This is a genomic window from Pandoraea pneumonica, assembly GCF_902459645.1.
GTDB classification, from domain to species: Bacteria; Pseudomonadota; Gammaproteobacteria; order Burkholderiales; family Burkholderiaceae; genus Pandoraea; species Pandoraea pneumonica.
This window is the reverse complement of sequence record NZ_CABPSK010000005.1, coordinates 113379-169791: the sequence shown is the minus strand read 5'-3', so window position 1 is coordinate 169791 and position 56413 is coordinate 113379. Positions and strand designations below refer to the sequence as shown.

General features: G+C 63.0%; 56 protein-coding genes (2 of these 56 only partly in view). 24 read left to right on the top strand and 32 right to left on the bottom strand.

Annotated elements, in window-relative coordinates; genetic code table 11:
- The 15 genes from PPN31114_RS23295 to PPN31114_RS23225 all read right to left on the bottom strand — a co-directional run.
- Positions 1-993, bottom strand: partial view of an aromatic ring-hydroxylating oxygenase subunit alpha gene (locus PPN31114_RS23295; RefSeq protein ID WP_150681905.1) — the 5' portion only. Its footprint begins 39 nt before the window's first position; the window shows 993 of its 1032 coding nt (coding positions 1-993); the start codon lies at positions 991-993; its stop codon lies beyond the left edge, outside the window.
- 73 nt (positions 994-1066) lie between these two features.
- Positions 1067-1285, bottom strand: coding sequence for a recombinase-like helix-turn-helix domain-containing protein (locus PPN31114_RS23290; RefSeq protein ID WP_150681904.1), 219 nt, complete (start codon positions 1283-1285; stop codon positions 1067-1069).
- Positions 1285-1629: a hypothetical protein gene (locus tag PPN31114_RS23285; RefSeq protein WP_150681903.1), complete on the bottom strand. Its 345-nt coding sequence runs from the start codon at positions 1627-1629 to the stop codon at positions 1285-1287. Before PPN31114_RS23285 ends, PPN31114_RS23290 begins: the two co-directional genes overlap by 1 nt.
- Positions 1630-1641: 12 nt before the next feature.
- Entirely contained in the window at positions 1642-2646 is a 1005-nt protein-coding gene (locus tag PPN31114_RS23280) for an ABC transporter substrate-binding protein (protein WP_150681902.1), read from the bottom strand.
- A gap of 85 nt (positions 2647-2731) precedes the next feature.
- Positions 2732-4228 carry an aldehyde dehydrogenase gene (locus PPN31114_RS23275; RefSeq protein WP_150681901.1) on the bottom strand — a complete coding sequence of 499 codons (1497 nt, stop codon included), beginning with the start codon at positions 4226-4228 and terminating at the stop codon, positions 2732-2734.
- 19 nt (positions 4229-4247) lie between these two features.
- Entirely contained in the window at positions 4248-5066 is an 819-nt protein-coding gene (locus PPN31114_RS23270; RefSeq protein ID WP_150681900.1) for an aspartate dehydrogenase, read from the bottom strand.
- On the bottom strand, positions 5059-6711 hold the full coding sequence (locus PPN31114_RS23265) for a thiamine pyrophosphate-binding protein (RefSeq protein ID WP_150681899.1): 1653 nt from the start codon (positions 6709-6711) through the stop codon (positions 5059-5061). Before PPN31114_RS23265 ends, PPN31114_RS23270 begins: the two co-directional genes overlap by 8 nt.
- Entirely contained in the window at positions 6704-7510 is an 807-nt protein-coding gene (locus PPN31114_RS23260) for an SDR family oxidoreductase (RefSeq protein WP_150681898.1), read from the bottom strand. Before PPN31114_RS23260 ends, PPN31114_RS23265 begins: the two co-directional genes overlap by 8 nt.
- Positions 7507-8451, bottom strand: a complete 945-nt coding sequence (locus PPN31114_RS23255; RefSeq protein ID WP_150681897.1) for an IclR family transcriptional regulator — start codon at positions 8449-8451, stop codon at positions 7507-7509. Before PPN31114_RS23255 ends, PPN31114_RS23260 begins: the two co-directional genes overlap by 4 nt.
- Before the next feature lies 1 nt (position 8452).
- Complete coding sequence (locus PPN31114_RS23250) at positions 8453-9448, bottom strand: alpha/beta fold hydrolase (RefSeq protein ID WP_246182714.1); 996 nt, start codon at positions 9446-9448, stop codon at positions 8453-8455.
- A 37-nt stretch (positions 9449-9485) separates the two neighbouring features.
- Complete coding sequence (locus PPN31114_RS23245) at positions 9486-10043, bottom strand: cupin domain-containing protein (protein ID WP_150681896.1); 558 nt, start codon at positions 10041-10043, stop codon at positions 9486-9488.
- A gap of 52 nt (positions 10044-10095) precedes the next feature.
- Positions 10096-10887: an SDR family oxidoreductase gene (locus PPN31114_RS23240; protein WP_150681895.1), complete on the bottom strand. Its 792-nt coding sequence runs from the start codon at positions 10885-10887 to the stop codon at positions 10096-10098.
- 28 nt (positions 10888-10915) lie between these two features.
- On the bottom strand, positions 10916-11698 hold the full coding sequence (locus tag PPN31114_RS23235; protein ID WP_150681894.1) for an ABC transporter permease: 783 nt from the start codon (positions 11696-11698) through the stop codon (positions 10916-10918).
- A 43-nt stretch (positions 11699-11741) separates the two neighbouring features.
- Positions 11742-12608: an ABC transporter ATP-binding protein gene (locus tag PPN31114_RS23230; RefSeq protein ID WP_150681893.1), complete on the bottom strand. Its 867-nt coding sequence runs from the start codon at positions 12606-12608 to the stop codon at positions 11742-11744.
- Positions 12609-12958: 350 nt separating this feature from the next.
- Positions 12959-14035, bottom strand: a complete 1077-nt coding sequence (locus PPN31114_RS23225; RefSeq protein WP_150681892.1) for a porin — start codon at positions 14033-14035, stop codon at positions 12959-12961.
- A 502-nt stretch (positions 14036-14537) separates the two neighbouring features.
- Between PPN31114_RS23225 and PPN31114_RS23220 the strand changes: the two genes are divergently transcribed.
- The 4 genes from PPN31114_RS23220 (at position 14538) to PPN31114_RS23205 (ending at position 18571) form a co-directional block, all read left to right on the top strand.
- Entirely contained in the window at positions 14538-15704 is a 1167-nt protein-coding gene (locus PPN31114_RS23220; protein ID WP_150681891.1) for an FAD-dependent monooxygenase, read from the top strand.
- Between the two features lie 91 nt (positions 15705-15795).
- Positions 15796-16674 (top strand): IclR family transcriptional regulator, encoded by an 879-nt coding sequence (locus tag PPN31114_RS23215; RefSeq protein WP_150681890.1) that lies wholly within the window; start codon positions 15796-15798, stop codon positions 16672-16674.
- A 332-nt stretch (positions 16675-17006) separates the two neighbouring features.
- Positions 17007-18008: a hypothetical protein gene (locus tag PPN31114_RS23210; RefSeq protein ID WP_150681889.1), complete on the top strand. Its 1002-nt coding sequence runs from the start codon at positions 17007-17009 to the stop codon at positions 18006-18008.
- Positions 18009-18262: 254 nt separating this feature from the next.
- The gene (locus PPN31114_RS23205) at positions 18263-18571 is read left to right on the top strand and encodes a DUF4148 domain-containing protein (RefSeq protein WP_150681888.1); all 309 of its coding nucleotides are present in this window, start codon (positions 18263-18265) and stop codon (positions 18569-18571) included.
- Positions 18572-18687: 116 nt separating this feature from the next.
- Here the strand turns inward: PPN31114_RS23205 and PPN31114_RS23200 are convergent, their stop codons facing one another.
- The 3 genes from PPN31114_RS23200 to PPN31114_RS23190 form a co-directional block, all read right to left on the bottom strand.
- Entirely contained in the window at positions 18688-19389 is a 702-nt protein-coding gene (locus PPN31114_RS23200) for an ArsR/SmtB family transcription factor (RefSeq protein ID WP_150681887.1), read from the bottom strand.
- A 123-nt stretch (positions 19390-19512) separates the two neighbouring features.
- A complete protein-coding gene (locus PPN31114_RS23195; RefSeq protein ID WP_174988418.1) occupies positions 19513-20061 on the bottom strand; it encodes an RNA 2'-phosphotransferase in 549 nt (182 codons plus the stop codon).
- Complete coding sequence (locus tag PPN31114_RS23190) at positions 20054-20413, bottom strand: hypothetical protein (RefSeq protein ID WP_217426983.1); 360 nt, start codon at positions 20411-20413, stop codon at positions 20054-20056. The genes PPN31114_RS23195 and PPN31114_RS23190 overlap by 8 nt, the downstream gene beginning before the upstream one ends.
- A gap of 442 nt (positions 20414-20855) precedes the next feature.
- Here PPN31114_RS23190 and PPN31114_RS26265 point away from each other — a divergent pair, with 442 nt between their 5' ends.
- The 5 genes from PPN31114_RS26265 to PPN31114_RS23175 all read left to right on the top strand — a co-directional run bounded on the left by PPN31114_RS26265 (position 20856) and on the right by PPN31114_RS23175 (position 26101).
- Entirely contained in the window at positions 20856-21026 is a 171-nt protein-coding gene (locus tag PPN31114_RS26265; RefSeq protein WP_174988415.1) for a hypothetical protein, read from the top strand.
- A 332-nt stretch (positions 21027-21358) separates the two neighbouring features.
- The gene (locus PPN31114_RS26260) at positions 21359-21499 is read left to right on the top strand and encodes a hypothetical protein (protein WP_174988412.1); all 141 of its coding nucleotides are present in this window, start codon (positions 21359-21361) and stop codon (positions 21497-21499) included.
- A gap of 461 nt (positions 21500-21960) precedes the next feature.
- The gene (locus tag PPN31114_RS23185; RefSeq protein WP_150681886.1) at positions 21961-23157 is read left to right on the top strand and encodes a cytochrome P450 family protein; all 1197 of its coding nucleotides are present in this window, start codon (positions 21961-21963) and stop codon (positions 23155-23157) included.
- A 192-nt stretch (positions 23158-23349) separates the two neighbouring features.
- Entirely contained in the window at positions 23350-24738 is a 1389-nt protein-coding gene (locus PPN31114_RS23180) for an MFS transporter (RefSeq protein WP_150681885.1), read from the top strand.
- 109 nt (positions 24739-24847) lie between these two features.
- Entirely contained in the window at positions 24848-26101 is a 1254-nt protein-coding gene (locus tag PPN31114_RS23175; protein WP_150681982.1) for an Hsp70 family protein, read from the top strand.
- 98 nt (positions 26102-26199) lie between these two features.
- Here PPN31114_RS23175 and PPN31114_RS23170 read toward each other — a convergent pair whose 3' ends face one another.
- The 7 genes from PPN31114_RS23170 to zwf all read right to left on the bottom strand — a co-directional run bounded on the left by PPN31114_RS23170 (position 26200) and on the right by zwf (position 34582).
- A complete protein-coding gene (locus PPN31114_RS23170; RefSeq protein ID WP_150681884.1) occupies positions 26200-27576 on the bottom strand; it encodes a GntT/GntP/DsdX family permease in 1377 nt (458 codons plus the stop codon).
- Between the two features lie 193 nt (positions 27577-27769).
- A complete protein-coding gene (locus tag PPN31114_RS23165; RefSeq protein ID WP_150681883.1) occupies positions 27770-29269 on the bottom strand; it encodes an AMP nucleosidase in 1500 nt (499 codons plus the stop codon).
- Between the two features lie 151 nt (positions 29270-29420).
- Positions 29421-29630, bottom strand: coding sequence for a dodecin (locus tag PPN31114_RS23160; protein WP_150681882.1), 210 nt, complete (start codon positions 29628-29630; stop codon positions 29421-29423).
- Positions 29631-29774: 144 nt separating this feature from the next.
- Complete coding sequence (locus PPN31114_RS23155) at positions 29775-30356, bottom strand: MarR family winged helix-turn-helix transcriptional regulator (RefSeq protein ID WP_174988409.1); 582 nt, start codon at positions 30354-30356, stop codon at positions 29775-29777.
- 147 nt (positions 30357-30503) lie between these two features.
- On the bottom strand, positions 30504-32375 hold the full coding sequence (locus PPN31114_RS23150; RefSeq protein WP_174988406.1) for a bifunctional transcriptional regulator/glucokinase: 1872 nt from the start codon (positions 32373-32375) through the stop codon (positions 30504-30506).
- Positions 32353-33030, bottom strand: a complete 678-nt coding sequence (pgl, locus tag PPN31114_RS23145) for a 6-phosphogluconolactonase (protein ID WP_150681880.1) — start codon at positions 33028-33030, stop codon at positions 32353-32355. The genes PPN31114_RS23150 and pgl overlap by 23 nt, the downstream gene beginning before the upstream one ends.
- A 91-nt stretch (positions 33031-33121) precedes the next feature.
- Entirely contained in the window at positions 33122-34582 is a 1461-nt protein-coding gene (zwf, locus tag PPN31114_RS23140; RefSeq protein WP_150681879.1) for a glucose-6-phosphate dehydrogenase, read from the bottom strand.
- 193 nt (positions 34583-34775) lie between these two features.
- Between zwf and edd the strand changes: the two genes are divergently transcribed.
- Positions 34776-36623, top strand: coding sequence for a phosphogluconate dehydratase (edd, locus tag PPN31114_RS23135; protein WP_150681878.1), 1848 nt, complete (start codon positions 34776-34778; stop codon positions 36621-36623).
- On the opposite strand, the gene PPN31114_RS23130 is transcribed toward edd, so the two are convergent.
- Entirely contained in the window at positions 36620-37609 is a 990-nt protein-coding gene (locus tag PPN31114_RS23130) for a LysR family transcriptional regulator (protein WP_150681877.1), read from the bottom strand. The two genes, edd and PPN31114_RS23130, sit on opposite strands and share 4 nt — an antisense overlap.
- 99 nt (positions 37610-37708) lie before the next feature.
- On the opposite strand from PPN31114_RS23130, the gene PPN31114_RS23125 reads away from it, so the two are divergent.
- From PPN31114_RS23125 to PPN31114_RS23105, 5 genes are all read left to right on the top strand, one after another.
- A complete protein-coding gene (locus tag PPN31114_RS23125) occupies positions 37709-39127 on the top strand; it encodes an aldehyde dehydrogenase family protein (protein WP_150681876.1) in 1419 nt (472 codons plus the stop codon).
- A 114-nt stretch (positions 39128-39241) separates the two neighbouring features.
- Positions 39242-39586, top strand: a complete 345-nt coding sequence (locus tag PPN31114_RS23120) for a hypothetical protein (protein ID WP_150681875.1) — start codon at positions 39242-39244, stop codon at positions 39584-39586.
- A gap of 70 nt (positions 39587-39656) precedes the next feature.
- Positions 39657-40538, top strand: coding sequence for a 4-hydroxy-tetrahydrodipicolinate synthase (dapA, locus tag PPN31114_RS23115; RefSeq protein ID WP_174988403.1), 882 nt, complete (start codon positions 39657-39659; stop codon positions 40536-40538).
- Between the two features lie 25 nt (positions 40539-40563).
- Entirely contained in the window at positions 40564-41091 is a 528-nt protein-coding gene (locus PPN31114_RS23110) for a hypothetical protein (protein WP_150681873.1), read from the top strand.
- Positions 41092-41175: 84 nt separating this feature from the next.
- Complete coding sequence (locus tag PPN31114_RS23105; protein ID WP_150681872.1) at positions 41176-41682, top strand: hypothetical protein; 507 nt, start codon at positions 41176-41178, stop codon at positions 41680-41682.
- 101 nt (positions 41683-41783) lie between these two features.
- On the opposite strand, the gene mgtA is transcribed toward PPN31114_RS23105, so the two are convergent.
- Together mgtA and PPN31114_RS23095 are read right to left on the bottom strand one after the other, a co-directional pair.
- Complete coding sequence (mgtA, locus tag PPN31114_RS23100; RefSeq protein ID WP_150681871.1) at positions 41784-44525, bottom strand: magnesium-translocating P-type ATPase; 2742 nt, start codon at positions 44523-44525, stop codon at positions 41784-41786.
- A 132-nt stretch (positions 44526-44657) separates the two neighbouring features.
- Positions 44658-44837 (bottom strand): hypothetical protein, encoded by a 180-nt coding sequence (locus PPN31114_RS23095; protein ID WP_150681870.1) that lies wholly within the window; start codon positions 44835-44837, stop codon positions 44658-44660.
- 591 nt (positions 44838-45428) lie between these two features.
- Here PPN31114_RS23095 and PPN31114_RS23090 point away from each other — a divergent pair.
- A complete protein-coding gene (locus PPN31114_RS23090) occupies positions 45429-46031 on the top strand; it encodes a phosphatase PAP2 family protein (protein WP_150681869.1) in 603 nt (200 codons plus the stop codon).
- A 133-nt stretch (positions 46032-46164) separates the two neighbouring features.
- Here the strand turns inward: PPN31114_RS23090 and rnk are convergent, their stop codons facing one another.
- Positions 46165-46590 carry a nucleoside diphosphate kinase regulator gene (gene rnk / locus PPN31114_RS23085; RefSeq protein WP_150681868.1) on the bottom strand — a complete coding sequence of 142 codons (426 nt, stop codon included), beginning with the start codon at positions 46588-46590 and terminating at the stop codon, positions 46165-46167.
- Positions 46591-46984: 394 nt separating this feature from the next.
- Here rnk and hemL point away from each other — a divergent pair, with 394 nt between their 5' ends.
- From hemL to ribD, 5 genes are all read left to right on the top strand, one after another.
- Complete coding sequence (gene hemL / locus PPN31114_RS23080) at positions 46985-48289, top strand: glutamate-1-semialdehyde 2,1-aminomutase (protein ID WP_150681867.1); 1305 nt, start codon at positions 46985-46987, stop codon at positions 48287-48289.
- Positions 48290-48372: 83 nt separating this feature from the next.
- Positions 48373-49002 (top strand): LemA family protein, encoded by a 630-nt coding sequence (locus PPN31114_RS23075; RefSeq protein WP_150681980.1) that lies wholly within the window; start codon positions 48373-48375, stop codon positions 49000-49002.
- A 10-nt stretch (positions 49003-49012) separates the two neighbouring features.
- Positions 49013-49969: a TPM domain-containing protein gene (locus tag PPN31114_RS23070; RefSeq protein ID WP_246182713.1), complete on the top strand. Its 957-nt coding sequence runs from the start codon at positions 49013-49015 to the stop codon at positions 49967-49969.
- A 27-nt stretch (positions 49970-49996) separates the two neighbouring features.
- Complete coding sequence (locus tag PPN31114_RS23065) at positions 49997-50515, top strand: TPM domain-containing protein (protein WP_174988400.1); 519 nt, start codon at positions 49997-49999, stop codon at positions 50513-50515.
- A gap of 6 nt (positions 50516-50521) precedes the next feature.
- Positions 50522-51619: a bifunctional diaminohydroxyphosphoribosylaminopyrimidine deaminase/5-amino-6-(5-phosphoribosylamino)uracil reductase RibD gene (ribD, locus tag PPN31114_RS23060; RefSeq protein ID WP_150681865.1), complete on the top strand. Its 1098-nt coding sequence runs from the start codon at positions 50522-50524 to the stop codon at positions 51617-51619.
- 116 nt (positions 51620-51735) lie between these two features.
- Here ribD and PPN31114_RS23055 read toward each other — a convergent pair whose 3' ends face one another.
- Genes PPN31114_RS23055 through PPN31114_RS23045 form a run of 3 tightly spaced genes read right to left on the bottom strand, consistent with a single transcriptional unit; the run spans position 51736 to position 53512 of the window.
- Entirely contained in the window at positions 51736-52497 is a 762-nt protein-coding gene (locus tag PPN31114_RS23055) for a 2-keto-4-pentenoate hydratase (RefSeq protein ID WP_150681864.1), read from the bottom strand.
- Positions 52494-53303, bottom strand: a complete 810-nt coding sequence (locus tag PPN31114_RS23050) for a 2-keto-4-pentenoate hydratase (protein WP_150681863.1) — start codon at positions 53301-53303, stop codon at positions 52494-52496. The genes PPN31114_RS23055 and PPN31114_RS23050 overlap by 4 nt, the downstream gene beginning before the upstream one ends.
- Complete coding sequence (locus PPN31114_RS23045) at positions 53303-53512, bottom strand: tautomerase family protein (protein WP_023597244.1); 210 nt, start codon at positions 53510-53512, stop codon at positions 53303-53305. Before PPN31114_RS23045 ends, PPN31114_RS23050 begins: the two co-directional genes overlap by 1 nt.
- A gap of 176 nt (positions 53513-53688) precedes the next feature.
- On the opposite strand from PPN31114_RS23045, the gene PPN31114_RS23040 reads away from it, so the two are divergent.
- The 3 genes from PPN31114_RS23040 to livH all read left to right on the top strand — a co-directional run.
- A complete protein-coding gene (locus tag PPN31114_RS23040) occupies positions 53689-54594 on the top strand; it encodes a LysR family transcriptional regulator (protein ID WP_150681862.1) in 906 nt (301 codons plus the stop codon).
- Positions 54595-55012: 418 nt separating this feature from the next.
- A complete protein-coding gene (locus PPN31114_RS23035) occupies positions 55013-56125 on the top strand; it encodes a branched-chain amino acid ABC transporter substrate-binding protein (protein WP_150681861.1) in 1113 nt (370 codons plus the stop codon).
- A 104-nt stretch (positions 56126-56229) separates the two neighbouring features.
- Positions 56230-56413: the 5' end (the start) of a high-affinity branched-chain amino acid ABC transporter permease LivH gene (gene livH / locus PPN31114_RS23030; RefSeq protein WP_150681860.1), read on the top strand. It continues 740 nt past the right edge of the window; only the first 184 of its 924 coding nucleotides appear in the window; the start codon lies at positions 56230-56232; its stop codon lies off the right edge, out of view.

Genomic DNA, 56413 nt, shown 5'->3' with positions numbered 1-56413 from the left:
CGCCAAGTTCTTCAGATGGCGGCGCAGACGCACGATGCCCATATCGTGCTGATACAGATGCTCGTTCTGATTGGCGTCCGGCTCCATGTCTTCGAGCATCACGCGGTCTTGCTCGAGCACGGCCCAGTGGCGCGCTTCAAGGCGGTTGCGATACAGGAAGCGCCACGTGTTGCGCTGCCAGTCTTGCAACTTGCGGCAGCGCCAGTGGAATACCGCAGCGAGCGTCGGCGAAATGGGCGTGTAGCTGCCCACGATCACGAAGTTACCGCCCGGGCCGCCCGTCTTCGGATACGGAATTTCGAGGCGCATCCAATGCGTGCCGGTATCGGCCCATTCGGTCCAGTCGAAGTTCACATCGCGCTGGCCTTCTTTCTCGAACACGAAACCAATGTCCGTATCCCGAATGCGGAACGCCGCCGTGTTGTCGCCTTCGGCCATCGAGTGCGATTGCTTGTGCAGATACGTGCCGTGCATCGGGTCCATCACGTTATCGAGCACGTAACGGTAATCGCCCTTCCACTCGGTATAGCAAAGGAACGACGAGAACTCGCCGTCGGCGTCGAGCTCTGCGGGCAGCACCAGCGGCGGCGGCGTGTCGATGTTTTCCGTGGCGTTGTACAGCCAGATCGCTTCGTTGCGTTCAACGATGTGATACGCCTGCGTCGGACGCGAGCCTTCGAGCTTGCAGCCCGGGCTGCCCGGCACACGCATCACCGTGCCGTCGCAACGCACTTGCACGCCGTGGTAGCCGCAAGCGATGCGATCGCCCATCACGATGCCCTTCGAGAGCGGTGCGCCACGGTGCGGGCAATGGTCGTCGAGCGCATGCACCTTGTTGTCCTGATCGCGCCAGAACACCAGTTTCTTGCCGAGGCGGCGCAGCGAGACCGGCTCGCGGCCGACCATATGCGACGGGCAAATCGGGTACCAAAGATTCTTCAGGCCGCGCTCAAGAATGGCGTCAGCAGTGAGAACAACTTGTTGCGTAGTCATGGGGGGACCTCTCCATCGTCGGCGCGTCGCCCCGGTCCATGCCGGTTAGCGAGCGCATCGTCATGTGATGTTTTTACTCTTCAGCCATGCGGGCGATCTGCGCCTTGTAGACGTCTTCGGTCCACGTCTCGCCCTCTTGCGGGCCCGGGCCCGTGCGATTCAGGTAAGCGACGAGGCCCGCCAGATCGTGTGTGCCTGCGGCGTAGGCGCGCTCGATGGCGTCGCCCAGCAGGCTTTCGTATTGCGTCGGCACATGGCGACGCGCTTGATGCGGGTCAAGATAACGGTCCATCATTTCCCTCCGTTGCGAACCCGTTCGCGAATGCGTGCGTGCACGGGTACAAAGTCGTAAGTCGGATAGCATTCGGTGCGAAACACGCCCCACGCGGAACGCTCTAGCTCCACGTTCACCACCGGCAGCAGGTGGGGCGGCAACTCCAGCGTCACGATCTGACCGAAGCCCATCGCCACCGTCCACGACACCACCTTCACGCCCTCCGGCGGAAAGCGCTCCCACCACTCGGCAGCCTTCAGGCGCTCCTGAAACGCGTCGAGATTGTTCGACTGGTCGTGCCGCAGAAACACGGTCAGCAACATGGTCTGCGGCGCGTCCACCGGCGTAGCGTTCTCTTGCATGGCGAGCCTGCCTTACTGCACAAACTGGTTGGTGAACAGGTCGGCCGGATTCGACTTGTCGCGAATGACCTTTTCCTGTGCGTAGAAATCTTGGAGCTTCGTCACGCGTGCCGGATCGAACGCGCCCAGACGCTGCTGGCCCGGGTACACGTTGCGGGCGTAATACGTGAGGATCTTCTCGATCTCCGCTTCCTTGCCCTTATAAGCGGGCACCGCCGCGCAGTAGTCCTTCGCCGCGCCCGCCGGATCACGCATGATCTCGGCCACCGACTTAAGCGTCGCGTGCACGAACTTGCGGATCATTTCCGGCTTCTCGGCAATGGTCTTGTCCGAGGCGAGAATCGCTTGCGCCATGCCCGGGAAATACTTATCGGTCGACGTCATGGTGATCTTCACGCCCGCGTCTTCGATGTTCTGCGCCCACTCCGGCGTGCCCACCATCACTTCAGCCTTGCCCGTGGCCACTTGCTGCCACACGCCTGCCGGGCCTGCGCCCTGAATGCGGGCATCGTTGCGCGTGAGCCCTGCCGAAGCCAGCAGCCCCAGCGTCGCGTAGAAACCGGTGTCCTGATACGCCAGCACAGTGATCGTCTTGCCCTTCAGATCGGCGGGCGACTTGATGTTGGCGTCGTCGCGCACCACCAGTTGGTGCAGCGTGCGGCCGCCCAGCAGGGCCACGCCTTTGATCGGAATGCCGTTCGGGCGCAGCACGATGGGCGTGTCGCCCAGACCGCCGCCGAGATCGCCGTTGCCCGACGCGAGTTGCTTGCCGACGTCGGCGCCGCCCTGCACGGTCAGCCAACGCACCGAAAGCCCTTCGGCGGCGTAGTAGCCCTTCTTCTCGGCCAGCATGAGCGGCGCAAACGCCGGCAGATTGGCCGGGGCGGGCAGCAAATAAGTGATTTGCTGGGTCGCCGGTTGCGCCCACACCGGCGCAGCGCTCAGACCCGTGATGGCACAAAGGCCAGCCGTCAGAAAGGCGCGACGCGCCAACGATGCACGGAAAATCGACAACATATCTCTGCCTCGCTCAAGTCTTGGGTTACCGCGATGCCCCGTGCATCGCGGTGGTTGATGCCACAGCTTGTTAGCTTCTTGCCATTCAGACACGCCCCGCCCAGCCGAGCGGGTTGTCGTTCATGCCCCAGTAGAGGCTCTTCTGATTCGTGTATTCGAGCAGCCCCAGACGCCCCTTCTCACGCCCCATGCCGCTCTCCTTCCAGCCGCCGAACGGCGTCGAAATCGAGAACTGCTTGTACGTGTTGATCCAGACGGTGCCGGTTTCCAATGCACGCCCCAGACGCCAAGCGCGCTTGTAGTCGCGCGTCCAGATGCCTGCCGCCAGCCCGTAGACGCTGTCGTTGGCCTCGGCCAGCAAGTCGTCTTCGTTCTCGAACGGCAGCACGGCGAGCACCGGGCCGAAGATTTCTTCCTGCACCATGCGCGCCTGATTCGTCAGGCCCGCGATGATGGTCGGTTGATAGAAGTAGCCTTTCTCGCGACCGTCACCTACCGGACGCTCACCGCCGCACAGCAGGCGACCGCCCTCGTCCAGCCCGATGGCCACATAGCGTTCGATCGATTCGCGATGTGCCGACGTCACTAGCGGCCCCATCTGCGTGTCTTCGCGCAGCGGGTCGCCCACGCGCAACTGCTTCGCACCAGCGACCAGCCGCTCGACGAACGTATCGAAGATCTTCTTGTGCACGAACAGGCGAGACCCGGCGATGCACGACTCGCCCGATGAACTGAAGATGCCGTACAGCACCCCAGCCACGGCGTGATCGATGTCCGCGTCTTCGAACACGATGGTCGGCGACTTGCCGCCCAATTCGAGCGAGACGGGCATGAGCTTCTCCGCCGCCAGACGCGCAATGCCGCGCCCGACTTCGGTGCCGCCCGTGAACGCCACCTTCTTGACCTTCGGATGGCGCACGAGAATGTCGCCGATCACCGAGCCCTTGCCCGGCAGCACCGACAGCACGCCACGCGGCACACCGGCGGCTTCGCAGATGCGGCCGAGTTCGAGCGATGCCAACGGCGTGACTTCCGCCGGTTTAAGCACCACGGCGTTACCCGCGGCCAGCGCAGGCGCAAGCTTCTGCGCATCGGAAGCAATCGGCGAATTCCACGGCGTGATGGCAGCCACGACACCCAGCGGCTCGTGCACGCTCATCGTCAGATAGTCGCCACGCGACGGCGTGAGCGTTTCTTCCAGCGTCTCAAGACACGACGCGAAATAACGGAACGTGCCCGCAGCGCTCGCGACCAGCGCACGCGTCTCGCTGATCGGCTTGCCGTTGTCGCGGCGTTGCAGATGCGCCAGCGCCTCGGCGCGTTGCGTGATGCCATCGGCCACGCGATGCAACACGGCGGCACGTTGATGCGGCTTAAGCCCAGCCCAGTCGGCGCGACGCCACGCGGCATCGGCAGCTTCCACGGCGTCGGTCGCGTCTTGCGCGCCCGCAGCCGCGATCTCGGCGTTCACGCTCTCGTCGGCCGGATACAGGCTCTGATAGCGCTTGCCCGTGCCGGCACGCCATTCGCCGCCGACCAGAATGTCGCTCGAAAAACCTTGCAGCAAATCTTGATGACTCATGGTGCTTGTCCTGCGAGAGCTAGATCACGCAATTCGCGACGCGGTTCTTGAGCGCGCGAATCGCCGAATATGCCGTGAGCGCCGACGTCTTGGGGTTGTCCGGCAACGGCTTGCCGCACATCTCCAGCGACATCTCGCCGAACGCACCACGCGCCGCAATGTGATGCACGTTGCGCGTCACGGCCGGATCGGCAATCAGCCGCACGCGCGTGGCGTCGAGCCCCAGACCGGCAATGGCCACCGTTGCAGCCACGTTGGCGTTCTTCGGGTACAGACGCGCCGCGTCGCGGGCGCTGCCTTCGAAGATCACGGTCGCGCTGGCGAGCGTCGCCAGATCGCACACGTCTTCGGCAGGCGTGCCCTGCCAGCCCAGCGGCGGCTTGCGGCCGGTGTAGACCACCTCGTCCAACCCGCCTTCGCGAGCGGCGGAAATCGCGTCGATACCGCCAATGGCGCCCGAGAGCAGCGTGACGGTCGATTCGCCTGCTTTCGCGGCTTGCTCCAGTGCAGCGAGCAGTTCTGAATCGGAAAGCGCGCCAATGGACGCCACCGCGCAATCGATACCCGACTTGAGCAACGGCACGACGTGCGCCGACAGCGCGCTATGGCCTGCACATTCCAAGACGAAGTCCGGACGACTCGACAGTGCGTGCGCCGACGACACCACTTCGGTGCCTTCGCGCACGCTCTCGCGCACACGGGCCGCGGCATCTTCAGGGACGATCACGTGACCGATGCGCAGCGACGGATCAGTGGCGAACGCCTCGTAGACCTTGGAGCCAATGGCCCCGAAGCCGATCAGCGCCACGTCCACCGGTCGATGATTCAACTCACGCATTCGCAGGCTCCCGTACCGGCGGACCGGCAAAGTGCGACGCGAAGCTGCCGACCGACAGCATGTCGACTTCCAGCAGCACCGGGCCGTCGTGGGCCACGGCGCGCGCCACCGCACCTTCCGCCTGATCGATGGCAGTAATGCGCTCGTGCTTGAGTTGCAGGCTCGCGCAGAACGCGGCGAAGTCCGGCTGGTGCAGTTGCACGTAGTGACGGCGGCCGCCGTACTGCGCATCTTGAATATTGCGAATCACGCCGTAGCACTGGTCGTTCATCAGCAAAATGATGACCGGCGCTTTTTCCTGCACGGCGGTAGCGAGTTCACCCACGTTGACCATCAGGCCACCGTCGCCGCACAGCGCGACCGTCTTCTTCGCATTGCCCGCGAGTGCCGCGCCAATGCCCATCTGCATGCCCTGACCGATGCCGCCACCCAAGGCGTGCACGCCCGCGCGCGGCGAGAAGATCTTCAGCAGGCGGTTGCCCCACGTGCTGTTCGAGATCGTGACGTCGCGCACCCAGTTGAAGTCGCGGCCCAGCGCGCCTTGCAGCGCCGCCACGAGTTGGCGATACGGCCCAAGCCCTTCAGCCACTTGTTTGACGGCAGCGTCGCGCGCGGCGGCGAGATCGGCGTGGAATGCCGGGTCGACCGACAGACGGCCCTGCAAGCGGTCGGCAAGCGCGTTCAGCACGCGCGCGGCGTCGCCTTGCACGAACAAGTCATTGCGGTAGCCACGGTTATCGGCTTTACCGTCGGCGTCGACGCGATACAGCGGACGCGGCAGGCCGAGTTTGTATTTGAGCGTTTCGTTACCGCGCAAGCGCGAGCCAACCACGAGCACGGCGTCACAGGTCTTGTAGAACGCTTCGACCGTCGGGTGAATGTTGAAGGCACCAAGCGTTGCGGCGTGGTCTTCCGGCACGATGCCGCGGCCTTGCACGCTGGTCACGACACCGAAGCCCATGTCGACGAGGCGCTTCACAGCGGCTTCTGCCCCGCGCGCACCGCCGCCCAACCACAGCAGCGGACGATGCGCTGCGGCCAGCTTGTCGGCCAGTTCCGCCACGCGTTGCTCGTCATGCGACGGCACGCTCACGTGCGGCGCCGCCAGATCGGCTGGCCATTCGATTTCAGCCGCTTGAATATCGATGGGAATTTCAACGCTGACCGGGCCCGTCGGCGCGGTCAGTGCAGCACGCACCGCTTCGCGCACGGTCGAGAGGGCCGTGTCGACGCAACGCACACGATACGCGGCCTTCGAGATCGACTTCAGCATGCTCAACTGATCGGGCGCTTCGTGGATGTACGCGAGGTCGCGGTCGAGGAATTCGGTTTCGATCTGGCCGGTGATGTGCAGCACGGGGGTTCCAGCGGTCAACGCTTCGACCATCGCGCCAGCCGCATTACCGGCTGCCGTGCCAGTGCTCGTGAACGCTACGCCGAGGCCGCCCGAGACGCGCGACAGGCCATCGGCCATGTTCAATGCACCGGCTTCGCCGCGTGCGCCGACGTAACGGATGTTTTCGCGGCGCGCGATGGCGTCGAGAATCGGCATGTTGTGAATCGAGATCACGCCGAACGCGGTTTTCACGCCGCATTGTTCGAGAAACGCCGCGATGACTTCGCCGACGGTGGTTTTGTTAGACATGTCTTGCCAAGCCTCCGGAAACATCGATGTGGCTGCCCGTCGTATAAGACGATTGCGGGCTCGCCAGGAAAAAGATCGCCGCGGCCGCCTCTTCAGGCTTGCCCAGACGCTGCAACTGGATTTGCTTCTTGCGGGCCAGCTCGCCGGTCCACTCCTGCCACGTCTTGCCCTCGCCTTGCGCGGCAAAACGGCGGCGCCATTGGCCCGACTCCACAAGCCCGATCAGGATCGAATTCACGCGCACACCGTCGGGTGCGAATTCGCCTGCCATCGAGCGCACCAGATTCTGGATACCGGCACGCGCCGAGGACGTGGCCACCATATGGGGCTCGGGCTGAAGGGCGAGCAGCGAATTCACGCAGACGATGGCGGCGTCGCCCGTCTCACGCGCGGCGTCGCGCAGCATCGGCAGGCAGGCGCGCGTCGTGCGAATGACGCTGAAATACTTCAACTCCAGTTCTTCACGCCATGCGTCGTCCGTCGTGTCGGCGAACGTCGACACCCGGCCTTGTCCCGCGTTGTTGATCAGCATGTCCAGACGGCCGAACTCACGGGCGACACGCTCGGTGAGCGCCGTGACGTCTGCCTCATCGAGCACGTTGCATTGCGCTGCGATCAGCCGCGCGTCGGGATGGCGTTCGCGCAAATGCGCTTCGGCTTGTGCCAGACGCTCGGTGTTGCGCCCGCAAATCGCGACGGCGGCACCGGCTTCGAGCAAGCGCTCGGCCGTGGCGAGCCCGATGCCGGATGAGCCGCCCGTGACCAGCGCCGCACGTGCGGAAAGGTCGATCTTGATCATTTCAATCCCAGTGACTTCATGTAGGGGGTGGTGCGGCCGTCGCTGCCCGGCCGGTAATTCAGCCGATGCGAGAGCGCATCGGCGGCTTCGCGCACTTGCCCGATCAGGCCCGCATCGAGCATCGACGCATCGATGTTGGCGCGCGGAATCGTGACCGTGATGGCGGCGCAAATGTGACCGGCGTCGTTACGCACCGGTGCGCTCACCACGCTGATGCCGCGCTCGAACGACGAGGCCGACACGGCGTAGCCACGCTCGGCGTCTTCGCGCACGCGCTCGAACAATTCGGCAAGCGTCTCGGGCGTTTGCGGGGTGAACTTCTCCAGCGCCTTTTCCGGATAAAGCGCCTTCAATTCAGCCAGCGTCAAATCGCCCATCAACACATGACCGTGCACCGTCGCGTGCGCAGGCAAACGCGTGCCCACGTTCACCTTGATCGAATTGAAGACGCCCGCCACGCTCTGCGCCTTGGCAACGAACACGATGTCGCGCCCGTCGCGAATCACGATGTGCGAGGTCAGTTGGGTCGCGTCGCGCAGGCGCTCGATGATCGGAATGCCCAGATCGGTGAGTTCCAGCGAGCTCAGGTATTCAAAGCCGAGACGCAGCACCGCGACACCCAGGCGGAAGTTCTTTTCGCTGCCTGCGCGCTCCAGAAACCCCATGGCTTCGAGCGTCTGCAACAGACGAAACACGGTAGTGCGGGGAATACCCAAACGCTGCGACAACTCCGGTGCGCTGAACACCGACTCTCGCGGCGAGAACTGCGTGAGGATGCGCAAGCCGCGCTCAAGGCCCGGGACGAGATAGCGCGACTCGGTCGGCCCGGCTTCGGTGTCTTGTTCGCTCACGTCATCGGCCGCATTGAGCCCATCAAGCGCATCGAGCGCCTCTTCGTCGGGAAGCGCGGCAGCCGCGCGTTTCGGGGTAGCCGGTGCCATCTCAACACTCCCCTGCGGCCACACGTTCGAGCCACGCGGCGAGGGCGGCATTCAGAACGTCGGGCGTTTCGATATACGACGCGTGTCCTGCGCCGTCGATAATTTGCAGCGGCACGCCAGCCACGTCCGCAATGGTCTGGCAGGCGGCAGGCGTCGTAATGGCGTCCTGCGCACCGACGGCCACGGCCACCGGGCCAGCGTTGGCGGCCACGTACTGCGCCAACTCGCTCGCCACATCGCCGTTCGAGAGCAGATGGGTCGCTTGGGCGTAGCCAACCGGCAGCACGCGGCTCATGTTCCATTTCACCCATGCGCGCGGCAGATCGGCGGCGTTCGGTGCGACGAGGTTGTCGCTGCGTTCGCGCGCCATCCCCACCGGGCCGAGCTTATCGAGCATTGCCAAACGGCTATCGCGCTTGGACACGCGTACTGCCGGGTCGGCCTTGCCGTAACCGTTGGCAGGCGAGCAGAGGAAGAGGCCACGCACGCGTTGCGGTGCGCGGCTGGCGAACTTCGTCGCCATGATCGCGCCCAGCGAGTGCCCCACGAGCGCGACGCGATCCAGACCGAGGGCATCGAGCCACGCTTCGAGCGCGTCGGCATACGCATCGGGTCGCGGTTCGGCGTCGCTCACGTTGGACGTTTCGCCGTAACCCGGCGCATCCCATGCATACAGCGCGACATCGAGACCCGCCGCTTCAAACTGCGCGAGCCACGAGGCTGCGCCCGAGCCGATGCCGTGCAACATCACCACCGGCAGACGGTCATCGCCAGCCGTGGCCGTGGCGCGATAGCCCACCGTGCCGGCGCGCGTGGCAATCGTGCGATACGCAAACGCGTTCAAGCGCTCGCAAAGCGGGCCGACAACGCCATCGATGGCGTCGGTAGCATCGGGCAGACTGGACTTGAGCGCTTCGGCGGACATGGCTTCGGGTAACGTCTTGTGCAATGACTCGGAAAAATTCTTGCCGGTGGAGCGCTCGCGCTTGGCGCGCACCGCACCGGACTTTCGGGAAGAACCAGCGTCCCGTCGCTTACTTCTGCTCGCGCTTGATCTTGGCGAGCGGCGAATCGGGCGGATACGTCGGCGTGACGGGCTTTTGCGAGCCGAGCATCACGCACATCAGCGCGTCTTCATCGCCGATGTTGATTTCCGTGCGATACACGCCGGGCGGCACCGAGATCAGATCGCGCTCACCGAGAATGGCTTCCCACGTCTCGCCGTCGCGCTCGCAAACCACTTTCATCTTGCCGCGCATGACGAAGAAGATTTCTTCCACGTCCATGTGAATGTGGCTCGGGCCGATGTTGCCGGCCGGAATCACCATGGTCGAGAACGTGAAGTGACCGGCGGGCACGGTGTTGCTGTCCTTCGCGACACCGGTGCCGCCCGTGCCGACGTAGCGCATCTGCGCACGGCGATACTTCGGGTCGTAGTCGGCTTGGAACTTGAGGGCGTCCCAGTCGTATTTACGCGTCGAAAAACGCGCCACACGCGAGTCCAGCCACTCGCTGAACGGTTGGCCTTCGGCCTGCGTCCAGCTCTCGACGGCCTGAGGCGTCGCGGTGTTTTTAGCTTCGGCTTGCGCCATGTTGTAACTCCTTGAAGGCGTTGCGAATGAGGGGTGACTGCGTCATGCCGGGTCAGGGCATCACGAAGCCGCCGTTGACCGGCAGAACCTGACCGGTCACGAAACGGGAAGCATCGGAGAGCAGGAACAGCACCGGCCCCACGACGTCGTCGGGCACCTGGGCGCGCGGCAACGCGCGACCCTCCAGATAGTGACGATGACGCTCGGCCGGCACGTAGGCCGTGGCTTCGACTTCCACCAGCCCCGGCGCAATGGCGTTCACGGTGATGCCGTCCGGGCCGAGTTCGCGCGCGAGCGAGCGCGTCATCGCCATGACCGCACCCTTGCTGGCGGCGTACGCGAGCAGTCGCGGCGCGCCCCAGAGGGCGGTATCGGAAGCGATGTTCACGACGCGCCCTTGGCCCGACGCGCGCAAGTACGGCAGCGCTGCCATCGTCATCAGCCACGTGCCGCGCACGTTGACGTTCATCACGGCGTCCCACGTGTCGATACTCAACTCGGTGGCGAGCTTGCCGCCCGAGTTAGTGATCGCCCCGTTGTTGACCAGCCCGTCGATGCCGCCCATTTGCTCGGCGGCGGCCTTGGCTGCTGCATCGATCGAGGCAGGATCGGACAGATCGACACGCACGAACGTCACCGCATGGCCTGCATCGCGCAACGACGCGGCGAGTGCTTGGCCCGCATCTGCGGCAATGTCGGCAATCGTCACTTGCGCGCCGCGTGCGACGGCCGCACGCACGAAGCCTTCGCCAAGGCCACGGGCGCCACCGGTCACGAGCAGCTTCTTGCCGTCGAGCGGTGCGAGCGTCGCGGTGTCGAGCGGGAGGATGGGCAGTTCCGTCACGATGGGTTCCTTATCGGCTATCGACACGTCAGGCGATATTCATCGCGGCACGCGGCACGTAGTGCAGTGCGCGGCGCTCGAGCCAAACCACCGCCGCATACGCGGCAATACCGATGACGGTCAGCCCGGCGATGGCGACGAACACCATCGCGGTGTTGCCCTGCCCTTCGCCATAGACCAGCAGATAGCCCAGCCCGCGGTCGCCGCCAACGAGCTCACCGACGGTCACCCCGATCACGGCGAGCGTCGAGGCGATGCGCAGCCCGGCAAAGAGGGCTTGCATGGCCGACGGAAATTCGACGAAGCGGAAAATCTGCCAACGGCGGCCGCACAGCGCACGCACGAGGTTGACCATATCCGGGTCGACCGAGCGCACTGCGCCCAGCACGTTGATCATCACGGGGAAGAAAACGATGAGCACCGCCACGAGAATCTTCGGGTAGATGGTGTAGCCCATCCACATCACGAACAGCGGCGCGAATGCCACCTTCGGTGCAATTTGCAGCGCAAGGATGTACGGCGAGAGCATCGCTTCGGTGGACGGCGACAAGCCGAGGATCACGCCGATCATTACGCCCAGTGCGGAGCCGATGACGAAACCGGCAATCACTTCGAGGGCCGTCACGCCGATATGCAGCCACAGGTTTTCAACCTGAAACATGCGAACGCCTTCGACGATGGTCGACGACAACTTCGGCAGCACGAACTCGGGCACGCCGAACGCCGTCGGGCCCCATTGCCAGACAGCCGCGAAGAGCAGCAGCAACACGAAGCTGCCTGCGGTCAGTTGCGCTTTGGTGAGGGTTTTCATAGCGGGAATTCCAGTGTCTTGTGCGAGAGATGACCAGTGCGCATCAACCGAGGTGATCGTCGCGGCCGACTTTGAGCAGTTCCATCAGATGCGCGACGTATTCGTTCATGCCCGCTTGCTTGCGGCGCTCGATCGGGTTGTCGCGATGCGGCAGATCGACGGTGATCTCTTCGATGATCGTGCCCGGGCGCTCGCTCATCACGAACACGCGGTCGGAGAGCGCAATGGCTTCGGCCAGATCGTGGGTGATCATCAGCGCGGTCTTGCCCTCGGCGGCGAGCATCTGCGCGAGGTCTTGTTGCAGCACCATCTTGGTTTGCGCATCGAGCGCCGAGAACGGCTCGTCCATGAGCAGCACGTCGGGCTCGACGGCGAGCGTGCGGGCGAGCGCCGCGCGTTGGCGCATACCGCCCGAGAGTTGGTGCGGGTAGTGATTCTCGAAGCCCTTCAGATGGCAGCGCGCGAGCAGCTTCTGTGCGACTTCGGCGCGCTCTGCCTTGCTACGGCCGCGAATCTGCATGCCGAGTTCGACGTTCTTCTGAATGGAGCGCCACGGCATGAGCAAGTCTTTTTGCAGCATGAAGGCGACTTGTTGCGACGGGCCGCGCACCGGCTTGCCCGCGAGCGTGACGTGCCCTTCGCTCGGGGCGTACAGACCGGCGCCCATGTTGAGCAGCGTGCTCTTGCCGCAGCCGCTCGGCCCGATCAGCGAGACGAATTCACCGGTCTTGATACCGATGGAGACGTTCGAGACCGCCGTCATCTCGCCCTTGCCCTGGCGATTTTTGAATCGACGCGTCACGCCACGATATTCGATGGCAAACGGCAGCGGTGCCGCTACCGGCGTGTGACGTGCGTCGGCATACGCCTCGGCAACGTTCGCGTCCTGCAATTGAATCGACCTGAGCATGGGAAACCACCGTGTTTCTGGATGTTCAACTTGCCTTGGGCAGCGTGCCGCGTCGTTCGCTTGCATCGCCTGCCGACCTGTCTTTCGCCTTGCGGCTTACGTTTCATATGTGAAACGTTGATTTACTTATGGATCAATTATAGGGAGTGACGGCCGGAGTCAAAATTGTTTTTTGACTAGGGGAAACCCGGATTTGGGGATGTTGCGGCGGGAGAAACGCACCTGGCGCGCGGAAAAAGGCGCAAAAAAACGCCGACCAGCGAATGCCGGTCGGCGCGAAGTTAGCCCACTCATTGAGCCCACTGAGTGAGTTCACAGGGTGACCTTTGGGTCGTTGTTTTGCGTGATCGTCAGAACGCGTGATGCACGCCCGACATGATCACGACCTGATTGGCCGTCGACGACGCACCGATGGTGTTGATCGCGGTGACCGCACCGTTGCCGCTCGCGTGCTGATACACGCCGCTCACATACACCTGCGTGCGCTTCGAGAGCGCGTAGACGTCGCCAAGGCTCACCTGCGTCCAACGCTTGCCGGACATGTTCGTCGTGGCGGCACCGAAGGTGATCGTGTTCGCGATGCTCGAGGCGTAGTTCACGCCGCCATCGAACGACTGGTAGGTGTCGCTGTAGCCCGGCGATGCCAGTTTCACGCGGGTGTACAACGCGTGCAGCAACCACGGGCCGAAGCCATACGACACACCCGCGCCCATGTTCTCGATGTTCGACGCCGAATAGGTCGCGACAGGTTGATTCTGGAAGGTCGCGCCGCCGAGCACGGCGACGTTCGGCGTACGGTTGTTCTCGTTCGAGTAGGCCACCGACGCCTTGAAACCTGCGTTGGTGTAGTTCGCCGCCACGCTCCACTTCTTGCCGGTTGCGAAGTTCGTGGTGTTGCCCAGCGAGATCATGCCCGCCGCCTTGAAACCGGCGAAGTCGGGCGTGACGTACTTCACCGAGTTGTCGAGCTGCACGACCGAGGTGTTGGCCAGTTCGTCGAGGTTGCCCGGGTGGAACATGTACCAGTTCATGCCCAGATAGGCGGTGCTGAACGGGCCGAGCCATTCGAAGCTGAACGGGGCCATGTGGCCGATGGTGAGCGTGCCGAGCGTGTCGGATTGCAAGCCAACCCACGACTGGCGATTGAACATCGCGCCCGCTTTCAGCGTGTTGCCCGTCAGCGTGGAGAAGCCGTTCTCCAGCAGGAAGATCGCGCGATTGCCGCCACCCAGATCTTCAACGCCGCGAAAACCCCAGCGATCCGGCTGCGTGCCGCCTTGTTGCGCCATCCAGTTGCTGGTGCCGCCTTGGTTGTTCACGTAGGCCACACCGGCGTCCATGCTGCCGTAGATCGTGATGTTGCTTTGCGCGTGTGCCGCCATCGGCACGCCTGCGGCGAGCAACATGGCTGCCGCAATTTTTGTCATCCCCGAGATCCGCCCCGTCGGAAACCGCTTCATCTGTGTACTCCTGTCGTTCGATGATTCGATGATTCGAAAACGGTGATGACGTCGGGTACGGCGCACGGCAACCCCAGCCGGTCACACCCCTCGTGCGACCGCATTTCGACGTTCCACCTATGAAACGTTGGATTACTTATGAAACCAACAATGCGGAGCTTAGGCCAGGTGACGCGCGAGTCTCGCAGCGGAGATGCACGAATTGATGACGAGAATTTGGTGTGATAACACGCGCGCAATCGGCGTTGAAGTTCCACGATTTCAAGTGCGACGCAGGTGCCGCTCGTCCCGTCTGCGTTGCCGGAAGTCCCGTCGTTAAACCGTTCTTGCGAATCGGCCTGCGTCGGGATTTACCCGAGGGTGGCTTGCGATTGATCGAATCAAAAACAATAATATTTGAACATCATGTTCATATTTGAACGTTTTATTTTTTCGAAATCGTCGTAACCTTCATCAAAAGGGTGTCTCCATGCAAGGTCCGCAAGCTCCTCTCATCGGCATCAACGGTGCCGGCATCGGTGGTCTGGCTGCCGCCATCGCGCTCGTGCGTGCTGGCTTTCGTGTGCGTGTCTACGAGCAAGCGGCGCAGTTCGCGCGTGTCGGTGCCGATATCAACCTGACGCCCAATGCGGTGCGCGCACTCGACGGCCTTGGCGTTGGCGACGCGTTGCGCGAGAGCGCTGCGCAACCGAGCCACCGCATCAGCCGCACGTGGGATAGCGGCGAAGAAACCTCGCGCCTGGAAATGGCGCAGACGGCACAGACCAAGTACGGCGCGCCGCAACTCACGATGCATCGCGCCGATTTGCTTCAGGCATTGGAGCAAGCCGTGCCCGCGGAATACATCGCGCTCGGCAAGAAACTGGTTTCCTTTGAAGCGCCGGGCGTTGGGGAGTCTGGCCGCATTCGTCTGACGTTCGCCGACGGCTCGCACGACGACGTGGATGTGCTCATCGGTGCCGACGGCATTCATTCGGTGGTGCGCACAGGCTTGTTCGGGCCGGAATCGCCGGAGTTCACCGGGGTGGTCGCTTACCGTGCGGTCGTGCCTGCGGAGCAGCTCGGCGGTGTGCCGAATCTGGGCGCGTTCACCAAGTGGTGGGGGCCTGTCGCGTCGAGTCAGATCGTCACGTTCCCGCTCAATCTCGGCCGCGACATTTTTGTGTTCGCCACCACGGCGCAGGACAGTTGGACCTTGGAGTCGTGGACGGCACCGGGCGACGTGCTGGAGTTGCGCGCGATGTACGCCGACTATCATCCCGAAGCCCGTGCGCTGCTCGATGCGTGCGACAGCGTGTTGAAGTCGGCGTTGTACGTGCGCGACCCGCTGCCGCAGTGGTCGCGTGGCCGCGTCTCGCTGCTGGGCGACGCATGCCATCCGATGATGCCGTTTATGGCGCAGGGGGCGGGTATGGCCATTGAAGACGCTGTGGTAATGTCTCGCCACCTCGCCGAGGTCGGCCCGAATGCCGATGCCGACGCACTGGCTGGCGCGCTGGCTCGCTACGAAGCCGCGCGTCGCGAGCGCACCGCGCGCGTGCAAATCGGCTCGCGCGGCAATCAGTGGCTCAAGGAAGGCGGCAACGCCGATTGGGTCTACGAATACGACGCTTGGCAGGTGCCGGTTGCCGCGTGAGTTTGCGCACAGCGATTCGCTGACCATGACGCCAGATTCCGGCCATCGATATTCGGCCTCTTTCGACACAACGAGACGTCCATAGCACCGCATGACGAACGCTTCGCCCGACACCGTACGCGGTGACCGCGCTTCCGGCGCGGATAACTCTGTCCTTGGTGACGATCGCGACTCGGCGCAAGCCGGGCTCGTGACGCCGGTCATCCGGGCGCTCAAGCTCCTGCGTTTTGTGGCGGACGGTGGCTCAACGGCCAATATGAGTGAGGTCGGGCGACGTATCGGCGTCAATCGCATCACCGTCATGCGCCTGCTTGCCACGCTCGAACACGAAGGCGTGCTCGAACCGCTGCCGCATGGCGGCCATCGGCTCGGTCTTGGTTTTCTGACGCTCTCCGCTGCGGCGCTCGCGGGCGAAGATCATCTCGCCACGGCGCGGCGCGTGCTCACGCGTGTCACGAGTGAGACCGGGCTGTCGAGCTATCTGACGGTACTCGACGGCACGCAGGTGCGTTATCTGCTGTGTGAAACCCCTGCCCTGCCGTTGGTCAGCAATATCCGGGCGGGCAGCCGTGTCACGGCCCATCTGACGGCCCCGGGGCGATCGCTGTTGGCGCACCTGAGTCCTGAGCGCCGCCGCGCGTTGCTCGGCCCCGAGCCATTAGCAGCGGCAACGGCGCAGAGTGCGCGCACGTATGCGGCGCTGGACGCACAGTTGGCCCGCGACCGGGAAACCGGTTGCGCGTGGAGTCAGGACGGGTTCGAAGCGGGAATCGATGCGTGTGCAGCAGCGGTGCTCGATGCACAAGGGCGTCCGCTGGCGGCATTGAGCGTCGCCGGGCCGCGCTCGCTGGTGGGCACCGATGCGCTTAGCCGGGAGCGCACGGCGGCGGTCGTCAAATCGGGCGCTGCCGATCTCACCGTATTACTGGCAGACGCGCCAGCTTTCCTCGCAGCTGCGGAAAGGGCCTGAAATCAAAGGCGGAATTCCGGCATGCATACGGTGCCGCCGGAATCGCATGAATCCATGGCATCCGCGCGGTCGAATCATGTTCCTGCGCTTCCGGGGCCGCCCCCTTTCACTGCCTCACATCTCGTTTGACGAAGTATTTCGGCGTGCCATACGATGTGGCATCGCCGATGCCGTAATTTTCGGTAATTTGAAGCAACGCCCCGTTGCCGCTCGCCCGTCAATGGGGCGCTGCTACGATAGCGCTTACTGAGAAGCGGCTTGCCAGCGCGAGCGTATCGAATACCTCCGCCGCCCAACGCGGCGAAAAACGCCCTCATTGCAGCGGATCGAACATGAAGAACAATCCATGGTGGGTGCGAACGGCGTTGGCCGGTGTGGTCTGTGGCGCATCAGCATTCGCCAATGTTGCGCACGCACAGGAAGCCACCGTCTACGCGGGCGCCATGAACGCGCGTAACGACGACAACGCGCACACCTACTCGTGGGGCATGGACTACCGGCAGGGGCTTGGCGAGCATTTCGCAGCGAGCTTCACGTGGCTCAACGAAGGCCATGTGCCCGACCATCACCGCGATGGTTTTGCCGTGCAGGTGTGGGCACGTCAGGCGTTTTTCGATCGCCGCTTCGACGTTGCCGTGGGTGTCGGCCCGTATCGCTACTACGACACGGTGGCTGGCAGCCGCGGCAAGCGCTACGAAGACGACCACGGCTGGGGCGCCATGTTCTCGGCCACCGCCACGTATTACTTCGCCAGCCGCTGGTATGTGCAAGCGCGTGCCAATTACGTGCAATCGCCGTCGAGCATCAACACCGTGCAATACCTGCTGGGTGTCGGTTATCAATTGGATAAGCCGTCGACGCCGGGTCCCGTGCTCGGCAACATGGATCCGCCGGTGCCGACCGGCGACGTGTTGTCCGTCATGGCGGGGCTGTCCATCGTGAACAGCCTCGACTCGCAGAACGCTGCGGCAGAAGGCATCGAATATCGCCACGGCTTCGGCCGATGGTTCGACGGCACGGTGTCGTTGATCAACGAAGGCCATAGCGATATCGGCAACCGTCAGGGCGTTGCGGCACAGGCGTGGGTCAAGAACGATTTCTTCAGCGACCGCTTCAGCCTCGGCCTCGGCTTTGGCCCGTACGTGACGTGGAACAAGTACAAGCAGAACCGATCAGCCGGCGGCGCGCAAAACGTCGTGGCGGGTCTGCTCACGATGAGCATGGCGTACCGCTTTGCCGATCATTGGGTCGGACGCATCTCTTGGAACCGCGTCGTGACCGGTTACGACCGCGACAGCGATATCTTCCTCGCGGGCGTCGGCTACAAGTTCTGATCGCTGCGACATCCTGTCGCACTCCTGTTAATTAACATCTTCATTAGAGTCGGTATTCCACTTGTGCGATAACGTCGTCCGCCTTGAAACCCTTGCTACATGCGGGTTTCGAGGTGGCACGATATCTGCAATGCATTGTTGCGTCCAGTGCGGTTACTCCTGCGGCGTGGTCGTCCTACCTTAGAGGCGTAGGCGGTGCCGGACACTTAAGTGAGCCGGCCGACCACCCAAGAAGAAATGACAGGAGAAACATCATGACCCGCACTCTTTCGCATCTTTTGATCGCTGCGACCCTGACTGTGGCGGCTGCACCGGCCGCGTTTGCCGGCACTGGCGGCAACGGCTATCCGAACGAAAACTTGTTCTGGCAATCGAGCGTATATAGCGAAAAGCTGGCGGTGCCGAGCGCGCAAGTTCGTCAGGAACTGATCGAAGCGCAAGCGCAGGGCAAGCTCACGCAGACCGATAGCCAGTATCCGCAACTGGCGACGTACGGACACCCGGTAGGTGCCCGTGTGCAAGGTTCGACCGAATTGATTAACTCGACTTACGCTGGAAGTTAAAAGGCCACGGCGGCCAGGACGATCGACTTCGGATCCTGTCCCGTAGCCCACCGCTCCCGGTGCCTCACACCCCGCGCGTTTTGCGTGGGGTGTTTCTTTTTATGCGCCCGGAAAATTCAGGTGGCGAAATCGGCGAGGTGGCGTTCGCCCAACGGCGTGACGCGCAGGGCGCGCGGTTCACGCGTGGGTTCGAGCCATTTGGCGTGAAGACAGGTGTTGAGCAATGCGGCCCCAAGGGCGCCGCCAAGGTGCGGTTTGCGCTCGCTCCAGTCGGGGCAAGTGCAGGCAAAACGACGGCGGCGGGCGCGCGCGGCAGTGAGGTCGACGCCGAGTGAGGTAAGGCCGTCGACACCGGCGTCGGTCAGTGCAACGTCACTACCGTCGATGCGTATCCAACGGTGATCGCGCATTCGTGCGAAGAGGTCGACGGCGATCTCTCCTGCCAAATGGTCATAGCAAGTGCGCGCGTGACGCAGCGGAACCGGCGTGCTGCGACTGACGGGAACAGGGCGGGGACGCAGTTCGCGCGTCGCCAACACCGCACTGGCAAGGGCTTCGATGGCGGCCGCCGTTTCCGGGGTGGCGATACGGAAATAGCGATGGCGTCCACGAGCTTCTTGCAAAAGCACGCCACCGTCGACGAGGCGAGCGAGATGGCCGCTGGCGCTGGAAGGCGAAAGCCCGGCGACAAGCGCCAGTTCGCCCGCTGGGCGCGCGGAGCCATCCATCAACGCCCAAAGCATGGTCATGCGCCCGGAATCGGCCAGAAGCGAAGCGAGTGAACTGACGCCGGGGGCGTAGTCAACGTTAGTTCTCATGCCGTGAAGCCCAAAAAAGGATTGCTTCGAGTATGCCACCCCCGGATCTCACCATACTTCATTGCAAATTGAACAGTGCAATCGCGCAGTGCAGACCCAATATTCGCTATGAACGCCGGAAATTCAACCGATGAATTTGGCCGGAATAGTGTCCGCAAGCCAAACGTGGTCATTACCTCGGTAAAACGCCACTCCTGCCTCATGTGCGCTCGCAGCATTCACGACCAAAAGTACTGGATTGGGTGCCTTTCGGCGTCCAACTTCGTTAGCCGTATCGACGTCGACCGAGAGGTGCACGTACTGCCGACCCATCGGTCGCAATGCATCACCTTTAATTAGCATGGCCGCAGATGGGGACGTCCCGTGATACAAAAATTCAGGAGGATCAGCTCGTTCCCTCGATAACATCTTAGGCACCGAGTGTCCATAAAGTGCGCGAATCTTCTTTTCTCGCACCTCATGCCGCTTTTTCTCCGAACGAGAAATCATCTCAGCAATGTCAGACTCGTCAATCGAAGACCACTCCACTTTCACGGTACGGAGTGCCGCCAATAGTTCATCAACGGGGACCCACCCCGCATCGTCAAGCTCTAGCTCATAGACCCAAGGCTCATGCCGCAAAATCCGTGTCACAACTTTACTTAGCACGGTGAAATCCAACGCCTTAATCATCGTAGTCTTTCGCTTCTTCTTTCGCAGCAGCTAACCAACCTAGAAATGACGGGTAGCTTTCCCGTACCTCCCAACCTGGACCGGCGAAGTCATGAATAATCTGTACCGCCCCCGGGGCCTTTACATCCCAGCAAGCTACATCATCTGTATCCAAGCGACGAGCAAACGGCACAAGGTCATGAACAGGATATCGCGACTTTAGTCCGTTATGCCTCATGCGAAGCCGCTCTCCGTTCAGAATTTGCCATGGGCCGATGTCGTACAATCCCTCGTCTATGGCTTGAAGGAAATCCTCCGGGTATGAAAACCAGGACGGCAATTCCTCAGGCGTTAGCAACTCAATCTTCTTCAAAACTCACTTCCTTCTAAAGATGATCGGTATAGAAATAATTTTTTAAATTATATCTTCCTAATTCTGATTCTTTTCTTCACAGCATCACCGTAGGTAACCGGAACCGCTCTCTTCCTACCAATGAAGCGATCAATATAAAGCCAATAATTTGGTAATGGATCAGCGCATTTAAAGACACTCGGTTGAATATTTACCCCAACTCTCTGCGCGGAAAGTACTCGCGCATTATCAAGCGTTGCAAGTAATCCATCGGGCATTCGAACCACGTCGACTAGACGCTGCGACTCAACCAAAAATCCATTTGCACGCATGCTACCAACAAGTCTAGGGATCGTCGCGCCCTGCTGTTTTACCGTAGTCTGAGTGAAGCGAATGGTGTTTGGGTTCAATTCAACCAACCCTAATTCCCCGGGGAGACGTCGCCTCTACAAGGGGGAATGCGATGCCTGATCACGACGAACAATTGCGCAATTCGCCCGCCACGCCAGCCGACCAGTCGCACGACGAATTGCGCTCAAGCACCACCGCGTGGCTCCGCCGCGCGATGGACGGAATCAAGGAAATGTACGAGAACGAGGCCGCGCGTCAAGAGGTGGCGCGGAGGATTTTTTGACGGCCGCGCTTCACGCCGGCACTGACTGTGAAGGGCGCAATCGGATGGCTGCGGCGCAACTGGACACCACATCAGTGGCAATTGCGTTGAAGAACGTCCTGAACAAATGTGCCCGGCTTTGAAGTTTCCCAGGCAGCTCGTCGAATCCACGATCTGTCTCCACTCAATACGTCACCGCATCGATGCGCAAGCCCTGCGGCATAGACCCTCACGGAGGCCGCAAGGCGCTCCTCTGCTGTCACCGGGTTGCCATAGTGCATCCGATCCGCTGCAGTAAATCTCTCCATAATCAGGGGCCTCAGCATAAACGCTGCGAGCAGTTGTCCACGATCATGTTCAAGGTAAGAGACATCGAGCGCCTCTCGGTCGGCCACAAAGCGCAAAGCGAAGCTTTCGCCTACCAAAAGGGCTTCCAGGGCGTCTACCTCAACGGCTCGCAACTCATACTCATCCAGTACTTGCCGAAGTTCTGACATCAGCATGGATGTTAAATTCTCCGCAGTCGTAGCTCCCATTAACGCCCCATCTGCTTGCCAAGAGGGTCATTTCCGACCCCATTTTGACGAAGGTAAAAATACTCTTTTCCGAAACCCCACAGCTCAAGTTTTCCGGGGTAGGGTCAATCGATAAAACGTTCGAAACATCATGGTTCAAATGGTATTCGGAGACCGCCAACAGCCTTAGTGCGGATGCGACCATGTTCGAGGCACTGCCCGTTCGATCCTTTTCTGGCGATGAGGCGTTCTCCCTGAGTTGCGCGAGCCCCTTCAATCTCACATCCCGAATAATCGCGATTTTATTCTCTAAATTTGGCATTTTTCATCGTTTGCGAATGACCTCGTGAAGCCGTCGCGACATTTCACTTCGCGATGAAGCGTATTCTTACGCATCAGCACAAGATATCGGCAATTCAATACCATTCATGAGATCAGGTATGCCCTTATCCCTCGAATCGAGACAGTCGGCACCAACGCTGCCAGCCAACGCCCTGGCTGCCGTCACCCACCCCGATCCCTATCCGTATTACCGCGCACTGGCCGAACAGCGGCCGTTCGATTTCGACGCCTCGCTGGGTATGTGGGTCGCCGCAGGGCCGGGGGCGCTTACCGAGGTGCTTAACCATCCCGCCTTAGGTGTGCGCCCGGCAGGTGCACGTGTTCCCGCTGCGCTCGCCTCCGGTGCGGCGGGCGCGTGGTTCGGGCAATTGGTTCGCATGAACGACGGTGCGGGACATTCCACGCTCAAACCCTGGCTTGCGTCGCAACTCGCGACACTGAGCGTCGATAGGTCTGCGCTCGCGCATGCCAGCGCCGCCGCACTGTCCGACGCACGGCGAATCGCCGAAACGCTCGATGACTACGTATTCCGTCAGCCGGTCTACGCACTCGCGGCGTGGCTCGGGGTTCCAGAATCGGAATGGCACGACGTATTCGCGAACACCCATGCGCTCGTTGCTGCGATGGCAGAATCCGCACGACCTGCGCCCAATACCGATGTCATTGCCCTAGGCCATGACGCGGCGACAACCCTAACCGACCTCGCCCATCATTGGCTCGCACGCGATAACGCTTCCGACACATGGCTGCGACGCGTCGGCAACCTCGCCGCGCATGACGGCACCCTCGCCCCACACGCCCTGACCGCCAATATCGCGGGCCTGTTCACGCAAACCCACGACGCCTGTGCCGGGCTCGTCGCCAATGCACTTCGTCGGCTCGCACGTGCCGACGCCTCGACAGCGATGGCCCCTGCGCCGCAAACGCCACCAGCACCGGCGCATCTCTCGACCGCCATCGCCGCCGTGAGCGACATCATTCGATTCGATCCGCCCGTTCAGAACACGCGACGCTTCCTGCACACCCCCGCCGTTATCTGCGAACGCCAACTCGCACGTGGCGACGTGGTGCTCGTCGTACTCGCCGTCGCCCCGCCTCCGGTGAATCCCGACGACACCGCTTGGACGTTTGGCCAAGGGCAGCACGGGTGTCCGGGGCGGTCGCCCGCCAGCACCATTGCAGCCTTCGGCGTGCAGACGATACTCGCCATCGCGCCAGACCTTGTCGCACAGGCCGATGGCACCGGCTATCACCCGCTCGCCAATGCCCGGATCGCTCGCTTTCAGCGGGGCTAGATTCATTGTTTTATCTGATGGAATTTGCATTCCATCAGATAAAACACACTGCCGAACGCGACGCGCCTTTATCTATAAGGCTCCCCGGGCCGCCGACGCCCCTTTCCCCAATTTCGGGCACGATGGCGCTTTCGCCGGGCGCGTCCCCCGCTTTACCCGACGCGACGGCCGTCTCGCCCCCTCGCTGCTCTCATGTCAGAAAACTATGCCGACGGCATGCCCATGCCCGCCCGGGTCTGGGCCATCGCGACCGTCATGCTCGCCATTTCGCTGTCGGTGCTCGACAGCGCCATTGCCAACGTCGCCCTGCCAACCATCGCGCGCGACCTCAACGCCAGCCCCGCCACCTCGATCTGGATCGTCAACGCGTATCAACTCGCCATCACCATTTCGCTGCTGCCACTCGCCGCACTCGGTGAAATCGTCGGCTATCGGCGCGTCTATACGGTTGGGCTAGCGCTGTTCACGCTGGCGTCGCTCGCCTGCGCACTCTCCGATTCGCTCGTCACCCTCACGCTCGCGCGCGTCGCTCAAGGCTTCGGCGCGGCTGGCATCATGAGCGTGAACAGCGCGCTCGTGAAGATGATTTACCCCCGCGCTTGGTTCGGGCGCGGCGTCGCCCTCAATTCGCTGATCGTCGCGGTCTCCTCTGCGGCCGGACCGACGCTCGCCGCTGGCATTCTCTCGATCGCGCACTGGCCGTGGCTCTTCGCCATCAATGTGCCGCTCGGCATCATCGCGCTGGGCATCGCCATGCGCTCGCTGCCCGACAGCATCCGCGCGTCCCACGCTTTCGACTGGACCGGCGCGCTGCTCAGCGCCCTCACCTTCGGGCTGCTGATCTCGGGCATCGACTCGTTCGGCCACGGACAGGAACGCTGGCTCGTGGCCGTCGAGCTCGTCGCCGCGGTCATCATCGGCACGATCTTCGTCCGGCGTCAGCGCACGCAGCCTGTGCCGCTCCTGCCTGTCGACTTGCTGCGCATTCCGATCTTCGGCCTGTCGATCTGCACGTCCATGGCGTCGTTCTGCGCGCAAATGCTCGCCTACGTCGCGCTGCCCTTCTATTTGCAAGATTCGCTCGGCTTCGACCACGTACAGACCGGCCTGCTGATGACCGCCTGGCCGCTTACCATTGCCGTCGTCGCCCCGCTCGCCGGACGCCTGCTCGAACACTACAAACCCGGCCTGCTCGGTGCGATCGGCATGACGGCGTTCGCGCTCGGTTTGCTAGCGCTGGCCATGCTGCCCGCACAACCCCAGTCGTGGGACATCGTCTGGCGCATGGCGCTGTGCGGCTTCGGCTTCGGGCTCTTCCAGTCGCCTAATAACTACGCGATGCTCACCGCCGCCCCCGCCCATCGCAGCGGTGGCGCCAGCGGCATGCTGGGCACGGCCCGGCTGACCGGACAGACGACGGGTGCGGCACTTGTCGCGCTGATTTTCAGCGTGGCACCGCAGGGGTACGGCACGCGGGCGTCGCTTTACGTCGCGGCAGCGTTCGCTGCGGTGGCCGCCGTGGTCAGCAGCTTGCGCACGCTGCCCGCCGCGCAGCCGCCGGCCAAGGCGTCGCATGGGTAACGCGTTGAGCGCGCCGCCTGTGGATATCTTGGGACACTAAATTTGGCCGGCCGCCCGGCCGTGCTACACTGCCGACCTTTTACGGCTCGCCTGCATGAGCCGCAATGCCATGAGTTTCTGCGCCATCGATTTCGGCACTTCGAATTCAGCCGTCGCGATTCGCGACGGTGCCGCTATGCGCCTGGTCGAGCTCGAAGCCGGCTACGGCACGCTGCCGACGGCCGTGTTCTTCAACGCCGACGAAGGTGGCCGCGCCACGTTCGGCCGCCAGGCCGTCGCTGACTATATCGACGGCTACGACGGGCGCCTGATGCGCTCGCTCAAAAGCCTGCTCGGCTCCTCCCTCATCGAAAGCACCACCGATCTCGGCAACGGCTCGGCGATGCGCTATATCGACATCATCGGCACGTTCTTGCGCCACCTGCGCACGCACGCCGTCAAATCCGACGGCAGCGACCTGCGCCAAGTGGTGATGGGCCGCCCGGTGTTCTTCGTCGACGACGATCCGAAGGCCGATACCGCCGCACAACGCTCGCTCGAACAAAGCGCTCGCGACGTGGGCTTCCAAGACGTCCATTTCCAGTTCGAACCGATTGCTGCCGCCTTCGATTACGAATCGCGGCTCACGGAAGAGCAACAAGTGCTCGTGGTGGACATCGGCGGCGGTACGTCGGACTTCTCGCTCGTGCGCGTCGGCCCCGATCGCGCCCGCCGTCTCGAACGCAAAGATGATGTGCTCGCCCACCACGGCGTGCACATTGCCGGGACGGACTTCGACCGCCGTATCGAACTCGCGACGATTCTGCGCGAACTCGGCTACAAAGCCCTCGGCCCGGACGGCAAGGAAGTCCCCAACCGTATCTACTTCGATCTGGCCACGTGGCACCTGATCAACACGGTCTACACGCCGAAGCGCGCCGGTGAACTGGCGCTGACCGCGCATCTGTATGCCGACCCGGTGCACCATCGCCGCCTGATGCGCACGGTGGAGCAACGCCTTGGCCACGCGCTGGTTGGGCATGCGGAAGACGCGAAGATTGCAGTGGCCGCTGGTGGCGACACGCGCATCGACCTCGCCGTCATCGAGCGCGAACTCGGTGTAGCGTTCTCGGAAACCGGGCTGGTCGACGCTGTGAGCGACGAGATCGCCAGCATTACGGCCGGTGCAGTGCATACCGCATCGCTTGCGGGGTTGCGCGCCGAAGACGTCGATGCGCTGTACTTCACGGGTGGCTCGACCGGCTTGCGTTGCTTGTCCGGGGCGATGTGCGCGGCCTTCCCCAACGCGACGCCGGTCTTCGGCGATCGCCTCGCCAGCGTGGCGCTCGGTCTCGGCATTCACGCGAAGCGGGTGTTCTCTTAAACCGTTCCGCAGCGATAGCGTAAAAAGAAAAGCGCGCGACCTCACGGTCAGCGCGCTTTTTTATTGCCCGCCGCGTCACGACGACGCGGTCGCAGACATCACACCAAAATCTGCCAAAGCAGCAGCGTCATCACCAGCCCCACGACGGAGACGATGGTCTGCAACACGGACCAAACCCATAGCGTTTCTTTGAGCTTCAGGCCGAAGTATTCGCGCACCATCCAAAAACCCGCGTCGTTGACGTGGCAGAAGAACACCGACCCCGCCCCAATCGCCAACGCAATCAGCGAGCCCTGTACCGGCGGCAGATGCATCACCAGCGGTGCCACGATGCCAGCAGTGGTCGTCGTGGCCACCGTTGCCGAACCCGTCGCCTGACGCAGCGCCACCGCGATCAGCCATGCCAGCAGAATTAGCGGCATATGCGTGCCGACTGCCACCTTGCCGATGGTCGTCGCAATGCCTGCCGTCACCAGCGCTTGCTTCAAACCACCGCCCGCGCCAATGGTCAGCAACAAACCCGCAATCGGCGGCAATGCGCGGCGCAATGTTTCTCCCACGCGGGCGCGCGGCAAACCGCGTCCCCAGCCGAGCACGACAATGGCGACCACGACTGTCAACGCCAGCGCGATGATCGGTTCGCCAAGGAAATCCAACGCTTCGAAGATCGGCGTCTCGGGCGTCAACGCCACTTTCGCCAGCGTGCGTCCCAGCATCAACACCACAGGCAGCAAGATCACCAACAGCGCCGCGGCAAACGGCGGCGGTGCGATATCGTCATCGCGTTTGGTGAAAAGATCGCCCAGTTGCTGCGGCGCCTCCACATGCAGTCGCGGCGCAAGCCACATGCCATACAGCGGCCCCGCGAGAATCACCGCCGGAATCGCAATCAACAGCCCCAGCCCCATCGTCATGCCGAGATCGGCATGCAGTGCCGACACAGCAATCAGCGGGCCCGGATGCGGCGGCACCAGCGCGTGCAGCGTGGTCATGCCCGCGAGCGCCGGAATGGCCACGCGCAGAATCGGCGTATTCGCACGGCGCGCCATCACGAAGATGATCGGCACCATCATCACGAGGCCCACTTCGAAGAACAACGGCAAGCCGATGATCATGGCCACTACCGCCATCATCCACGGCAACGCGCGGCCTTTGGCGAAGGTGAGCAACACAGTGACGATGCGGTCAGCCGCGCCGGTGTCCGCCATCAACGCACCGAGCATGGCCCCTAGCGCGATGATCATGCCCGCATCGCCCAGAATGCCGCCCGCGCCCTTGCTGAAGGCACTCGCGACGGCATCGAGCGGCAAACCCGCCCCTAGCCCCGCGATGAACGTGCCGAGCAGAATCGACAGGAACGGCGAGAGTTTGAGCGCGCTGATGAAAAGAATGATGGCGACGAGGCCGACGAGGCAGGACAGCAATAGACGCGTGTCGTGCGCTGCCCAGGGCACGACGTGGTTGACTAGCTCCACGATGATCCTTGATGACGAGAAACAAAAACACCGGCCCAACGCACGCGGGGAAGCGGCGTCGATCCGGTGTGCGCAGGCATTGTGCTACTGCTGGCGGCCGCTTGCACACAAGGGCCGCAACGCCCCGTGACACGGGGCAGGCGGGGTGCGGCGGCAAGTTTCAAGTGTCGAAACATCGCCGCCGCCGGGTGCGTTACTGGAATGCGACTTCGTTAAAACTGCGGAGTTTGCGGCTGTGCAAACGGTCCAGACCGTTATCGCGCAGCAACTCCATGGCCTTCACGCCAATTTTCAAATGCTGGTCCACACGCTCGCGATAGAACCGGTCAGCCATACCCGGCAACTTCAACTCGCCGTGCAGCGGCTTGTCGCTCACACAAAGCAGCGTGCCGTACGGCACACGGAAGCGGAAACCGTTGGCGGCGATAGTTGCACTCTCCATATCGAGCGCAATCGCGCGGCTCTGGCTCATGCGCTGCACCGGCTCGCGGTGATCGCGCAGTTCCCAGTTGCGGTTGTCGACGGTCACCACCGTACCCGTGCGCATCACGCGCTTGAGTTCGAAGTCATCCAGTTGCGTCACGTCGGCCACGGCGCGCTCCAGCGCCACTTGCACTTCAGCGAGTGGGGGCACCGGCACCCACAGCGGCAGATCGTCGTCGAGCACGTGATCTTCACGCACATAGCCGTGCGCCAAGCAGTAGTCGCCAAGCCGCTGCGAGTTACGTAGGCCCGCGCAGTGGCCGAGCATCACCCACGCATGCGGGCGCAACACGGCAATGTGATCGGTAATGGTCTTGGCATTGGACGGGCCGACACCGATGTTCACCATCGTGATGCCGGTGTTGTCCGCACGCACGAGGTGATACGCAGGCATTTGCGGCAGCCGCGGCGGCGGCGTGCCCTCAGAATCGCGCGGCGCAATGTTCTGGTTCCAGTGGATGACATTGCCCGGTTCGACAAACGCTACGTACTGGCTGCGGTACTCGCGCAGCGCAGGGTCGTCGGTCGCGCTCATCAACTCGCGGCCCAGTTCGACAAACTCGTCGATGTAGAACTGGTAGTTGGTGAACAGCACGTAATTCTGGAAATTCTCGGGCGACGTGGCCGTGTAGTGACGCAGCCGGTGCAGCGAGTAGTCGACGCGCGGTGCCGTGAACAAGGCCAGCGGCAGAATTTCGTCGGGCAACGGGTCGCGCGTGCCGTTGACGATGCTGTCGTCCATGGTGGCGAGATCGGGCACATCGAACACGGTGCGCATGGCCCGCAGGTGCGACTGATCGAGATCGCCTTCGAGATACACGCCATCGCGATAGGCAAAGTGCACCGGAATCGGCTCGTCGGAGACGCCAACTTCGAACGCTACGCCGTGGTTGTGTGCAAGGCGGCGCAACTGCTCGATGTAGTAGTTCTCGAAGAGATCGGGGCGGGTGACCGTCGTCTGATAGCTGCCCGGGCCCGACACGAAGCCGTAGGACAGGCGCTTGTCGAGCTGGGTGATGTCTTCGGTGGTGATGCGAATGAACGGATAGTGCGCGCTCACGCGGCGCGCCGACTCTTTCTCCGTGGAAAATCGTTCGAATGCCGCGCGCAGATATGCGGTGTTGGCGTCGTAGATCGTCTTCAGGTAGGCGACCGCTTCCACCGGGTCAGAGATCGATCGGGTGGCGTGGACCGGTTCTTGTTCGGACATGCGCAAACCTCTTCTGTCTTTTTCGTGATGTCGAGTATGCGCCTATTGTGACACGACTGTATGACGCTCGCGGCACGGCGTTTTGGGCCGCTTTGCCTGCGATTTAGCCCTTTAGCCGCCTGCCGCGAACGCCCTCCCAGCGTGGGCCCCGTCAGTCCTCCAGACGCATGCCGACCTTGAGCGTCACCTGCCAGTGCGCGACCTTGCCGTCTTCGATGTGGCCACGCGTCTCCGTGATTTCGAACCAGTTCAGATTGCGCAAGGTCTTGCTCGCACGCTCGATGGCCCCTTTGACGGCGTCGTCGATAGACTTCGTGGACGAGCCGGTGAGTTCGATCTGCTTATAGACATGCTGCGTCATGACTGCCTCCCAAGAGGTGGTTGGAGTAAAACGTGTGAAAACGTCATAAACCGTCATAAATCGTCAGTAACGCCTCACCCTACGCGCATGCCCTGCGCGCAGCAAGTCGGGGTTGTCCGACATCGGTGTGGGGAGTGTCTTGCGTCAGGCTCGGGGGGAATCGGCGGCCGGGTTGTCGTCGTCGATGTCGCCGTCGCTGTGGTCAGCACGCGCATCGCCCGCGGCGTCGTGCGGATTGTCTTGGGCATCGAGTCCACGCAGCGCCGCCGGTACGACCGTATCGAGCGGCTTGGGCACCACGCTCGAGAGATTGCGGCGCACTTTTTGCAGCAACTGCATGAGTTGCACGGTCTCGAACGCGGTCAACCCGCTCAGCGCCTCGTTGCGCACTACGTCGGAAAGCGCGCGCGCCACGGTCAACTGCTCGACCGCGGCTCGGGTGACGTACAGACGGTTTAGGCGCGGGTCACGCGCATCGGGGCGGCGGCGCACCCAGCCAGCCTCTTCCATGCGTTCGAGCGAACGCGCGAGGCTCTGCGGCGGCACTTCGAGAATATCGGCCAGCACAGTCTGGCTCACGCCGCGATTGTCGGCGAGATACACCAGCAGGCGGCACTGCGCGCGCGTCATCGGCAGCGTGCGCTGGGCAAACTGCTCGAAGCGGCGCCCGTACAGACGTTGAACGTCTGCGACGAGAAAGCCGAAACGTTGGGCGGAATCGGTCATTTTCATAGGCCGCATTATGATAAACATGTTTACGTTTATCAAGCGACCAAAGAATTACGTCGGACTCCTTGCCTGACGTCGCCAGTGGTCACCGGCAGCTCATGTCGCGCGTTATGTCCCGGGTTATGTCCCGCGTTGTGTCCCGATTTATGCCGCCGCTTCGTTCGGGCCGTCTTGCCCGCTGCCGTGGCCGAGCCAGTCGAGCGCGCCCTCCCCGGCCGTCTGCGCCCCCGGGCCTGCGCGCCTTATCGCCACCCCGACTGCCAGCACGTCGATGGCCGCCAGATGCAAAATGCGCGCGATCATCGTCACATGCGCGCCCATCGTCTCGACGTGATCATTGGGCAGCACCAGCGTGGCCTTGCGCGCGAGTGGCGAATTGCGCGACGTCAGCGCGATGACCTGCGCACCGCGTCCGATCGCGATATCCACGGCACGGTTCAAATCGGTCGAGCGGCCCGATGCCGAGATCGCCACCACCACATCGCCTTCGCTCAACAAGCCCGCCGACGCCTGCAACAGATAGGGGTCGCCGTAAGCAATGGTGGGCATACCGAAACGGAAGAACTTGTAGTGGGCGTCCTGCGCAATCACGCCCGAATTGCCCAGCCCGTAAAACTCGATGCGGCGAGCACCGTCGAGCAGCGACACCGCCGCCTCGACGGTTTTCGCATCGAGATGCTCGCGCAATTGCAGAATCGACGAAACGGTGTTGTCGAGCACTTTGGCGCTGAATTCCGCCGCCGTGTCGCCCACGTGCACTTGCCCGTGGCGCACCGGCAGCGTGCCCGTGAGCGCACCGGCCAGCTTGAGCTTGAAATCCGACAACCCCTGGCACCCCAGCTTGCGGCAGAACCGAATCACCGTCGGCTGACTCACACGCGCCAGCCGCGCAATCTCGGACACCGGCTCGGCAAGCAGCGCGCGCGGCTGCTTTAGCGTGAGTTCTGCGACGCGTTGCTCCGCCGGGCTCAGACGGTCGCGCAGGCGGTGCAACCGATCGATCAGCGCGCCCGCCCCGGTGGCGTGGGTGCCCAATTGCTCGGCCAGAATTGCGGACGTGCCGAGAAACGCCGGGTGATCGGCGGTTATGACGAACGTCGGAATCTTCTTTAGATACGCCTCGAAACGCCCCTTGGCCTCGAAGCGAGCCCGGAACGGCGAGTCTTCGAACAGCTTGCCCAGCTTCGGAATCACGCCGCCGCCCAGATACACGCCACCGACGGCCCCCAGCGACACGGCGACATTACCCGCCAGCGTGCCGAGCATGGCGCAGAAGCAATCGACCGTCTCGCGCGCAAGGGCATCGCCGGCTTGCGCGAGTTTCACGATATCGGGCGTCTCGAGCGGCTTGACCTGCTGCTTGGCGCGCAAGGCTAACGCCTGATAGACCAGCGCCATGCCGGGCCCGGCGACGAGCCGCTCGAACGAAACATGCTCGAAGTGCTGCCACGCGTAACGCAACACGTCGACCTCGCGCTCGTCCGCCGGAGAAAACGTGGTGTGGCCGCCTTCGCTGCCGAGCGCAATCCATCGATCGCCTGCGGGAATCAGACCCGACACGCCCACGCCGGTGCCCGGCCCGAGCAGGCCAAGTACGCCATTGGGCCGCGGCTCGCCGCCGCCGACTTGATGCTTCTGCGCATCGGACAGGTACGGCAATGCCATCGCCAGCGCCGTGAAGTCGTTCACGACGAGCAACGTCTCGAACCGCAGCGCACGGCGCGTGGCTTCGATCGAGAAGTGCCAATCGCGATTGGTCATCTGGATTTCGTCGCCTTCGATCGGATTGGCAATCGCGATCGCCGCATGGCGCACGGGCTCCGCGTGATCGGCCTCATCGAGATAGGCGCGAATGACTTCCGGCACCCCGGCATAGTCGTCGCAAGCGTAATCGCGAATCTCGACCAGATCGCCCGGCGCGATTTCCAATGCAAAACGGGCATTGGTGCCGCCAATGTCGGCGAGCAGCCGCGGGCCGCTCACATGCGGGGGGTTATTCCTCACTCCAGAAGACATCGATCTTGACTCCTTCACGGTGAATCAGCCGGGAGATGGCGTTGTCCTGCGGCTGCGCCTGCGCGGCTTCGAGTACAGCGCGCTTGGCCTTGCCCTGAATCTGCAACAGCAGTCGGTCGCTCGCGGCGAGCGCCGACAGCGACCACGACACGCGCGTATAAGGCGCCTGCTGCGGCTGCACGAGAACGAACTTTTCCTGCGTCGTGATGGCCTCGTGCCATTGCGGGGCGTCGGCAAAGAGCGACGCCGTGTGGCCGTCTTCTCCCATCCCGAGCACACAGACTTGCGGCACGCCATGCGTCCACGTGTCGTTGAGCGTGCGCACTTGCAGTTTGGCGTCGGCAGAGGTATCCACGAGCGGCAGCCACTGCGCCCCCGTGGCCCCCGGCAGCAACGTCTCGCCAATCAACCGGGCGTTGCTGTCGGCGTGCGTATCGGGCAGCCAGCGATCGTCGACGAGGGTGATGTTGATGTCGCGCCACGCGACGGGCAGGCGCGCGAGTTGCGCTAGAAACGGCTTGGGGCTGGTGCCGCCCGACAGCGCAAGCAGCACACGCGGACGAATCGTCAGCGCTTCGTCCAACCCGGCCACGACGGCATTGGCCAGCGCATAGGTCTGCGCTTCGCGGGTCGGAAAAGTCCGCCAGTGGATCATGTTGTGTGTCTCCTTCGGCTCGGGGGCGTTCGGGCCGGGTCGGTCCGGACTGCTGCCGGACTTCGCCCACGCCGCGTTGTATTGCGCTCGCTCAGTTGTCCTCTTCCACCCAGCAAGTGCCGTATTGCGCGAGCAGTGCGCTCGCGGCGGGCGGCCCCCACGTACCCGCGGCGTAGCGTTTCGGCCCCTTGTGTTGACGCGCCCAATACGCCTGAATCGGCGCCACCCAGCGCCATGCCTGCTCCTGCTCATCGCGACGCACAAACAGCGCCAGCCGTCCGTGAATCACATCGAGCAACAAGCGTTCGTAGGCATCCATCCGGTGCCCCTTGAAGAACTGGTCGAACGCCAGATCCAAATGCACCGATTGCAGATTCATCCCCTCGCCCGGCTGCTTCGCCAGACAGTAGAGCCGCATCGATTCGTTCGGCTGCAAGCGAATGACGAGACGGTTGGCACCCGCGTGCGCCGTCGCTTCGCCCAACAGCGGATACGGCGTGGCGCGATAGTTCACGACGATTTCCGCCACGCGCTCGCCAAGCCGCTTACCGGTGCGCAGGAAGAACGGCACGCCTGCCCACCGCCAATTATCGATTTCCACCTTGAGGGCGACGAAGGTCTCGGTCTGGCTATCCGCAGGCACACCCGGCTCATCGGTGTAGGCCGGTACGGCCGTCTTGCCGATGGCACCGGCCCCGTATTGCCCCCGCACCACGTTGCGCGCCACGGTGTCGTCGTCGAGCGCCCGTAGCGAGCGAAGTACGCGCAGCTTCTCGTCGCGCACGGCGTCGGCGTCCATGGAAAACGGCGGCTCCATGGCCACGATGGCGAGCAATTGCAGCAGGTGGTTCTGCACCATGTCGCGCAACGCGCCGGTCTGCTCGTAGAACTCGCCGCGGCCCTCTACGCCCAACTCCTCGGCAATGGTGATCTGAATGCTTTCGATCAGATCCCGGCGCCACATCGGCTCGAATATCGCATTGCCGAAACGCAGCGCGAGCAGGTTCTGCACGGCCTCTTTCCCGAGGTAGTGATCGATACGATAAATCTGGTCTTCGCGGAAGATGGCGCCCACGGCGTCGTTGATCGCAACCGACGACGCGAGATCGTGACCGAGGGGCTTTTCGAGCACGATGCGGCCGTTCTCGTTGAGCTTCGCGCTGTGCAGCCCTTCGCAGATCGGGATGAACAACGACGGCCCCGTTGCGAGATAGAAGATGCGCACGCCCTCGCGCTTGGCCAGCCGTTCGGCCAGCGTGTCGAATTCCGCTTTGCGCCCCAGATCGAGGGGCATGTAGTCGATGGTGGCGAGAAAGCGCTTCCATTGCGCCTCGTCCCAGACATCGGACTTGATATGCGCGCGCACATGCTGCTCGCACCATGCGTGATACGCCTGCGCGTCCATCGGGCTGCGCGCGACGGCCAGAATATTGCCGACCTCGGCTAACTCGCCGGTACAGAACGCCCGGAACAGCGCAGGCAGCACCTTACGTAGCGACAAATCGCCAGTGGCGCCGAACAAAACAAAGGTATACGGTGAAGGCGTGGTCATGGAGAGCGTGGACTCCGTGCGGTCGGAACGTGAAATCACCCGCGCCACTTGGGATGCCGGCGTTGCGAGCGATTTCAGACGTCACTGGGAAAGCGCGACTTTGACACTGCATTGTAGTTTAACTACACTGCAATTCAACAAAAACTCGTGCTTTGACTACAAAGCCACCCGCCCACAACCTCCCGGAATCACCATGTCCCAGTCTTCGCACAACGTGTCGCTGCATCCGGTGGTCAAGCGCGTGACCGAGCGCATCATCGAACGCAGCCGAAAGTCTCGTCAGGCGTATCTCGCAGGCGTCGAGCGCGCTGCGCAAGGCCAGCCGGGGCGTGAATCGCTCGGCTGCGCCAACCTGGCCCACGCACTGGCCGCCGCGCCCGCCGACGACCGTCTGAAAATCCGCACCGAGCGCACGCCCAACATCGGTATCGTTACCGCCTACAACGACATGCTTTCGGCGCACGCGCCGTTCGTCGAATTCCCCGATGTAATCAAGTCTGCCGCCCGCGCGCATGGCGCGAGCGCACAGGTCGCAGGCGGTGTGCCCGCGATGTGCGACGGCGTCACGCAAGGCTATGCGGGCATGGAACTGTCGCTGTTCTCGCGCGACGTGATCGCCATGGCCGCCGTCGTCGCCCTGTCGCATCAGATGTTCGACGCCGCGATGTTCCTCGGCGTATGCGACAAGATCGTGCCGGGGCTGGTGATTGGCGCGCAAGCGTTCGGGCACTTGCCCGCCGTGTTCGCCCCCGCTGGCCCGATGCCCTCGGGGCTGCCGAACGACGAGAAGTCGCGCATCCGTCAGGAATTCGCCGCCGGTCGCGTGAACCGTGCCGCGTTGCTCGACAGCGAGCTTGCCGCGTATCACACCGAAGGCACCTGCACGTTCTACGGCACAGCCAACAGCAATCAGATGCTCATGGAATTCATGGGGCTGCATTTGCCGGGCGCGTCGTTCATCAACCCGCATACGCCGTTGCGTCATGCCCTCACGCAAGCCGCGACGGCACGCGCGGTGGCGTTGGCCAAGTCAGGCATCAATACCTCGCACATTCTCGACGAGCGGGCCTTCGTCAACGGCGTGGTCGGCTTGCTCGCCACCGGCGGCTCGACCAACCATACGTTGCACCTTGTCGCCATGGCCCACGCGGGCGGCATTCTGCTCGACTGGCAAGACTTCGCGGAACTCTCCGACGTCACGCCGCTGCTCGCCCACGTGTACCCGAACGGCAAGGCCGACGTGAATCAGTTTCACGCAGCAGGCGGGCTGAACTTCCTCATTCGGGAATTGCTCGACGCCGGGTTCCTGCACAACGACGTCACAACCGTGATGGGTCACGGCTTGCGCGCTTACACGCAAGAAGCGACGCTGCGCGACGACGTGCTCTCGTGGCATGACGCCCCGGCGGATAGTCTCGATGAAAACATCGTGCGCCCGGCCTCGCGCCCCTTCGCCACCGAAGGCGGTCTGCGCATGCTCGCGGGCAATCTCGGCCGCGCCGTCATCAAGTCGTCTGCTGTCGATCCCAAGCACCAGACAGTGCGTGCGCCCGCACGTGTGTTTGCCGATCAAGAGTCTGCGCAAGCAGCATTCAAGGCGGGCGAACTCACGCGCGACGTCGTCGTGGTGGTTCGCTTCCAAGGCCCGCGCGCCAACGGCATGCCGGAGCTCCATAAGCTCATGCCGATGCTCGGCCTTTTGCAGGACGAAGGTCATCGTGTGGCGCTGGTGACCGACGGCCGTATGTCAGGCGCATCGGGCAAGGTGCCTGCCGCCATTCACCTGTCCCCCGAAGCCGAGCAAGGCGGCATGCTCGCACGCGTGCAGGACGGCGACGTCATCTCGATCGACTGCGAGAACAACGTGCTGCATGTGGACGTCGACGACGCCACGCTCGCAGCTCGCACGCCCGCTCCGGTGCCGCAACGCGCGTTCGACCCGTGGCGCAACGTCTTCGGCTTGTTCCGCAACAACGTGGGCGCGGCACCGCATGGCGCTTGCGTGCTGTTCAACGACGCTGACTACCCGGCGGGGTCTTAAGCGCGCTTGTCGGGTGTTTTGCGCGTGCTGCGCGGCACTCGACGAGGCGCTCCAGCGGGGGTGGGCAGTGACTTCTGCGCACCCCGTTGCCGTTCCAGCGCCGCCTGCTCCCGAATCATGTCGATAAGGGCTCGTAACCCCGCTGGCGCATGCCGGCGGCTCGGATAGTAAAGACTCAAGCCACCCTGCGGTGGTGTCCATGGCTCAAGCACACGCACCAGCGTGCCCGCTTGCAGATCGGCCTCGACATTCCACTCCGTCAAATACGCCAGCCCCAGCCCTGCGCGCGCCGCTTGCAGCATCAGGTCGGGTTCATCTAGCGTCAGCACCCCGTCGACATCGATGCGCGCCACCTCGCCGTGGCGCTCGAATTCCCAGTGATAAATCACGCCGCTCGGCATCCGCATGCGAATGCACGCGTGCGCCAGCAGATCGGCCGGTGCCCGGGGTGGTTTATGACGGGAGAAGTAGCCCGGGCTGCCGACGACAGCGAAGCGTAACGCGCCGCCAAAAGGCACCGCCACCATGTCTTGCGGCACGGCCTCGGTCAGCCGGATGCCCGCATCGAAGCCGCCCGCCACGATGTCGACCATCTTGCCCTCGGTGACGATATCGAGCTTCATTTCCGGATATCGGCGCAGGAATTCGAGAAAGATCGGCATCACCACGCGCGCCGCTCCCGCCGAAGTATTGATACGCAACACGCCCGACACCGTGTCGCGAAAGCTGCCCGCTTGCTCGATGGCAACGCGAATGGTGGACAGCGCAGGCGCCACGCTATCGACAAACTGCGCACCTGCCGCCGAGAGCGACACGCTGCGTGTCGTGCGATTGAAGAGCCGCACACCAATGCGCGCCTCCAACCCCGCCACGGCATGACTGAGCGCCGATGTCGAGACGCCCATTTCGTCCGCCGCCGCGCGGAAGTTGCGATGACGCGCCACCGCCAATACCGCCTCGAGTTCGCTAAGACCGGAGGTTTTCATTGTCCTAAATCCCTCAACGTGACGTGCCAGATTGTACGGCTACTCAACACAATGCCGCACGCCTATGATGAATCGTCACCCCCCACTTCGAGAGCAGTCATGCAGATCATCGACAAGATTTATATCGACGGCGCATTCGTCACCCCGCACGGCGACGAGCCGTTCGAGCTCATCAATCCGTCCACCGAGCAGGTGATCGGCCGCGTCCGTCTCGCCGACGCACAGGACGCGCGCGACGCCATCGCCGCCGCAAAGCGTGCGTTTCCGGCGTTCTCGCGCACCAGCAAGCAAGAGCGCATCGACATGCTCAAACGCATGCACGCCGCTGTGCTGGCACGTGAGAGCGACCTCTTCGACGCGATCGTCGAAGAGTACGGCGCACCGATTTCGCGCGCCGGATGGATGGCAAAACACGCAAGCGATGTCCTGCTTCAAGCCGCCAAGGTGCTGGAGAACTACAGCTTCACGCGTCAGGCAGGCACGGCTGACGTGGTGATGCAGCCGCTCGGCGTTGCCGGGCTCATCACCCCGTGGAATAGCGACGCGGGCTTCATCTGCGGCAAGCTCGCCGCCGCAATGTCGGCAGGCTGCACGGCGGTGATCAAGCCCAGCGAGTTGAGCGCCATCCAGACGCGCATCGTGACCGAAGCGTTGCACGCTGCCGACCTGCCGCGCGGAGTGTTCAACATCGTGACAGGTCGGGGCGAAACGGTCGGTGCGGAAATTAGCGGCCACCCCGACGTCGCCAAGATCTCGTTCACCGGCTCTACCGCTGTCGGAAAAACCATTCTGCGCACCGCGGCCGAAACGTTGAAGCGCGTGACGCTCGAACTCGGCGGCAAATCGCCCTTCATCGTGCTCGACGATGCAAACTTCGACGACATCGTGCCGATGGCTCTCGGCGCGGGCTTCATGAACAGCGGGCAAGCGTGTATCGCAGGCACGCGCATTCTCGTGCCGCAACACCGGCTCGCAGAATTCGAAGCCCGCGTGGTGGAAGAAGTCGCACGCACGCAGGCGGGTAATCCGCATGATCCGAAATCCACCGTCGGGCCGATGGTCAACCGCAAGCAATGGGAGCGGGTACAAGGCTATATCCGCGTCGGCATCGATGAAGGCGCTCGCCTGATCGCCGGTGGCGAAGGGCGGCCGCAAGGTATTGACGCCGGATGGTTCGTGCGCCCCACCGTGTTCAGCGATGTGACGAACGACATGCGCATCGCGCGTGAAGAAATCTTCGGCCCCGTGCTGTCGATCATCACGTATCGCGATATCGACGATGCGATTGCCATCGCCAACGACACGCAATACGGCTTGCAAGCGTATGTATTCGGGGCCGATAAGGCGCGCGCACGCGAGGTCGCCGCTCGCATCGAAGCTGGCCGTGTGATGGTCAACACGCTGAACCACGAACCTGCTGCGCCGTTTGGCGGCTTCAAACAGTCGGGGATCGGTCGCGAATATGGCACCTATGGGTTAGAGGCGTTTCTCGAACCGCAGGCGTTCCTCGCTGCCTGATAAAAAGCCCTAAGCGCGGCCCCCTCGATGGCGTCAAGAATCTTGACGCCATTTTTATTTCCCCATCCCTAGACTGGCTTCGTTGTCACTTCAGTCGCTCGTCGACACCCAGCCATGCCTACGCTCGCTCAACGCGCCAGTCTTGAACCTCCCGGTGCCTATCTCGCACCCGCGGTACCTGCCGCTCGCCAGCGCAACCGCCACACCCCGCGTGCGCGCCTCGACGCCACGCTCGATATCACGTTGAGCCGCGCCGCCGTCTCCACGCTCGCCGTCACGCTCGCGATGAGCCTGCCGCTGCCGTGGCGCGTCGAGACCATTCGTCCGATCCGGCGCGATACCGCAGCCGTCGTGTCGATCGCCCTGCCTCGCGTGGAAGCCTCGCACGCTATGCACGTCGTGATGCAGTCGCTGCCCGAAGCCGAGTTCGGCGCGCTTCGCCTGCGCCCGGCCGCCTGATTACGCTAGGCGGCCATCAGCGCCCGTCATGCCTTGGGGAAGGCGGGCCGTAGTTACTGATTCTCACGTTATGAACACTGCCATCTTCGAAGGGGTGTGGGTCCCGCTCGTCACCCCCATGACCGGTGCCAACGGCGCCACCATCGACTACGACGGGTTTGGACGTCTGGTCGACTACTACCTTGCTGCCGGTGTGAACGGCTTAGTCGTCGCAGGCACCACCGGCGAAGGCACACTGCTCACCGACGACGAACGCCGCTGGCTGGCCGAGACGGCGTGTCATCACGCCAATGGCCATACCCCCGTGCTCGCCGGTGTGGGTGCCGCCGACACCGCCAACGCCGCACGCCAGATTCGCCATCTGGACGACTTGCCGCTCGCGGGTTATCTAGTGCCGCCGCCCTACTATCTGCGTCCGTCGCAAGAGGGCATTCTCTGGCACTACCGCACACTGGCCGCAGGCACCCGCAAACCGATCGTGCTGTACAACGTGCCACTGCGCACGGGTGTCACGCTCGGTGTCGAGACCATTCGCGAATTGGCCGCACACGAGTCATTCCCCTGCATCAAGGAATGCGACGCGCATCCGCTCGTGCACCTGCCCTCGCAAACCACCATGCGCGTGATGTGCGGCGACGACATGCAGTGGTTGGCAGCGCTGCAAGCAGGCGCGTCCGGCGGCATCTCCGCTGCGGCGCATATCCGGCCGGATCTGTATCTGAAGCTGTTCCGCTATGTGCGCGAAGGCGACATGGCGCACGCCAACACACTGTTCAACGGTATGAAGCCGCTGATCCGCCGCCTGTTTGCAGAACCGAACCCGGTGGCGATCAAGGCCGCGCTCTCATCGCTTGGGTTGTGCTCGCCCATCGTGCGCCGCCCGCTCATGCCTTGCAGCGCCGCCCTGCATAGAGACATCGACGCCCAACTCGAAGTCACGATGGCGTTCTGACCGCACCGATCTGAGGACACTCGCTATGGATGACATCGAACAACGCCACCGAACCGTCGCGCGCTTGCTCATCAAGCTCTCGGGCACCACGCTCGCCCGGCTGGCCTACGCCACGGGCATTACGGGTAACACGATCTCGCGCTGGGTGCACGGCGACTACTGTGTGCTCGGGGTGCAGGGCCGCGACAAACTGCTTGCTGCGCTCGGCGCGCACAGCGACGGCACGAATATTCGTCTCGCGCCGCGTGCTAGCGGCGCGGCACAGCCGATGTTTTACATCACCGGGCTGGTACAGGCGGAACGCTTTGCCACGCTCGCCGCGCTGACGTCGGCACGCTTCGTGGCCGCACGCGAGACGTGTCAGGGAGAAACGCTCGTGAGTCTGGTCGCCGATGCCGACGGGCAAACTACGGCGCTACTCATCGGCCCGCGCGAAGCGCTCGACGAGGTGTACGCCGAGCTCGGCATCGAGATGTCGTCCACGCGCCGTTTGGAGTCCGCGCTCGGTCACTTTGCTTCACCCGCCGAAGTCGCGCGCCTACACTCGCATTAGCCGCAAGCTGCGTAGCGCGAATCAATACTGTCCCGCGCTACGCCGCCTTCCATTTTTGGCCCCCCGTCAACGATGGAGCGTGTCATGACGACAGATCGCATCAACAAGCGTGTGAAGGTGTCCGCCACCGACGGCTGGCAGGACACGGGGTATCGCATCGGCGCACAGTCGGCCCCGAAAGTGATTCTGCGAGCCTCGGGCGAGTGGTGCACTCGCACCGACGATCGCAAGTTCGGCCGGCGCGACGCCGACGGACGTACGCCAAATTCCGGCGCGACGTATCTGCACAAGGTCTCGGGTGACGACGAGTATCCGTACCACGGTTCGGACGCACTGATGGGCCAGTTGATCGGCCGCTTCGGCGAGAATGGCGAACCGTTTCTGGTCGGCAAGCAAAAGTCGTTTCGCGTCGATGGCATGCCTTCGGACGTTTCGCTCTGGCTGTGCTGCAACGACCCGCTTGGCAGCGCCAAGCGCGACAACGACGGCTCGCTCGATGTGACGCTTGAGTTGGACGACGAGCGCGATGTGTTCGCCGCGCGCAAGCAGCACTTCGATCGCGTGGCGGGGCGGTGGGTCGACGATTATTGATCGTTGCGCCCACTTCGCCAGCGCATAAAAAATGCCCGGCTGCGATGGTCTATCGCGCCGGGCATTTTCAATGGCGATGCATGACTTCGCGGTGATGCGGCCTACTGCCAGCCGAAGCGCCGCGCGAACATCCCCTTCATCATCTGCGTGAGCACGGCATAAGCGAGCAAGATCGCAGCAAGCATCGGGAAATACGCGAGCGGCAGCGCCTGCATCTTGAACGTGTCGGCAAATGGCGACAACGGCAGCATCAGCCCGATGAGCATCACGGCACCGGTCATCAACAGCAGCGGCCACGCGGCCCGGCTTTGCACGAACGGGATACGGCGCGTGCGAATCAGGTGAACGATGAGCGTCTGCGAGAGCAGCCCTTCGACAAACCAGCCCGACTGGAACAGCGTTTGATGCTCGGCGCTATTGGCACCGAACAGATGCCACATCGCGACGAATGTCAGCACATCGAAAATCGAGCTGATCGGGCCGAAGAAAATCATGAAGCGCGACAAATCGGCCGGGTTCCAGCGTTGCGGCTGCGTCAATTGCTCGGGGTCGACGTTATCGAACGGAATCGTCGTCTGCGACAGGTCGTAGAGCAGGTTTTGCGTGAGCAGTTGCAGCGGCAACATCGGCAGGAACGGCAAGAAAGCGCTCGCGATCAGCACAGAGAAGACGTTGCCGAAGTTCGAGCTGGCCGTCATCTTGATGTACTTCAGCATGTTCGCGAACGTGCGACGCCCCTCGATCACGCCCTGCTCCAGCACCATCAGGCTCTTTTCCAGCAGGATCAGATCGGCGGCTTCCTTGGCGATGTCGACCGCCGTGTCCACCGAGATACCGATGTCGGCCGCGCGCAGCGCAGGCGCGTCGTTGATGCCGTCGCCCATGAAGCCCACCACGTGCCCGTTGGCGCGCAGCATGCGTACCAGACGTTCTTTATGCGCCGGGGTGAGTTTCGCAAACACATTGGCGCGCTCGACGGTCTTGGCCAGTTCGTCGTCGCTCATGTTTTCGATCTCGTCGCCCAGCACGCAGCCGTCGACCTTGAGTCCGACTTCGCGGCACACCTTGGCAGTGACCAGATCGTTATCGCCGGTCAGGACCTTCACACTCACCCCAGAAGCCGCCAGCGCCTTGAGGGCCGGTGCGGTCGAGTCTTTGGGCGGGTCGAGAAACGCGATATAGCCCACCAGTACGAGTTCGCGCTCGTCGGCAATGCCGTAGCTTTCCTGCACGGGAGGCAAGTGGCGCGTTGCCACCGCCACCACGCGCAGCCCTTCGGCGTTTAGGTCGGCCGTCACGCGGCGCAACCGGGCCAGCACATCGGGCGTGAGCGGTTCGACGTTGGCACCATGCTGCACGCGGTCGCATACGGCCATCACTTCCTCGACCGCGCCCTTGCAAATCAATTCGTGATGCTCGCCGTTCTCGCTCACCACCACCGACATGCGACGGCGCTGGAAGTCGAACGGAATTTCGTCGATCTTGCGATAGCGGTTCACCACGTCGAGCCGCTGGTGCAATTCGCCGTGGTCGAGCACGGCCACGTCGAGCAGGTTCTTCAAGCCGGTTTGATAGAAGCTGTTCAGATACGCGTACTCGAGCACATCTTCCGAGGCGTGGCCCCACACGTCGGTGTGGCGCTCCAGACAGATTTTGTCCTGCGTGAGCGTGCCGGTCTTGTCCGTACACAGCACGTCCATCGCGCCGAAGTTCTGAATGGCATCGAGGCGCTTGACGATCACCTTCTTGCGCGAGAGCACGACGGCGCCTTTGGCGAGCGTTGCCGTCACAATCATCGGCAACATTTCGGGCGTGAGGCCCACGGCCACCGACAGCGCAAAGAGCGACGCTTCGAGCCAGTTGTGCTTGGTGAAGCCGTTGATCAGCAGCACGATGGGCGTCATCACCAGCATGAAGCGGATCAGCACCCACGACACGCGATTCACGCCCTGCTGGAACGACGTGACGGTGCGCTCCTGCGCCGTAACGCGCTGCGCGAGCGAACCGAAGAACGTGCGTGCACCGGTCGCGACAACGACCGCCGTCGCAGAGCCGCTAACGACGTTGGTGCCCATGAAGGCGAGATTGTCGTAGGCGAGTGGATTGCTGCCGCCTGCGTCGCACACATGGGCGAACTTCTCGACCGGCAACGCTTCGCCGGTGAGCGCCGATTGCGAGATGAAGAGGTCTTTCGCGGCAAGAATGCGCACGTCGGCAGGAATCATGTCGCCCGCGGCGAGCAATACGATGTCGCCGGGCACGAGTTCGGCCAGCGGAATCTCGCGACCCATGCGCGCGGCACGGGCGCCTTGGCGTGCGGCGTTTTCGCCGTTGAGATCAAACTCGCGGCGCAGCACCGTGGCGGTGGTACTCACCATCGCCTTGAGCTTCTCGGCAGCCTTGTTCGAGCGCGCTTCCTGCACGAATCGCAACACCGTGGAAATGATCACCATCGACGCGATGATGATCGTTCCCTCGGTGTCGTCGGTCGCATACGACACCGCCGCCAAAATCGAGAGCAGCAGGTTGAACGGATTGCGGTAGCAGTGGAAGAGATGGCGCCACCAGGGCAGCGGCTTTTCGTGCTCGACTTCGTTGGTACCGACATGCGCGCGAACGGTCGCGGCTTCGTCGTCGGAGAGTCCCTCGCGGGTGGTGTGCAGGCGCGCGAGCAGGTCGGGGCCGGCCACGCGAGCGGCATCGGCAAGACCCGGTGGTGCCTCGTGGCCATGCGCTGGCGCATCGAGCGTCTCGAGCATGTCGCGACGACGGAAATAGCGCAGGCCGAGGCGCGCGCCAAGCACCGTAATCAGACGCTCGCTGAGCGTGAGAGCTTGTTGCATCGGATACATCCTGAAAGGGGCACGGGCGCCGCCCGGTCTCGACCGACCGGCCAGCGCCCGCAAACTAGATATTGGTGAGGCGCGAACCGCGCAATAGGTTGCGCAGGCGTTCGCGCGATGAAACGCCCCGGATCAGCGTACCGGTGTGACCTTGCGCGTCACCGCACGCCACCACTGGCGCAGACGCGAGCCCTGCGGGGCTTGCGCGTCGAGTTGCGCGTGAGGGTCGACGTGATAGTGATGCAGGCACTCGGTGGGCAGCATCAGGGCTTGCGGATTCCCTCCGCGAAGGGTCATGGAGTAACGGAACACGATGAATCTCCCGGCCGCGCGGCACCACCCGGCCCGGCACACGCGGTTGGCTCGTAGGCTTGCGCGAACACGAACGAACCTGCGTTGCGGGGCAAAGGACAGCCCGAACGGCAGACGTAAAACTAATAAGGGAGCGTGCTACGAACGACGGTCGGCTTCGGCCTTGCCCTGCCCGGCTTCACCACAACGGCAAAACGGCAACGTGCAAGGCAATCGAAACGTACGTCAGAGGTGCGCGCCAACCCGACAAATGCGAGTCAGCGGCGGGAAGATACCCGGGGACTAACTCGCGGTGATGGTGTCGACCTGCGTCGACCGGCAACTACCACTAGAACAACTGTCCACGGAGAGATCTCCTGAGAGCTATGACGGCGCGATTTTACCTCCGAGAGCGTCGAAAGAAAAGTGACAAATCAACGTGTTACAAAATGATGACAAAAGTGACTTTCCTCTGCGCGGCGGTTCGTCCAGAATCGCTGTCATGCTTTCGTCATAAACCGCCTGCCGGCGGCCGTCGATGCGCCGGCACCCCCGTTTGAGCCAGCGCATTGCCTCGGGCGACCGGTGCGGACTTCTCGCCCCTCGACGCCTATGGAACAACTCAACCGCGCCCTCTTTCTGGCCATCAATGCCGCGCCGAACGTCAGCGACGGCGAACTGGCCCTCGCCATCTTCCTCGCCAAATACCTGATCCTGCTGCTGCCGGCCGGGCTCGTCATCCTGTGGCTGGCGGGCGGACGCGATCGCGAAGGGGCGGTGCATGGTCTGTTGGGTGTGGGGCTTGTCCTGCTGATCAACTTCGTCATCGGGCTGGCATGGTTCGAACCGCGTCCGTTTGTCGTGGGTCTGGGCACGAACCTGCTCGCCCATGCGCCGACGAGCGCGTTCCCGAGCAACCATGCGTCGATCATGTTCACCTCGGCCTTCGTGCTGATGGGCACCGCCGCACGTTCCCCGCGCGGACTCGGCAAGCTGCTGCTGTTGTGCGCGCTGCCGGTGTGCTGGGCGCGTGTCTATCTCGGCGTGCATTGGCCGGTCGACATGCTTGGCGGGTTCTGTGTCTCGGTGGTGGTCGCGCTGATCATGCGCACGGCGGGCGCTCGCGAGACGAGCCGCATCGTGGCGGCGATCTTCGAAGGCATTTACCGGCGTTTGCTGGCATGGCCGATCGCACGTGGCTGGCTGCGCCGTTAAGACTTAAGACTTAAGACTTCGGGATAACCGTGGGGAAACTGTGGGGAAACTGAAGAAAACTGCTGAGACACTGCGGAGAAGGTTGGGAGACTCGGGAGATCCGAATCTCCCAATGGTGCTGCGGAGATGTGAATTAGCGGTGGTACTCGCCAGCGGCTTCGGGCTGGTAATCGATGCCGAGCAATTCGAGCTCGATCAAGTGGCCGCCCGGCACTTGCCAGTGAATCGACTCACCGACGCGCAAACCAAGCAGTGCGCTGCCGACCGGTGCCAGTACCGAAATGCCGCCTTCCGTGGCCGCCAGATGCTGCGGATACACCAGCGTCACGCGATGCTCCTGCTGCGTGGCGAGATCTCGATAGCGCAACACCGAATTCATCGTGGCGACGTCGGCCGGCATTTGCTCGGGTTCGACGACGCTTGCCCGGGCGAGCTCTGTTTCGAGTGCCTCCACATACGGCAATGCCGCGCGAGGGGCCTGCGCCATGAGCGCTTCGAGGCGGTCAAGGTCGAGCGTCGAGACAGTGATCGGAGGGCGTTGAGAATTGACGGTGGACATGTCGATGGGCCTTGTTTTCCTTAACGTTGGTTGAAGCGATTGAAAGTGTGGCCCTCAATCTAACAGATGACCCGCGCCGCGAGAAGCCCTTGCCAGCGGGGCTGGGGCGTGCATCCGAGGGGGCTCGCACGGGGCAGATTGGCCCGAATTGCCCCGCATCCGCTAGAATCGACGCATTCGACGCCGCCGACCGGCGTCTGCCTGCGCGCCTTTGAACAATTCAGCCGTCCATTGTGCTGCGCGACAAATCCCGGTCATCGGCGCGCCGTAAACTTCATCTTCAATGCCGGCAAAACGACGCCAAGCACCCGTGCACCCGTGCAACCGTTGACCTGCATCGCACAGTGCGCAGCTACGTATCGCCAAGCCGGCCCCATCAGGTAAAGCAGAAGTCATGTCCGCACACACTACCAACGACGCCCTTTTCGAACGCGCCCAACAAACCATCCCGGGCGGCGTGAACTCGCCCGTACGCGCTTTCCGCTCGGTCGGCGGCACGCCGCGCTTCATCGCCCGCGCACAAGGTCCGTACATGTGGGACGCCGAGGGCACGCGCTTCATCGATTACATCGGCTCGTGGGGCCCGATGATCGTGGGCCACCTGCACCCCGAGGTGGTTGCCGCCGTCCAAACGGCCATGGCGCAAGGCTTTAGCTTCGGCGCACCGACGGAAGCCGAAGTGGTGATGGCTGAAGAAATCTGCCGTCTGGTGCCGTCGATCGAACAGGTGCGTCTGGTGTCCTCGGGCACGGAAGCCACGATGAGCGCATTGCGTCTGGCACGCGGCTTCACGGGCCGCAACAAGATCGTCAAGTTCGAAGGCTGCTATCACGGCCACGCCGACAGCCTGCTCGTCAAAGCCGGGTCGGGTCTACTGACCTTTGCCGATTCGACGCGCAACGCCCCGTCGTCGGCCGGTGTGCCGATTGAAGTGACGCGCGACACGCTGGTATTGGAATACAACAACGTCGAGCAACTGCGCGAACTGTTTGCGCAACAAGGCGGTGAAATCGGTGCGGTGATTGTCGAGCCGGTCGCCGGCAACATGAATCTCGTGCGCGGCTCGCGCAACTTCCTTCAAACGCTGCGCGAGTTGTGCACCGCACACGGCGCCGTGCTGATTTTCGACGAAGTGATGTGCGGCTTCCGCGTGGGGCTGGGCGGCGCACAAGCGCTGTACGGCATCACCGCCGACCTGACGTGCCTGGGCAAGGTTATCGGCGGCGGCATGCCCGCCGCGGCCTTCGGTGGACGCCGCGACATCATGGCGCACCTCGCCCCGCTGGGCGGCGTGTACCAAGCGGGCACTCTCTCGGGCAACCCGCTCGCCGTGGCTGCCGGGCTCGCAACCCTCAAGCTGATTCAGGCGCCCGGCTTCTATGAAGAACTCTCCAAGCGCACCTCGAAGCTCGTCGCCGGTCTCGTCGACGCCGCCGGAGATGCCGGTGTGCCGTTCTCGGGCGACAGCGTCGGCGGCATGTTCGGCCTGTACTTCCGCGCCAATGTGCCCGGCAGCTTCGCCGAAGTGACCACGTCCGATGTGCCGCGCTTCAACAAGTTCTTCCACGCCATGCTCGATCGCGGTGTCTATCTCGCCCCGAGCGCGTTCGAAGCGGGCTTCGTCTCGGCCACGCACGACGACACGGTGCTCGAAGCCACGCTCGAGGCTGCACGCGCCGCGTTCAAGGCCATCGCTTGATTCGTCTGATTCGACTGATAGCACCACTGCACCACCATAACGATTCACTCTGTCTGCTAAAAACAAGGACACACATCATGCTCATGCTGCTGCCGACAAAGTTCCGTCAGACGTTCGCCGCCCGCCGCGGCACGTTCGCACGCTGGCTGGCGCTGGCGTTCCTCACGTCGTTCCTTTCCGCCTGCGGCTACAACGACATTCAGGTCAAAGACGAAGCGGTCAAGGCCGCATGGAGCGAAGTCGTCAACCAATACCAGCGCCGCGCCGATCTGGTGCCGAATCTGGTGAACACGGTCAAGGGCTACGCCACGCACGAGCAAACCACGCTCACCGATGTGATCAACGCGCGCGCCAAGGCGACCAGCATCACGGTTACGCCGGAAACGCTCAACGATCCGGAAGCCTTCAAGCGCTTCCAGCAGGCCCAGGGCGAACTCTCGGGGGCACTCTCGCGCTTGATGGCCGTCTCGGAGAACTACCCGAACCTGAAGGCCGACGGTCTCTTCCGCGATCTGCAATCGCAACTGGAAGGCACGGAAAACCGCATCACCGTCGCGCGCAATCGCTACATTCAATCGGTGCAGGACTACAACGTGTACGTGCGCCAGTTCCCGAACAACCTGACGGCGAAGATGTTCGGCTACGGTCCGAAGCCGAACTTCTCGGTCGAGAACGAAAAGGCGATTTCGACGGCCCCGACGGTCAAGTTCTGAGGATCGGGCCATGGCTGACGTCCTGATGCGTCGTACTTTGCTGCCGTGGGGCTCGCGCACCGGCGGTGCCTCGCTGTGGTCGGGGCGCGGCGTCGCGCACATCCTGTGGGCGTTGGTGCTCGCCAGCTTGTGCTGGCTGGCGCTGCCGGCCGGTGCCGAGTCGCTGGTCGCCGTGCCCGCACTCACCGCGCGTGTGACCGACCTGACGGGCACCCTCACGCCCGATCAGCGCAACGCACTCGAGACGCAGCTCGCGCAGTACGAACAACAGCGCGGTAGCCAGATTTTCGTGCTGATGGTGCCCAGCACCGCGCCCGAAACCATCGACCAGTACAGCATTCGCGTCGCCGATGCATGGAAGGCTGGCCGCAAAGGCGTAGACGACGGCGTGATCATGCTCATCGCGAAGAACAATCCGAACGACTTGCGCAAAATGCGCATCGAGGTCGGACGCGGCGTGCAAGGCTCGCTCACCGACGCCATCTCGGGACGTATTCTGCGCGATGTGATGGCACCGCACTTCCGCAATGGCGACTTCTTCGGCGGTCTCGCTGCGGGCGTCGCGGCCGTCGAAGCGGCGATGAACAACGAAGCGCTGCCCGCGCCTCAGTTGCCATCCACGCGCGCGCCGCACTCCGATCTGTCCGATTTCGCACCGCTGCTGTTCATCATCTTCATCATCGCGATGGTCGTGATCATGGAGAGCCGCCGACGCTTTAAAGGCCCCGGCTTGCCCGGCGCGTTGGATGATCCGAACGACCCGCGCTCGCGCGTGTTGACCGGCCAGCGCGGACGCATCGGCCCGGGTGGCTTTGGCGGCGGTTTGGGCGGCGGCATTGGCGGCGGCCTCGGCGGTCTTGGCGGCTGGGGACGCGGCGGTGGTGGTGGTGACGGCGGCGGCGGCGGTGGTTTTGGCGGCGGAGGCGGCGGCGGATTCGACGGCGGCGGCTCGTCGGGGAACTGGTGAGCGGCGATGGCACACGAGGAAATCGCGATGCAACAGCGGCAACACAATCTCTCGCGCTGGCTGCGCCATCTGGGCACGTGGCGTGCACACGCGCGCTGGCTGTTTTCCGATAAGGCGCTCGACACGCTCGAAGCCGCCATCCGCGATTCGGAAACCGATCACCGCTGCGAGATTCGTCTGGTCATCGAAGCCGCGATGCCGCTCGGCGCGGTATGGCAAGGCCACACCTGCCGTCAGCGCGCGCTGCAACTGTTTCGCCAACTCGGCATTGCCCACACGGGCGAGCGCACGGGCATTTTGCTGTATATCAACCTTGCCGATCACGATATCGAGCTGATTGCCGACAAGGGTGTCAACGCGCTGGTTTCGCCGCGCACATGGGACACCGTAGTCGCGCAGATGAGCGCCGGTTTTCGCGACGATCAGTATGTTCCGAGCGTGCTGAACGCTCTGAACACCTTGCGCGGCATTGCGCGCGAACACTTGCCGGCCCATGCCGGCGCGGCCCCGGACAATGCGTTGACCGACCGGCCGCTGATGATCTGACGGACCATGTTCTCGGAACAGGATTTTGCTTACATGCGCCGCGCGCTGGCTTTGGCCGAGCGCGGCATGTTCACCACCGCGCCGAACCCGCGCGTGGGGTGTGTGATCGTCAACGAAGGCCGCGTTATCGGCGAAGGCTTCACGCAACCGGCCGGTCAAGACCACGCCGAAGTGCAGGCGATGAAAGACGCCCGCACCCGTGGCGAATCGCTGCGCGACGCGACGGCCTACGTCACGCTGGAGCCTTGCAGCCACTACGGACGCACGCCGCCGTGCGCTAAAGGGCTGATCGAAGCGGGCGTCAAGCGCGTGATCGCCGCGATGGAAGACCCGAACCCGCTCGTCGCGGGACGCGGTCTGACGATGCTGCGCGACGCGGGTATCGAAGTGCGTTGTGGCTTGCTCGAACAAGAAGCGCGCGAACTCAACATCGGCTTTGTCGCACGCATGACGCGCGGCACGCCGTGGGTGCGCATGAAGGTCGCCGCGAGCCTCGACGGTAAGACGGCGTTGCACAACGGCGTGAGTCAATGGATCACCGGGCCTGCGGCGCGTGCGGATGGTCATGCGTGGCGTGCGCGCGCTTGCGCAATCCTCACGGGGATCGGCACGGTGCGCGAGGACGACCCGTCGCTCACCGTGCGCGAAGTGCAGACGCCTCGCCAACCGCTGCGCATCGTTGTCGATTCGCGACTGGACATCCCGCTCACCGCCAAAGTGCTCGCCGATGGCAATGCGCTGGTCGTTTGCGCGAACGGCGATGCCGCACGCGTGGCGCGTCTGCGCGAACAAGGCGTCGATGTGCTCGACCTGCCCAACGCCAGCGGCAAAGTCGAATTGCCCGCATTGATGCGCGCACTCGGCGAGCGCCAGATCAACGAGCTACACGTCGAAGCGGGCTTCAAGCTCAACGGCTCGTTGCTGCGCGAACACTGCGTGGATGAACTGCTGACATATCTCGCGCCGTGTATCGTCGGCGACGCGCAAGGCATGTTCAACCTGCCTACGCTTACGTCGCTCGATGACAAGATTCCACTCACGTTCTCGGACGTGCGCATGATCGAAGGCGATCTGCGCATCATGGCGCGTATCAAGCGAACCTGATGCAGCGGCGCTGGTGAGCGGTAAGAAAACAAAAAGCGGGGCGTGTCGAAATGACACGCCCCGCTTCTTTTATGCGACGCAGTCTTCGGGATGCGGGCGTTAAGCGCCCTGCCCGCTCAGACGTGGAAGCCCACGCTGCCCAGCTTTTCCATCTCGACCGACACGTACTGCCCCGGCTGGATGTACTCCGCGGGCGTGGCACCGCCTGCCATCACGATCCAACCGGCTTGCAACGGCTCACCGGCAGCCGCCGACAGACGTGCCGCAGCCACCAGCGAGCGCAGCGGATGACCGAGCAGAGCCGCGGTGGAACCCACCTGCACCGTGCGGCCGTTGATCGTCATGGCCAAGCCCAGATTCGAGAAGTCGGTGCGCGGGTCATGCCACGCGCCAATCACGAAACCGCTCGACGACGCGTTATCGGCAATCACTTCCGGCAACGTGAACTTGAAGTCCTTGTAGCGCGAATCGATGATTTCGATGGCCGGGGCAATGGCTTCGACGGCCGCGAGGGCCTGCGGCCCCGTGACGTTGCCTTCCAACGGCTTCTTCAGGATGAAGGCGATCTCCGGTTCGACGCGCGGATGCACGAAACGCTTGAAGTCGATCGCGGTGCCCTCTTCTACCTGCATGCCCGACGTCAGACGCCCCCAGATCACATCCGAGAGGCCCATCTGAACCATCTTGGCGCGGCTGGTGAAGCCCATCTTCACGCCGACGCGCGTCTCGCCGCGTGCAGCGCGGCGCGCGAGCGACGCGGCTTGAATCGCGTAAGCGTCATCGAGCGAGAGTCGGTTGTCGGTATCGAACTGCTCGACCTCGTGCGCGTGATGTGCGGCGTCGTCGAGCAGCTTAGCGTAATCCTGAATATGGCTCATCGTGCGGCCTCGCTGGCGGGTTCAAACACGGCGCGGACCGAGCCCAGGCCGTTGATACGGGTCTCGAAGATGTCGCCCGGGGTCACCGCCGCCATCGGGCCGAGTGCGCCCGAGAGCACCAGATCGCCCGCCTTGAGCGGCGTGCCCACGGCGGCCATGGTGCGGGCCAGCCACACCACGGCGTTGATCGGGCTGCCCAGACACGCGGCACCAGCGCCCACAGACACCGGCTCGCCGCGACGCTCCATCACCATGCCGCACAGACGCACGTCGAACTGCGAGAGCTTTTTCGGCGTGTTGCCCAGCACGTAGGCCGACGACGAGGCGTTATCGGCAATGGTGTCGGTAATGCGGATATTCCAATCGGCCACGCGGCTGCCCACGATTTCGAGCGCAGGCAAGGCATATTCGATGGCATTGATCACATCGAGTTGGCCCGGGTTGTCGACCGTGAGATCGCGCCCGATCACGAACGCGATCTCGGCTTCGATCTTCGGCTGCGTGAGAATCGACGCCGGAATGGGTTCGCCGTCGCCATAGCCCATGTCGTCGAACAACATGCCGAAGTCGGGCTGGTCCACGCCAAGCTGCTTTTGCACGGCGACCGACGTCAGGCCGATCTTGCAGCCGACGATGCGGCGGCCCGCGGCAAGGCGGCGTTCCGTATTGATGCGCTGGATGGCATACGCGTCGTCAATCGACAGCGGCGCGAACGTCTCGCGCAACGGGGCGATGAAACGGCGCGAACGTTCCGCTTCGACGAGCGCGTCGGCGGCTTGTTGCAAACGTTGAGCGTCTGTCGTCATCACGCGCCTGCCTTGGCCGGTGCAGCCGGCTCGTCCTTCGTGCGCTCACCCACCGCCCAATGCGCGGCGGGCACCTGCGTCGCATAGACGCGAATCGATTCGAGCGGTGCGCCAAGCGTCTCGTGCACGGTGCGTGCCACGGCCTTGACGCAGGCTTTGACGGTGGCGTCGTCGCGACCTTCCACCAAATTGATATGTACGATAGGCATGACCCTGTCCTCGGAAATTGCCGTATGGCTGTCGCAAGCGACCGAAACAAGCGGCTGAAACAAGCACGGCTTCGACGGGCAATGATGCGCGCGCAGCGAGATACCGTCCAATACCGTTTTTCCAGAATCCGATACCATTTCGGTATTGAGTTCGAATCGACGGATTTGGGGGCAGCGTGGATATCAAGCAAATGCGGTACTTCCTGGCCGTGGCCGAGGAAGGCAACTTCGGCCGTGCAGCCGAGCGCCTGAACATGGCGCAACCGCCGCTCACGCGGCATATGCAGGCGCTCGAAGCGCAACTGGGCACACAACTCTTCGTGCGCACGCCCAAGGGAGCCACGCTCACGGCTGCCGGGCAGACGCTGCTCGCCGAAGTGCCCAACATTCTGTCGCTCGCGCGCCGTGCCGAAGAGCAGACGCGATTGGCCGGAGAGGGCTACATCGGCCGACTTGATGTGGGCATCTTCAGTTCGGGCATTCTCAACGTGATTCCGCGCCTACTCGCGAGCTTTCACACGGCCCGCCCAGAAGTGAAGATCGGGCTGCACAACTTGTCGAAAGCGGAGCAGATCGCCGCGCTTCGCGAGCGGCGCATCGCCATCGGGTTCAATCGCCTGATTCCGGACGAGCCCGATATTGCCGTCGATTGGATTCACCGCGAGCCGTTTCTTGTTGCGCTCTACGAAGGACACCCGCTGTGCAAGCGGGCTTCGCTCACGCTCGCCGATCTCGATAACGAAGGGATGATTCTTTATCCGAACGCACCGATGCCGGGGCTTGCCGAAGAGGTGGCGGCGGCGTTTCGCGCCGAGGGCGTGACGCTACGCGTCGAGCAGGAGGCGGAAGACGTAGTGACGTCGATTGCACTGGTGGCCAGCCGCTTCGGTATTTGCGTGACGACGGAGTCGGCGGCGAATCTGCGCCTGCCCGGCGTGGTGTACCGACCGCTCAAATCGCAACGGCTGCGCTCGATCGAACTGAACTGTATGTATCGCCGCGACGATAGCTCGCCAATCCTCGCCGCCTTTCTCGCGTTGATTCGGCAGTCACGCAATCATCGGCATGCGTTGACGATGTGAGAAGCGGGAAGTGGGGCTGGAATATACGCAATCGGATGCAAAGCAAAAAACTTTGGATTCCACCGAACGGCGGATTGCATCCAAAATGTACAGATGCCCGAATAGCGTTCGTGAGTCATCGTGGCCCCGATTTATATGAAGACCCGCAATGCTGCGCTGCACCTATCTGCGTAGTACTACGGAGTGTCGTTGTGACGACTCCGAGAAACGCCATCCGACCCCTTTGAAATCCTTTATCCATGCGGGTTTCCAGAGGGCTTGGGATAGTGGTTCCAATTGGACTCCGTATTACGCTAACATGGCGCATCGTTCGTACCTCACGGGGTGGGAATGATCGAATACCAACAGGTTCAGCAGTCGCTTTAGACCACCGCAGATTCGGGTAGTCAAAAAAATACAAATCAAGGAGATGTCCACAATGCAGTTCCGTCACAAATCCCTGTTCGTCGCCGCTGCGCTCGCCTTCATCGGTACGGCTGCCAACGCCGAGACCGTCAAAATCGCCATCGCCGGCCCGTTCAGCGGCTCGGTTGCCCAATACGGCGACATGGTCAAGGCCGGCGCACTGACCGCCATCGAAGAAATCAACGCGGCTGGCGGCGTCAACGGCAACAAGTTTGAAGCGGTCATGATGGACGACGCATGCGAGCCGAAGCAGGCCGTCGCTGTCGCCAACAAGATCGTCAGCCAGAAGATCAAGTACGTGATCGGTCACGTGTGCTCGGGTTCGACGATTCCGGCATCGGACATCTACGAAAACGAAGGCGTGGTGATGATCACCCCGTCGGCCACGGCCCCGCAGCTGACCGAAGGCAAGAAGCGCCACTTCATCTTCCGCACGATCGGTCGTGACGATCAGCAAGGCCCGGCAGCCGCGCAGTACATCATCAACAAGGTCAAGCCGAAGAAGGTTGCCGTGCTGCACGACAAGCAGTCGTACGGTCAGGGTATCGCCAGCTCGGTGAAGAAGGACCTGGACGCCGCCAAGATTCCGGTCGTGCTGTTCGAAGGCATCAACGCCGGCGACTCGGACTACTCCGCTGTCATCACCAAGCTCAAGGCACAAGGCGTCGACTTCGTGTACTTCGGCGGCTACCACCCGGAAATGGGTCTGCTGCTGCGTCAGGCACGTGAGCAAGGCGTGAAGGCCACGTTCATGGGTCCGGAAGGCGTGGGTAACAAGGACGTGACGGCCATCGCCGGTCCGTCGTCGGAAGGCATGCTGGTCACGCTGCCGGCCGACTTCGCTGCCGACCCGGCCAACGCTAAGCTGGTGAAGGCTTTCGCCGACGCCAAGCGCGATCCGAACGGTCCGTTCCAGATGCCGGCTTACACGGGCGTGCAACTGATCGCCAAGAGCATCGCTGGCGCGAAGAGCACCGACTCGGAGAAGGTTGCCGACTACCTGCACAAGAACACGTTCGACACGCCGATCGGCAAAGTCGCCTACGATGCCGCTGGCGATTTGAAGTCGTTCAAGTTCGTTGTGTACACGTGGCACAAGGACGCGACCAAGACCGCCGCCAACTGATTCCCTGACGCTTTAAAGGCCAGCGAATCACCCCCTGCCGCCCGCCGACCTCGGCGGGCGGCGCGCATTCGCGCTCGGCCCCCGCACGTCGCGAGGCTTCCCGCATGAACGAATTTCTTCCACAGCTCGCCCAGCAACTGGTCAATGGCCTGACGCTGGGCGCGATCTACGCGTTGATTGCCATTGGCTACACAATGGTCTACGGCATCATCGGCATGATCAACTTTGCCCACGGCGAGATCTACATGATCGGCGCCTATGTCGGGCTTGTCACACTGACTGCCATTG

Bases quoted from the DNA above. Each gene is read 5' to 3' on its own strand.
- PPN31114_RS23220 (WP_150681891.1), top strand. From the start codon at position 14,538: ATGCAAGGTCCGCAAGCTCCTCTCATCGGCATCAACGGTGCCGGCATC.
- edd (WP_150681878.1), top strand. From the start codon at position 34,776: ATGTCCCAGTCTTCGCACAACGTGTCGCTGCATCCGGTGGTCAAGCGC.
- PPN31114_RS23160 (WP_150681882.1), bottom strand. From the start codon at position 29,630: ATGACGCAGCATGTCTATAAGCAGATCGAACTCACCGGCTCGTCCACG.
- mgtA (WP_150681871.1), bottom strand. From the start codon at position 44,525: ATGCAACAAGCTCTCACGCTCAGCGAGCGTCTGATTACGGTGCTTGGC.
- dapA (WP_174988403.1), top strand. From the start codon at position 39,657: ATGAACACTGCCATCTTCGAAGGGGTGTGGGTCCCGCTCGTCACCCCC.
- PPN31114_RS23215 (WP_150681890.1), top strand. From the start codon at position 15,796: ATGACGAACGCTTCGCCCGACACCGTACGCGGTGACCGCGCTTCCGGC.
- PPN31114_RS23225 (WP_150681892.1), bottom strand. From the start codon at position 14,035: ATGACAAAAATTGCGGCAGCCATGTTGCTCGCCGCAGGCGTGCCGATG.
- PPN31114_RS26260 (WP_174988412.1), top strand. From the start codon at position 21,359: ATGTTCAAGGTAAGAGACATCGAGCGCCTCTCGGTCGGCCACAAAGCG.
- PPN31114_RS23090 (WP_150681869.1), top strand. From the start codon at position 45,429: ATGGAACAACTCAACCGCGCCCTCTTTCTGGCCATCAATGCCGCGCCG.
- PPN31114_RS23050 (WP_150681863.1), bottom strand. From the start codon at position 53,303: ATGACGACAGACGCTCAACGTTTGCAACAAGCCGCCGACGCGCTCGTC.
- rnk (WP_150681868.1), bottom strand. From the start codon at position 46,590: ATGTCCACCGTCAATTCTCAACGCCCTCCGATCACTGTCTCGACGCTC.
- PPN31114_RS23235 (WP_150681894.1), bottom strand. From the start codon at position 11,698: ATGAAAACCCTCACCAAAGCGCAACTGACCGCAGGCAGCTTCGTGTTG.
- PPN31114_RS23195 (WP_174988418.1), bottom strand. From the start codon at position 20,061: ATGATTAAGGCGTTGGATTTCACCGTGCTAAGTAAAGTTGTGACACGG.
- PPN31114_RS23120 (WP_150681875.1), top strand. From the start codon at position 39,242: ATGCCTACGCTCGCTCAACGCGCCAGTCTTGAACCTCCCGGTGCCTAT.
- PPN31114_RS23245 (WP_150681896.1), bottom strand. From the start codon at position 10,043: ATGGCGCAAGCCGAAGCTAAAAACACCGCGACGCCTCAGGCCGTCGAG.
- PPN31114_RS23200 (WP_150681887.1), bottom strand. From the start codon at position 19,389: ATGAGAACTAACGTTGACTACGCCCCCGGCGTCAGTTCACTCGCTTCG.
- PPN31114_RS23280 (WP_150681902.1), bottom strand. From the start codon at position 2,646: ATGTTGTCGATTTTCCGTGCATCGTTGGCGCGTCGCGCCTTTCTGACG.
- PPN31114_RS23285 (WP_150681903.1), bottom strand. From the start codon at position 1,629: ATGCAAGAGAACGCTACGCCGGTGGACGCGCCGCAGACCATGTTGCTG.
- PPN31114_RS23290 (WP_150681904.1), bottom strand. From the start codon at position 1,285: ATGGACCGTTATCTTGACCCGCATCAAGCGCGTCGCCATGTGCCGACG.
- PPN31114_RS23180 (WP_150681885.1), top strand. From the start codon at position 23,350: ATGTCAGAAAACTATGCCGACGGCATGCCCATGCCCGCCCGGGTCTGG.
- PPN31114_RS23055 (WP_150681864.1), bottom strand. From the start codon at position 52,497: ATGAGCCATATTCAGGATTACGCTAAGCTGCTCGACGACGCCGCACAT.
- PPN31114_RS23110 (WP_150681873.1), top strand. From the start codon at position 40,564: ATGGATGACATCGAACAACGCCACCGAACCGTCGCGCGCTTGCTCATC.
- PPN31114_RS23035 (WP_150681861.1), top strand. From the start codon at position 55,013: ATGCAGTTCCGTCACAAATCCCTGTTCGTCGCCGCTGCGCTCGCCTTC.
- PPN31114_RS23130 (WP_150681877.1), bottom strand. From the start codon at position 37,609: ATGAAAACCTCCGGTCTTAGCGAACTCGAGGCGGTATTGGCGGTGGCG.
- PPN31114_RS23230 (WP_150681893.1), bottom strand. From the start codon at position 12,608: ATGCTCAGGTCGATTCAATTGCAGGACGCGAACGTTGCCGAGGCGTAT.
- PPN31114_RS23255 (WP_150681897.1), bottom strand. From the start codon at position 8,451: ATGGCACCGGCTACCCCGAAACGCGCGGCTGCCGCGCTTCCCGACGAA.
- PPN31114_RS23075 (WP_150681980.1), top strand. From the start codon at position 48,373: ATGCTGCTGCCGACAAAGTTCCGTCAGACGTTCGCCGCCCGCCGCGGC.
- PPN31114_RS23065 (WP_174988400.1), top strand. From the start codon at position 49,997: ATGCAACAGCGGCAACACAATCTCTCGCGCTGGCTGCGCCATCTGGGC.
- PPN31114_RS23205 (WP_150681888.1), top strand. From the start codon at position 18,263: ATGACCCGCACTCTTTCGCATCTTTTGATCGCTGCGACCCTGACTGTG.
- PPN31114_RS23155 (WP_174988409.1), bottom strand. From the start codon at position 30,356: ATGACCGATTCCGCCCAACGTTTCGGCTTTCTCGTCGCAGACGTTCAA.
- PPN31114_RS23185 (WP_150681886.1), top strand. From the start codon at position 21,961: ATGCCCTTATCCCTCGAATCGAGACAGTCGGCACCAACGCTGCCAGCC.
- PPN31114_RS23210 (WP_150681889.1), top strand. From the start codon at position 17,007: ATGAAGAACAATCCATGGTGGGTGCGAACGGCGTTGGCCGGTGTGGTC.
- PPN31114_RS23150 (WP_174988406.1), bottom strand. From the start codon at position 32,375: ATGTCTTCTGGAGTGAGGAATAACCCCCCGCATGTGAGCGGCCCGCGG.
- hemL (WP_150681867.1), top strand. From the start codon at position 46,985: ATGTCCGCACACACTACCAACGACGCCCTTTTCGAACGCGCCCAACAA.
- PPN31114_RS23045 (WP_023597244.1), bottom strand. From the start codon at position 53,512: ATGCCTATCGTACATATCAATTTGGTGGAAGGTCGCGACGACGCCACC.
- PPN31114_RS23265 (WP_150681899.1), bottom strand. From the start codon at position 6,711: ATGTCTAACAAAACCACCGTCGGCGAAGTCATCGCGGCGTTTCTCGAA.
- pgl (WP_150681880.1), bottom strand. From the start codon at position 33,030: ATGATCCACTGGCGGACTTTTCCGACCCGCGAAGCGCAGACCTATGCG.
- PPN31114_RS23105 (WP_150681872.1), top strand. From the start codon at position 41,176: ATGACGACAGATCGCATCAACAAGCGTGTGAAGGTGTCCGCCACCGAC.
- ribD (WP_150681865.1), top strand. From the start codon at position 50,522: ATGTTCTCGGAACAGGATTTTGCTTACATGCGCCGCGCGCTGGCTTTG.
- PPN31114_RS23070 (WP_246182713.1), top strand. From the start codon at position 49,013: ATGGCTGACGTCCTGATGCGTCGTACTTTGCTGCCGTGGGGCTCGCGC.
- PPN31114_RS23275 (WP_150681901.1), bottom strand. From the start codon at position 4,228: ATGAGTCATCAAGATTTGCTGCAAGGTTTTTCGAGCGACATTCTGGTC.
- PPN31114_RS23125 (WP_150681876.1), top strand. From the start codon at position 37,709: ATGCAGATCATCGACAAGATTTATATCGACGGCGCATTCGTCACCCCG.
- PPN31114_RS23165 (WP_150681883.1), bottom strand. From the start codon at position 29,269: ATGTCCGAACAAGAACCGGTCCACGCCACCCGATCGATCTCTGACCCG.
- PPN31114_RS23260 (WP_150681898.1), bottom strand. From the start codon at position 7,510: ATGATCAAGATCGACCTTTCCGCACGTGCGGCGCTGGTCACGGGCGGC.
- PPN31114_RS23175 (WP_150681982.1), top strand. From the start codon at position 24,848: ATGAGTTTCTGCGCCATCGATTTCGGCACTTCGAATTCAGCCGTCGCG.
- PPN31114_RS26265 (WP_174988415.1), top strand. From the start codon at position 20,856: ATGCCTGATCACGACGAACAATTGCGCAATTCGCCCGCCACGCCAGCC.
- zwf (WP_150681879.1), bottom strand. From the start codon at position 34,582: ATGACCACGCCTTCACCGTATACCTTTGTTTTGTTCGGCGCCACTGGC.
- PPN31114_RS23270 (WP_150681900.1), bottom strand. From the start codon at position 5,066: ATGCGTGAGTTGAATCATCGACCGGTGGACGTGGCGCTGATCGGCTTC.